Genomic DNA, 46215 nt, shown 5'->3' with positions numbered 1-46215 from the left:
GTCCGGCAAGACCGCCCCTGACGTTCCAGCAGCCCACTACACTCCCGGCGATGCCTGTGACCAGGCAAGATAGCGAAACGCTGCTGGAGTACTAGGCCACCAGGCAGCCCCGGGCGCCGCAGCGGCAGCGCCGGCCCCGCACACGGACCGTCAGGTGGCCCCACACGGCCCGGCTGTGCTTGACGTCGTCGGTGACATACGCCAACGACCTGGACGGCGAGCGTTCCCTCGCCGCGGTCCGTGACAGAACCAACCAGCCCGAAGCCGACCGCGACCCGGCCGAGTGGATGCCACCGGCCGCCTCGGCGACTGCCGCTACCTCGCGGACTGGGTCACCGTGCAGACCAGGTGGAACCTCAGCGTCGATGAGGCCGAACCCGCCGCGCTCAACCGGATCAAGACCGGCTGCGACGACCCCCTCATCACCCTCACCCACGCCCGATGAACCAGGCCAACCTCGTACGGGACCTGCGCGAGCACCGCACACAGCACCACTCAGCCCGGCTTCACCTTGCCGCCGGGGACCCGCGACCGACCGGCCTGCCCCCGGGGTCGGCAACCGCCGAGCCTTCGCCGCCCGGCCGGGCATCCTCACCGCGGCTTCCCGCCGGCTCCGCCCTGAACGGTTGGACTGCCGCGCATCGAGCGAGCCGGCCGGCGCAAGGCGCGGGCCGCATACGCCGTCCTGGCCTGAATGCCCCACCCGGGCAGGGGGGAGTGATCGCCGGGCTCGTATGCTGCGCGGGCCCAGCGAACCGCCCACTGAAGGGACCCCCACCGTGTTCTCGCAGACTCCCGTCTACGACCGCCTCGTCGCCGAGCGCGGCGATATCCCCGTCCAGGTCCGCGGCGAAGCCGAACGGATACGCCGCGACCTGGCACACGTCCTGCCCCCGGCATCCACCTCCCAGCCGAACACCCCGCAGAACGTCTTCGAGCCGAAGCAGCCCTTCAACGCCCTGTAGGCCGACGACCTCCGCCCTCACCCCTGAGACACCAGCACCGGGCACGCGACCGCCCCCCACTCGCCTGCCCGGTACTGTCGGCCACGGGGATCACCGCGCTGGCCGGCTGGAGGACGTGTCCGGTTCACGGACATCGGCACTTTGAGTTCGACCTGCAGCCACGCCCCGAACAGGACGCGAGCCCGGACCAGTGGGTCCGGGCTCGCTCGCGTATCCGCGGGGGGTCGGATTTCATGCACGCGATGCCGTAATCAACGCCGACAACGGCTGGTGGTTACGGCCTACGGCCACTGCTACCGGCTGCGGGAGCGGACGGACGCCTGCGGCACCCCAACCTGCCAGGGCCGAAGCAACCGACTCCCTGACGACCCGTGGTCTTCAGACGCCAAGACACGCGCGGGCTGCGGGGGTCCAGCCCTTGACGGCGTTCGGGTAACTCGCCGCCCTGCCCGGCGCCGTACACCCCGCCCCGCATCCCGCCCAGCATCCAGCCCAGGTTCCCGACGCCCGTCACCCGGACGAGCGGGACGACGGCCGGTGCCGGGATCACGGCCACCGCAACCCGTCCAGCATCAATGTCAGTGCCGTGCCCTAGTGTCCCGAGCATCACTCGCTGGCACCCCGATGCCCGCTCCACCCAGACGAAGAGAGCAGTCCCCGCCGTGTTCCAGGAGACTCCCATCTACAGCCGCCTCGTCGCCGAGCACGGCGACGTCCCCGCCCAGGTACGCGGCGAAGCCGACCGCATACGCCGCGACCTGGCACAGGTCCTGCGTCTGCCCGCACCGCCAAGTTCCCCCACGAGGCACGCCCACGCCCTACCGCAAGCTCCCGGACACCGCGGGCCGGCTGCCGCGCCGTAACCGCGGTGCAACAGGCAGCCGTGTCGTCTCCGCCTGACACAGATGTCGCCTGGGCACGACATGGCGTTCTCGTTGGGTCCGGCCCGCCCGGACACACGAGGCCGCAGTCTTCCCTTCCACGCCCGGCGGCAACGAGGCCGAACAGAACGTCCCGCCCGGCCGCGCTGAGCACCCACGCCCGTTCCCTGCACGCGGGGTGGTGCAACACGCCGCCTACGACTGCCGCGCGCCTTGCGGAACGTGGCGAGCGGGTCCCTCGCGTCCGCACAGCAAGGCGTCCCCTTGGCCGTGACCCGCGTCAGGAGATCTCAGCCTCGTCGGGCCGGCAACTCGCCAGGCCTCACGCCGACTCTCACGATGTCGGTGGCCCCGGCCTTCTGCCGTTCCTCCTGCCGCCGGTCGGCTGAAACCTTGTCGTAGGCGACGGCGGAGGCGCGCGGGGTGCCGTCGTGGTCAGCCCAGGTGAGACCGTGGCCGCGCATGGTGATCGTCCCACCGGTGTCGGGACCGGGGCAGCTGTTCGTGTTCACGGCGGGCGCGCCTCCAGATCCTGCCGCCAGGACGACCGGGGGCGGGAGGCCGTCGGTTCGCCCATCCATCCCCGAGGCCCTCTGACGAGTCACATAGACGCCCGCCGGGACTGTCACCGAACCGAACCGAACCGTCCGAGCAGGCCGCGTGGTGCCGGGTCGTTCGGTCGCGCGGCGCAGTCCGGCACGTTGTCAGACAGCCCCGGTCAGCGTCTGGCGCATCAGCACAGCAAGGTACTGGACGTAACGCGGCTCAACAGTGGCCAGCCGGCTGACTTTCGCGCTGATGACGGACCGGCCCGGCGAGAAGCCGAAGCGAGTCCGCAGGGCCGAGCGCTGGCCGCGGCAGGGCGGGTGCCTTTCAGCCGTCCCACCGGTGATTTCCGGCATCCGGCCGACAGCGGCGACAGGGGGCCGAAATCATGGCCGTGCCGATAGCTCCCGGACGAGGAGGAAACGTTGGGCAAGCACGAGAAGCCGCCGGCCGATCCGAGCACGGGCAACCCGCCGCCCGGCAACAGCGACGGACAGGTCCCCCCGCCTCCGCCCAGCGACGGCAAGCACAAGAAGTAGGCCGGCATGACGGTGATCGCCCCCGACCTCGGCCGGCTCCAGCAGTCCGTGAGGGCTGCCATGGACCAGCGGGGCGACTGGCCCAAACGCTCCGCCTGGATCCGCGACGCGGTCGAGGAACTGCCCAGGCACCGGTTCGCCCCCCGACGCCTGTGGCGATGGGACGGGCACGCCTACCTGCCGGTGGACCATGACGGCGACCCGGCCGGTTGGGCGAGCGAGGTGTATCCCGGGCCCGATGCGGCGACCGTCACCCAGGTCACCGACGGACTGCCGACATCGAGCCTGTCCAGCCAGGCCGTGGTGGTCGACATGCTGGATTCCCTGCTCCTCGAACCCGGCCACCGCGTGCTGGAACTCGGCACGGGCAACGGCTGGAACGCCGCCTTGCTGACGTGGCGAGCCGGCCCGGGAAGCGTCGTCAGCATCGAGGCGGACCCCGATCTGGCGGACACCGCGCGCCGGGCACTGGCCGCAGCCGGCACCACGGTGGACGTGCACGCCGGTGACGGAAACCACGGATGGGCACCCGGCGCCCCCTACGACCGGGTCATCGCCACCTACGCCGTCGAGCGGATCCCGTGGGCCTGGATCGCGCAGACCCGACCGGGCGGACGGATCGTGTTCCCGTGGGGCCGCCTGGGCCACGTCGCCCTGACCGTCGCCGACGACGGCCGCTCCGCCACCGGGTGGGTGCAGGGACTGGCACAGTTCATGCCCGACCGCCAGGCCCTGCGCACCGAGCCGGGATACCCCCAGGTACGCGCCCGCAGCGAACCGACTGAGGAACGGCCCTTCGACCGCGGCCTCGCCCCGCTGCGCGACGACGTCCATCTGCGGTTCGCGCTGCGCGTCGCCGTGCCCCACCTCAGGATCACCCTCGCTGAGGACGCCGACGGACTCAACGCCTGGATCCACGACGCTCAGCAGTCCTGGGCGATGCTGTCGGCCATCGGCGGCGGCCGGACGATCGCCACCCAGGGCGGCCCACGACGCCTGGCCGACGAACTGGAGGCAGCCTGGGACACCTGGCTGGCCCAGGGCAGACCCGCCCTGTACGACTTCAGGATGACCGTCACGGACAGCGGCACCACCCAGTACATGTGGGTCAACGACTCCGGCAACACACCCTGCTGGCCGCTCACCTGACATCACCCCACCATCAACGACGCGGCCACCGAACACGGCGCTGTGGCGGTCCGCGACCACGAACGGCAGTCTCGGGTTCGTCGACAGCGGCCCGCCGAGACCGGGGATCTGGACGGTGCTCCGGCGGGGACGCGCTGGTGGTGTGGTGGTCCTGGGAGGGAGTACCGCGCGGTTCGCCTTCGCCGTCTGGGACAAGATGGGATTTCCGATCTTGAGGGTGGCGTTGGACGGGTTACGACCTGCAAGCAGTGATCGCTGAGGGGAAGGCGCTGCGTGGTGCGGCGCGGGGCCTGCCTGCCGGTCGGCTGGCGTCGATCGGGCAGGGCCTGTCGCTGATGCTGATGACGGACGCCCTGTTCGATTCCGTGGCAGACGGCAGCGGCGGACGAGTTCTCAGCCGTGGGGTTGGATCGGCACCGGCGCGGCGAGGCGTGGATTGACTGACCCGCGACTTCCGGATTCCCGCGCACACGGGCAAGTCCCCGGCTCATCTCGCGGAATCCGCCCATGAGCGCGAGAACCCCGTGCGCTCGCTGATTCGCCCGGTGCAGCACGCTCACCTGCGTTCTTGCATGGATGCAACCGCGGTACGTCTTGAGGAACCCGCGTGCACTCCAGTTACCAGATGGGCCGACTGTTCCACGGTCGCCCGCTCGGCCCCGGCGCTCCGGCGGCAGGCGCGTGCTGCAAGGCCGCGAAGTCGAGGCGACCGGCGCTGCTGCTCACGACGGGCTCGGCGTCCACCACCGTCTCGGCACCGAGCGAAGCGGCCGCCCGGGCGATCTCCGGGAACGCCCCGCTCAGCGCCGCACCCCGCCTCGACTGCAGGTACGGGGCCGGCCCGGCGGAGACGACAACCCGGTAACCGTCCTCCTCCAGACTTTGATGTGTCTCATGAGACAGCAGCTCGCGTCTGTGCCCCCAAGATCAAGCACCGCGGGGGCCGCTCGTGCCAGGATGCTGGGCATGTCTGGTCGCGCGCTGAGTTTCGGAGGGGTGGCGGAAGCATACGAACGGTTCCGGCCGGGGTATCCCGTGGAGCTGTTCGACATGGTGATGGCCTATGCGGGCCGCCCGGTCCGGACCGCCCTTGAGATCGGCGCCGGGACAGGCAAGGCAACCCGCCTGTTCGCTCAACGAGGGCTCGTGGTCACCGCGACTGATCCTGACGGTGCCATGCTCGCCGAACTGCGCAAGCATGTGCCGACGAGCGTCAGAACGGTGCAAGCCGCGTTCGAGGACTTGCGACCGGGTGAACGGTACGGACTGGTCTATGCGGCAGCAGCGCTGCATTGGACGTACCCGGAGGGCCGGTGGTCGCGCATGGCCACGCTGCTGGAACCGGGTGGCGTATTCGCCTCATGCGGCGGGCCATTCCAACTGGCCGACCCGGCTGTGGAGGAAGCTGTCCGCGCGGCGCGAGCGCCATTCCTGGAGAGTGACGAAATTCCGTCGCCTGACGGGACGCCTCCGGATCATGAGATGCAGTGGCCGGGTACGGAGCTGCAACGGTCTGAGTGGTTCACCGGCGTTCAGCAGAGCGTGATCGAACGGCGCGTGACGATGAGCGCTCGCGACTACGTGGGTCATCTCTCCACCATCTCGGCCTATCTCGTGTTGCCGGCCGCGGAGCAAGAGCAGGTGTTCAGCCAGATCATGCAGGTATTGCCGGACAGAGTCGAGATGGCCGCGGACATCACCGTCCATCTCGCGCGCCGGCGCCACGAGGTTTGATCACGGCACCTCACCATGTCAGCCCGTCAGCCCCAGGCTGGTCGGAGCCGGGCGCCCATGAACCAGCCGACAGGCGGTTCGACTCACATCAGCGTCTTGTGCCGTCTGCCCACGCCGAGATCTCCGCGGTACCCCGACGGACAGCTTCGCACCCTGGCAGGTAAGCCGGTCTGGACGATCGGCAGCGGTCGATGGTCAGGTAGTGGTAGTAGTCGGCCGTGGCAGGAGACTTGTGGACCCCGGCGATTTCGATGGTCAGTGTGGCTGTAGGCGGTGCGTTGACGTACCTGACCCAGCGCACGACGCAGCGGGCAGCTGACCGGGTTGAAGAGCGAAGGCGGGCCGCGGCGCGAGCGGAGGAGCGGCGTGCCGAGCAGATCAGGACCGTCCTGGAGTTCATCCGGTGCGTCCTGGAGGCTGAGGGTGTGGCGTATGCGCGGCCGCCTCAGTGGGAGGTCGGTGATGACTGGTACGTGACAGCCAGGCCGGTGATGGACGGTCTTCGAATAGCCGAGAAGAGCATCGAGTTGCTGTGTGCCCCTGGCCTCCACCCACCGACGACCCTCTACGCCCGCGCCCTTAACCAAGCGGTCTGGCAGGAGCGTGACGCGGGGAGCCTGGCCGAGCGCCTGGAGCCGTTCAAGGCGGAGTTCCTCGCCGTGGCACGCCGCAGCCTGACCTGACATCGCAGGTCATAGCCACTCGTTGCGCGCGCGGTTCTTGAGGGAGGCGTATGCCTTGTCGGCGCGCACTCGATCGGGTCGGGTACGCGGTCGGCCTGGCCCGATGCGGGGGACATCGGCTTTTGCCGCTGCTCGACAGCCAGATGCAGGAAGGTGCGTTCGTCGGGAATGCGGGCCGCTTGGCAGCGTTCTCGGTCCTCTGTCCAGTGGTCCATTCGGTGTCGTCGGACAGGGGGCCGGCCTTCTGTCGGGGCAGAGGCTCGCTGACGGGCCTTTGCGGGATGTGTTCTACCGTATGTCCCGGTCAGGAGCTGGGGGCACGCGCAGCGCGAGGAAGGCGGTGTCGTCGCTGGCCCAGCCGCGGCTGTGCTGGTCGAGGACTTCACCGAGTCGCGTCACGGTCTGGGCGGCGTTCATGCCGTGGCAGTCGGCGAGTGCACGGGCGAGGGCGTTCTCGCCGAACTGGGCAGGTGCGGCGGTACCCGGGATCTTGCGGGCCCGGGCTTCGGTGGCACCGTCGGTGTAGAGGAGCAGGGTGTCGCCGGGGGCGAGACGGAAGCGGACGTCGCTGAGCCGTACCTCGGGCAGGATGCCGAGGAGGGTGCCGGGCCGGCCGACTTCCTGGATGCGGCCGTTCGCGCGGCGAATAAGGGCTGGAGGGTGTCCGGCCGTGCACAGGCGTCCGGCGAGACCGCTGGGAGTGGTACGAAAGGTGGCGTAGACGGCGGTGAGGAAACGCTCGCCGCCGCGCTGATCGATCAGGGCTGAGTTGAGGCGGGTGAAGACGGTGGCCGGGGAGAGGTGCTGGGTGGCTTCGGCGCGCAGGGTGTAGCGGGCCAGTGCCGTGACCTTGGCCGCTTCCACTCCCTTTCCGCACACGTCTCCCATGACGGTGCACCACCAGGGGCCCTTGGCGTGGAAGAGGTCGTAGAAGTCGCCGACCACGGTGGTGCCGCCGGCTGCGGGGAGGTACGAAGCGGCTGTTTCCAGGCCGGGCACGTTCGCCAGGACCGGGGGCAGCAGGCTGTCCTGAAGGTTGCGGGCCAGCAGCTGGGAGGTCTCCAGTGCCTCTCGGGTGGTGTTCAGGGACTGGCGCAGGTGCAGTTCGTTGCCGACGGAGCGGGCCAGGGTGGCCAGGGCGGCCAGTTCGCCTGGACCCCAATCGCGAGGAGCTTCGTCGATGACACAGATGCTGCCCAGGACCTCTCCGCCGGGGCCCAGGATCGGGTGACCGGCCCAGCCGCCGATCTTCATCGCTTCCACCGCCGGGTGATCACGGGTACGCGGGTCGGCGGCGGCGTCGGCGACGATGAATGGCTCGCCCGCCAGGCCGACGACGAAGGAGCAGAAGCTCTCGCGGACGGAATTCTGCCGGTCCTCGATGTGGTCGAGATCCACGCCGATGCACGATTTCCAGAACGAACGGTGATCATCGACGAGGGTGATGAACGCCCGCGGGCAGTTGGTGAGCTCGGAGGCCAGTCGGGCGAGGTCGTCGAAGGCGGCCTCTGCGCCGGTGTCCATCAGCCGGGTGGCGGCCACCGCGGCCAGGCGCCTGGGGTCACCGAGCGCGGCCGGCAGCCCGTCCGCGCGCAGCCCGTGTGGGTAGGCCGTCACGTCTTTGCCTGTCACCCTGTGTCGTCCTTACCGCTTGCGTCGCCTGGCCGACACGGATCCTCTGTCAAATTCTTGACCCGCTCTACAGTAACCCGGCCTGCGGCCCTGCGGACGAGCGTGATCTCACTCGTCAGGGTGGAAGACGGCAGCACGACCGGCCTGAGCTTTACCTTCCACCACAACGATCTCCCCGACACCTCCGGCAGCACCCTCGCAGACGACGAGCTGGTCGACCTCCAGGAGGTCATACACCCCGCCCCCCACAACCGAGTGGAAGCAGTACGAGGCGGTCCTGAGCGGCTTCAAGCAGGGTGGCGCGATCATCCGGCAATGCCGGCCTGCCCGAGCGATGAGTTCTCGGCGTGCGAGAGGTCTGGATGTGCTGAGTACCCTTGGAACGTGAACGGGAGTGGCATGAGCAGTCACGGAACTGACAGTGGGGCCAGTTTCTCGGAGCCGCACTGTGTGCATTCGGACCCGGCGACGACAGCGGTTGTCCGTGGCGTCGTTCCGGTGGCCGAACTGAGGAACTTTTTCGATGCCTCCTTCGGTGCCCTGGCCCGGATCATCGAGGCCCAGCGGATCACCACGCTGAGCCCTGCCTTCGGCCTCTACCACGGGCCGCCGGGAAACACCCTGGACCTGGAGGTCGGGTTCGTCACGAGCCGGGCGGTGCGGCCGGAGGCCGGGGTCGTGGCCGGTTCACTTCCGGGGGGCCGGGTCGCGCGGCTCACGCACTACGGGTCCTTCGACCGTCTCGGGTCTTCCTGGGAACGGCTGCACTCCTGGATGCGGGCGCGGGGACTACCCGGCGGAGAGGACAGGTGGGAGACGTATGTCACGCAGCCATCCCCGGACATGGACCCGCGTGACCTACGTACCGAGCTCAACTGGCCACTGGCGGACTGACAGTCCGCTGGAGGATGCGCAGCACAAACGAGGAGGAGAGCTTCGCCCCCGGGAAGGAGCACTCCCGCCTGCTGGACCGCCGAACGGGCCGCCCGCTGGGCCCCGTGCGGATCCAGGCGGCGGACGGCCGGCCCCGGCGCCTTGAGGAGTGGATCAATGGGCGCAAAGGTGGAAGAGGTGTCGAAGAACAGGGGGAGCGCAGTGAGTCTGGGAACGGTGGCGGTAACAGGAGCGGCGGGCACCATCGGTTCAGTGGTGCGTGAGGCGCTGCGACATGAGGCTTCACGCCTGGTCCTGCTCGATCGCGTACCGCTCTGCCCGGAGGCCGAGAACGAAGACGTCCACACGGTGGACCTGCGGGACGTCGCCGCAGTGGAATCGGCCCTCGCGGGAGCCGACCGCGTGCTCCACCTGGGCGGCGTGCCCGACGAGGCTCCTCTCCCGGACCTGCTCGAAGCCAATGTGCTGGGCACGCACCATGTCTTGGAGGCGGCGCGGCGCGCGGGCATCGAGCGGGTGGTGCTGGCGAGCAGCAACCGTGTGACCGGCTTCTACCCCGCCGGACATCTCACCGGCCCGCAGGAGCCGGCACGCCCTGACGGCCTCTACGGGGTGAGCAAGGTGGCCGTCGAGGCCCTCGGGCAGTTGTACGCCGACAAGTTCGGTCTGTCGGTGATCTGCCTGCGCATCGGCAGTTTCGAGCCCATGCCTACCGAACCCCGGCACCTGGCGACCTGGCTGAGCCCGCGCGACGCCGTCGGATATGTCCGGGCCGCCCTGACTGCGCCGTCCTCCACCCGCTTCGTCACGGCGTACGCCGTCTCCGCCAACACCCGTCGCTTCTGGAAACTCCCCGACGTGACGGAACTGGCCTACGTCCCCGTCGACAACGCCGAAGCCCACGCTGCGGACATCCCCGGAGATCTTCCAGCCGATCCGACGGGAGTCCAGGCCGGCCGCTATGCCGAGCCCGAGTTCACCCTCAGGCACCTTCGGCCCTGACGCATATGGCCGTCGCATGCGGGGATCGGTGGGCCTGAGATGATCTCCGGGTGGCTGTGATCACGGCGTCGGCGACGCGGCCTCACCGTGCCCAGGGGAGGGCGGCGCCCGCAACTCCTTTTGCCCGTCCGGCGGCACGGGCCCGGCGCGGCCGCGCAGTTGGCTAGGGTGGCTACGGCTCCCGGGCGGGCCGAGTCCGTGACGACGGGGGGTCGTTGGTGGGGAAGCGGGAGGACCGGCGGAACCCGGGGGGCACCGGACGCGGCGGGCGGGTGACCGGCCGGCCGGCGCCCGCCGTGCTGCCCCCGGCGCTGCGCGCCCGGCTCGCGGCGGTGGCGGCCCTCGCCGCCTCGGTGGTCGCCGTGCTCGGCGTCCGCTACGCCGGCGACGGCACGCCCGGCAGGGTGGACGCGCGGGTCTCCGCGGCGCTGGTCGGCGTGGGACCACCGTGGCGGCGCGTCGCGCTGGCCCTGGACTTCCTGGGGGAGCCCGGGGGAGCGGTGGCCGTGGTCCTGGCCGCCGTGGCGGCCTGCCTGTTGCTCCGCCGTCCGCGCGCGGCGGTGCTCGTCGTGGTCGGCGCCGGATCGGCCGTCGGGACGGCGACCCTGCTCAAGTCCGTGGTGGGACGCACCATCCACGCCGGGAGCCTGTCCTATCCGAGCGGGCACACCGCCTTCCTCACCGCGCTCGCCCTCGTCGCGGCGCTGGTCGCCGCCGGCCGGCTCGGGCTCGGCGCGCGGGCGGGGACGTCGCTGGTGCTCGCGGCGGCACTGGCCGCCGGCGCCGCCATGGGCTGGGCACAGGTCGCCCTGGGCGCGCACTACCCGACCGACGTCCTCGGCGGCTGGTGCACCGCGCTGGCCGTGACACCGGCGGCCGGGTGGCTGGTCGACCGGCTGGCGGACCGGTTCACCGGCCCGCCGGCCGGGCGGCGTGAGCGCCGCTGACGTCACCTCACGACCGGCGGCGGAAGACGGGCTTCACCGGCCGCCCGGCCAGCCACGGGGCGGGGTCGGCGGCGTCCAGCGCCCGCCGGTACACCGCGCACGCCTCGGCCACCACCTCCACCGTGTGGTCGATGTCGGCGTCGTCGAGCGCGCTGCTCACCACGAACGACGGCGCCAGCACCCCGCCTTCGAGGAGCCGGCGCAGGAACAGGGTGCGGTACCGCTGCGACGGCCGCCGGTGCTCGTCGAGCGTGGCGAAGACCAGGTTGCTGGCCCGGCCCCGCACGACGACGTGGTCGCCGACGCCCGCGGCGGCCGCCGCGTCCCGGACACCGGCCGCCAGCCGCTCGCCGAGGGCGTGCAGCCGCGCGGTGACACCCTCCTCGACGTAGGTGGCGAACACGGCCATCGCGGCGGCCAGGGAGTGCGTCTCCGCGCCGTGCGTGCTGGACAGCAGGAACACCCGGTCACCGGAGTGCCGCAGTCCGCCCCGCTCCATCAGCTCGCGGCGCCCGGCCAGCGCGGAGACCGCGAAGCCGTTGCCCAGCGCCTTGCCGAACGTGGAGAGGTCCGGGACGACGCCGTACAGGCCCTGCGCACCCGCCTCGGACCAGCGGAAGCCGGTGATCATCTCGTCGAAGACCAGGACGCAGCCGTGCCGGTCGGCCAGCTCGCGCAGGCCGGCGAGGTACCCGGGCGGCGGATCGGTGTGGGTGGCGGGTTCGAGGACCAGGCAGGCGACCTCGCCCGCGTACCTTGCGAGCAGGTCCCCGACGGCGGTCAGGTCCCCGTACGGGAAGGCCACGGTCAGCTCGCCGGTCGCCGCCGGCACACCCGCGGACATCGGCGTGGTGCCGATGAACCAGTCGTCGCTGGAGAAGAACGGGTGGTCGGCGCAGAGGGCCACCCGCGGGCGCCCGGTGGCGGCACGGGCGAGGCGCACCGCGGCGGTGGTGGCGTCGGAGCCGTTCTTCGCGAACTTCACCATCTCGGCCGTCGGTACCGTGGCCAGGAAGCGTTCCGCGGCCTCGACCTCCACGACGGACGGCCGGACGAAGTTGCTGCCGCGGCCGAGCTGGCGCCGCACCGCCTCGACCACGCGCGGGTGGGCGTGGCCGAGGCTGACCGACCGCAGGCCGGAGCCGTACTCGACGTACCGGTTGCCGTCGACGTCCCACACGTGGGCGCCGCGGCCGTGGCTGATGACCGGGGCCAGGCCCTCGGGGTACTGGTCGTCGCCCTTGGCGTAGGTGTGCGCGCCCCCGGGGATCAGGGCGTGCAACCGCTCGTTCGCCCTCCGCGACCGGGGCAGGTGGAGCCGCCCGGTGTCCTCGGTGTCCTCGGTGTCCACGCGGCCTCAACTCCCCTTCAGCCGCAGGACCTCGGCGAGGCCCGGCGCCTTCCGGTCCCGTGGGGACACCGAGGTGACCGGCAGCGGCCACGGGATGGCCAGCTCCGGGTCGTCGAAGGCGATCGTCACGTCCTCGGCCGGATCGTGCCGGCGGTCGATGCGGTAGGAGACGTCGGCGGTCTCCGTCAGTGCCTGGAAGCCGTGCGCGCATCCCGCCGGGACGTACACGGTGGCCTGCGTCTCGCCGGACAGTTCGAAGAAGGCCAGGTTGCGGTAGGTCGGCGAGTCCGCCCGCAGGTCCACGACGACGTCGAAGACCCGGCCGTACGAACACCGCACCAGCTTGGCCTCGCCCGCCCCGGAGCGCAGGTGCAGGCCGCGCAGCACGCCCCCCGCCGAGCGGGACAGGCTGTCCTGGACGAAGGCGTCCGGGTCGAGGCCCACCGAGCGGGCCACGTCGGCGTCGAAGGTGCGGCAGAAGAAGCCGCGCTCGTCCGTGTGTCGCGTCGGCTCGAACAGGTACGCCCCGGCGATCGCCGGGACTTCGGTCGCTGTCATTCCGGGTGCGTTCATACGGGCTCCCGCAGGGCGTGGGTGTGGCCGGCCGGCGGGAACAGGGCCGCCGACAGGACGGTGAACTGGTGTTCCAGGTGCCGGGTGGCGTCCTGGTCCCGCTCGGCGAGGATCCGCCGCAGCTCCGGCGACCGAAGCTCCAGCTCGCGGAACTGGGCGAGCAGCCGGTCGGCGTCGACCTCCCGGGCGGGGTGGCAGTAGGCGTCCAGCCCCATCCGCGCCATGAGTGCCTCGCTCTTCGCCGCGTAGCTGAGCGCGAGCGTGGGCGTGCCGACCCGCAGGGCGCAGATCAGGTTGTGGTAGCGGGTGGCCACCACCGTGTCGGCGGCCGCGACCTCCTCCATCAGGTCGGCCAGCGAGGCCGCCCGGGCGGCGGTGACCAGCGGCGAGTCCACCGCGGCGAGGATCGCGGCGACCACCGGCGCGTCGACGTCGTCGCCGGTGAGCAGCCGGACCGCTCTGCCCTCCGCGACCAGCGCGCGGACGAACCGGGTCGTCCCGTCGAGGTAGCGCCGGTGGATCTCCTCGGCCCGCGCGCGGTCGTCGTCGCCGCCGTGGAAGGCCATGACGCCGACGCAGACGCGGCCCGGCCCGCCCGGGGACGCGCTCGGGGGCGGGGTCGGCAGGGCGAACGCGAGGTCGGGGTGGACCTCGTCGCGCGAGGTGTCCACGCCCATCGCCCGCATCGCCTCCCGGGACGGGGCGTCCCGGTACGACCGGTAGGCGGCCAGTCGCGCCGACCGGCGCACCAGGGCCCGGGTCCACCGGTTGCCGATCGGGGCGGCGCCGACGCCGACCAGCGCGACCCGGGTGCCGAGCAGCCGGCCGGACGCGCAGAGCAGGAACAGCGCGTAGGGGAAGCCCCACGGCCGCAGCGGCAGCGTGGCCTCCAGGACGCCCATGCCCGGCACGATCACCACGTCGTGCCGGCGCACCCAGGCCGCGGTGCGGACGGCGTCGACGAGTTTGCCCAGCCCCTTGGCCGCGACCGCGCCCGCGCGCGATGCGGTCCGGTACTCCCCGCGGTACCAGTGCAGCCGTGTCGCGGGGATCCCGAACCGGGCCGTGACGGCCTCGGGCCCTCCGCACAGCGCGTCCACGACCGCCTCCGGGTGCCGGCGCCGCAGGTATCCGAGCACGGCCTCCAGCGACCCGTCGTTGCCGAGGTTGCCGGAGCCGAGCAGGCCGAACACCCCGACGCGCACCGCGGTCCCCGCCGCGGGCCTCACGCCCGCCTCCCCTCGCGGCCGGCGACCAGGGCGTCGACCGACGTGTCCAGCCGGCCCGGGACGACCGGGGCCCGGTCCTCGACCCGCTCGCCGGCGCCGCCCGGCCGGGCCCGCGCCGTCAGCCACGCGGCCAGGTGCCGGTAGCACGCGCGCCGGTCGGCCGTCGACAGCGGCGCCCGCCGGATCGCGGCGGCGAAGCCCCACACGTACTCGGCGAGCAGCCGGGGCGTCGGGTGCAGCGGGCCCGCCCGGCGCGGGTCCAGGTTGACGCACCGGGCGCGCTTGCCCGGGTTCGCCCGCTCGGCGCGGTGCGGGTGGTCGCGGCGGAAGTACAGCACCTCCGGCACCTGGTGGAAGGGCCCGTGCAGGGTGATCTCGGCGACGAACGTGCGGTCCGCGTGGTGGTAGCTGTCGAGTGGCCGCACCCGGCGCAGCACGTCGGCCCGCAGCACCCCGTAGAAGTCGTCGCCGCCGGGCTCGAACAGCAGGCTGCGGAAGCGGTCCGGGGCGTGCGGCGAAGCGGTGTCCAGCCCGTACTCGTACGGCACCTTCAGCCGGCCGTCGCCGTCGATCACCGCCTGGCCGGTGTGGGCGAGGATCGTCCCCGGCCGCTCGTCGAGCGCGGCCACGCACACCCGCAGCAGGTCCCGGCCGTACAGGTCGTCGTGCGAGGCCCACTTGAACAACTCGCCGCGGGACTCGGCGAACACCAGGTTGTGGTTCGGGGTGGCGCCGATGTTCCGGGACAGCCGGCGGTACCGGATGCGGGAGTCCCGGGCCGCGTACCGGCGACAGATGTCCGCGGTCCCGTCGGTCGAGGCGTTGTCGGAGACGATCAGCTCGAAGTCCTCGTAGGTCTGGCCGAGCAGGGCGTCGAACGACTCGGCCAGGTACTCCTCGCCGTTGTACACGGGCAGGCCGATACTCAGCCTGGGCTGGGCGGTCATGAGGTCCTCACTTCGGGAACGGGTTCTTGGCGGCGCTCGCGCAGGGCGGCCCGCAACTGGAGCCACCACACGGCCGAGCCGCTCAGGGTCGCGGTGGCGACGCCCCACGCCGAGCCGACCGTGCCGGCGAGTGCCGCACCGCCGAGCCCGCCGCCGACGTAACAGCAGGAGGCGAACAACTGGCAGCGCAGGCTGCGCCGGGCCGCGCCGAGCGCGCGCAGCCCGGCCGCCGCGCCGGTGCCGAGCCCCGCGCCCGCGACACTGAGGGTGACCGGCACGATGAGCGCCGAGGAGGAGTGCCAGACGTCGCCGAGCACCAGCTCGCCGAGCCGGTCCGGCAGCAGCAGGAGCGCCCCGCCCCAGCACAGCGCGGCGGTGGCCTGCCCGCCGCCCAGCCCCAGGCAGAATCTGCCGAGGCGGTGCGGGGCCTGCCGGAGCACCCGTGCCGCCTCCGGGACGGTGACCAGCGACAGCCCCATCAGCACGGCCAGGAACGGGCCGAGCAGGAGCTCGGCGCCCCGCACCGCGCCCACCGCGCCGACCCCGGCGATCGCGCCGAGCCCGTACGCCCGCAGTTGGCTCGCTCCGCTGAGGCTGACGTTCTCGACCAGGTACCGGTAGCCCAGGTCGCGCTGCTCGCGCAGCCACCCGCGCCCCCCCGACAGCCGCGGCCGGATGCCGGACTGGAAGCAGCCGTACGCGGCGGCCACCGCGGCGGACGCGCCCCAGGCGAGCACGAAGGCGGCCACGGTGCCCACGCGGGCCGCCAGCAGCATGGCAGGGACGAGCGCGACGCCCGACACGACGTCGTTGAGGAACGCCTTCCGTCCGTCGCCGGCGGCGAAGAACGAGAACCGCCAGGCATCCTGGAGCAGCAGACCGGGCAGCGTGACGCCGAGGCAGGCGAACGCGGGCCCCACGCGTCCGCCGAGCCCCGGCCCGACCACCAGACAGACCGCGCCGATGGCGGTGCCGACGCCGAGCGCGGTGCCCGACGACCGGACCACCGCCCCGCGCCAGGACGCCTCCGGCACACCGCTGAAGCGCACCACGAGCGGGTCGGTGGCCAGCCCGCGGGAGACGTTGAGCACCACGCCGTACGTCACCCAGGCCAGGCTGAACACGCCGAACGCGGTGACACCCAGCGAACGCGCCACACAGATCCCCACCGCGAAGTTGGTCACGCTGGAGGCCGCCTGGTCGGCCAGCCCCCAGGACAGCCGGCCGACGAGGGCCCGCTTGCCGGACCGCCGGGCGTCCCCGGACCCGCCCGCCGGCGCCGCCGTCTCCTCCCCCCTGGTGGTCACCGGCGTCACGCCTTGATCAGCCCGGCGCCGTGCAGGGCGTCGGCCGCGGCGGCGACGGCGGTGAACGGCAGCCCCGACCGCTCGGCGACGTCCAGCAGGCCGTGCTCGCCGTCGGAAAGGCTGAGCACCCACAACATGGCGAGCTGGGCCTGCTTCGCGTCGCTGCGGCCGCCGAGCGAGTCGTACAGCCCGCGCCGGCCCAGTTGCGGCTCGCCGTGCGGACTGAGGTTGACGTACCGCCGGTTGCGGTCCAGCACGGCGAACGCCTCCCGGCACAGGGCGAGCGTGTCCGCCATCGCCTCCGGGGAGACGAAGTCCGGGTCGTCCGCCGAGGTGTGGTACTCGGGGTAGCCGGCGTACGGGGTCCGGCTGAGCGAGCCCACGCCGAGATCGAACCCCGGCGAGCAGTACTGCCGCTCGTCGTAGCCGTACGGGGTGAACTCGGTGACGCGGTGCGGGCGGCCGGAGGCGTTCAGCACGTGCCGCAGCACCCGGTCGATCTCCGCGTCGCCGCGCCTGCTCTGCTTGTACGTCAGCCGGCCCCGGTCGCCCGCGCAGGCCAGCACCAGGCCGTGCTTGACCCGGTCGATCCGCTCCGCGTTGCGGGCCAGCCAGGTGATCGCCCCGATGGTGCCGGGCGCGAAGATGAACCGGTAGGTGTAGTACGGCGTCTCCTCGGCCAGGGCTCGGGCCAGGAACGTCGCCACCGCGATGCCGGCCAGGTTGTCGTTGGCCAGCGACGGGTGGCAGACGTGGCAGGAGACGATGACCTCGTCGGTGACCTGCCCGGGCAGCACGTGCTCGGCGTAGGTGAGGTGGCCGTCGGCGAGCGTGGAGTCGATGCGCACCTCGTACTCGCCCTCCGGCAGCGCGTCCAGGGTCTCCTGCGCCAGGCAGAACCCCCACGCCGGCTCGTAGTAGCTGGTGCGGTACGGCACCCAGGCCGGATGGTCCGGCAGGGTGTGCAGGTGGGGGCGGAGCTCGGACAGCGGCATGGTCGCCGACACCGGCACGCTGTACCCGAGCACGTGCAGGCTGGACGCGGCGAAGTCGACGACCCGGTTCCCGGCGCCGTCCGCGACGTACGCGTCCCGGATGTTCCACTCCTGCGGCACCGTCCAGTCCAGCACCCGGGTCCCGGTCGGCACCTCGTGCACCCGCAGGGGCAGGTACTCGCCGACGATCTCCAGGGTGGCGCGCACCCCGTCGCCGGTGATGCTCCGGCACAGCGGGTACAACCGCTCCACCAGCGCGTGCATCTCCTCGCCCGGCGCGGTCACCGGCGCCACCGCAGGGTGTCGTCGACGGCACCGGCGTCGGACGCCGCGCGCAGCACGGCCAGCCGCGTGAAGCGACGCTCGAAGTCCTCCCGGGTCAGGCCGTGTTCGCGGTAGGCGTCGGCGAGTTCGAGCGCGCCCCGCTTCACCGTCCACTCGCAGTCGAAGCCCGGCACCGCGGCCCGGAACCGGGAGAAGTCCACCCGGTACGACCGCGGATCGGCCCCCGTCTCCCCGGTGATCACCACCTTGGAGCCGGACACCGCCTCGGCGACCTGCCCGGCGATCTCGGCGACCGTCACGTTGTTGACCTCACTGCCGATGTTGAACGCCCGGTCGTGCACCGCCCCCCGCGGCGCCGTCAGCGCGGCCGTGAACGCCCGCGCGATGTCGGCCGCGTGCACCAGCGGGCGCCAGGGGGTGCCGTCGGAGAGCACCAGCACCTCGCCGGACAGCAGCGCGTGGCCCACCAGGTTGTTCAGCACGATGTCGGCGCGCAGCCGGGGCGAGTAGCCGAAGGCGGTGGCGTTGCGCAGGTACACCGGGCTGAAGTCACCGTCCGCGAGCGCGTGCAGGTCGTCCTCCACCCGCACCTTGGACTCCGCGTACGGCGTCACCGGGCGCAGCGGGGCGTCCTCGGCCACCAGCGCGTCGCCGCCGGCGGCACCGTAGACCGAGCAGGTCGACGCGTACAGGAAGCGCCGCACCCCGGCGTCGCGGGCCAGCCGGGCCAGCCGTACGGAGGCGTGGTGGTTGATGTCGTAGGTGAGCCGCGGCGCCAGCGCTCCGAGCGGGTCGTTGGACAGGGCGGCCAGGTGGATCACGGCGTCCACCCCGGCCACGTGCTCGGCCGTGACGTCGCGCAGGTCCACGCGGGAGCCCGGCGGGTCCGCGGGCCGCGGCCCCAGCACGCAGTCGGCGAACAGGCCGGCGTCCAGCCCGACGACCTCGTGCCCGGCGGCCGCGAGGACCGGGGCCATCACGGTGCCCAGGTAGCCCTGGTGTCCGGTGAGCAGTACGCGCAAGGTTCATTCCCCCAGGTCGAGAGTGAGTTTGGTGACGGCGAACGCCTCGGCGTAGCGCGCGTGGCATTCGATGCCGCGGATCCGCGCGAGGCCGAGGAACGCCTCCCGGTCGTACCAGGGCCGGTGCCGCTGCGAGGGGTAGTGCTCCTGCAGCAGCCGCACCTTCCGTTCCGCGATCTGCGGCGGCAGCGGCTGGTAGGCCACCGGCCGGCCGAGATCGCCGTCCCACTTGACGATCTCGTAGCCCAGCACGAGGTGGTCGCGGAACGCGGTGGTCACGAGCCGCGCCAGGCCGCGGTGGTCCTGGTGCGCGTCATCGGTGCGCGGGGCCAGCACGAGGTCCGGCTCGGTCCGCCCGCGCAGCTCCTCGACGGCGGCCTTGGCCTCCTCCCAGTGCGCTGGCATCCGGCCGTCCGGCAGCTTCAGGACGGTCGGCCGCAGGTCGGCGCCCGGGCAGAAGGCGGCGAGCGCGGCCCGCTCCTCCGCCTCCCGTTCGCCTCCGCCGCCGGAGAGCACCAGCGCGTCGACCCGGAGGCCCGGACGCGCCAGGCACAGCGTCAGCAGCGTGCCGCCGGCGCCGATGGCGATGTCGTCGCAGTGCGCGCCCACGGCGACGATCCGCTCCGGGCGCCCGGCGCTGAGCCTGATCACGCGGCCCCCGCCCCGGCGCCCGCGCCGTCCCGCTCCCACACGGCCCACGGGCGGTCGCCCCGGGCGTACGCGTCGTCGAGCGCGGCCCGCTCCTTCACCGTGTCGGTCGGCTTCCAGAAGCCGCGGTGCTGGTGCGCCACCAGCCGGCCGCGCTTGGCGAGCTGGGCGCAGCCGTCGGCGACCAGGTCCCCGCCCTCCGGGATGTGGTCGAAGACCTCCTGGCGGAGCACGAAGTAGCCGCCGTTCTCCCACAGCGGCAGCTCGCTCACCGGGGTGATGCCCCCCACCAGGCCGTCGTCGCCCAGGTCCACGCAGTGGAACGAGGACTGCGGCGGCACCACCATCATCGACGCGCCCGCGTCGCGCCGCGCGAACCGGTCGATCATCTCCGGCAGCGGGGCGTCGGTGAGCACGTCGGCGTAGTTGGCCAGGAACATCTCGTCGCCGTCCAGGTGGTGCCGCACCCGGCGCAGCCGCTCCCCGATCGGCGACTCGACGCCGGTCTGCGCGAACGTGATCGTCCAGTCGGCGATGTCGGTCGACAGCAGCTCGGTCCGCCCGCCCCGCAGCACGAAGTCGTTGGACGTCGTCTCCTCGTAGCGCAGGAAGAAGTCCTTGATGTGGTGCGCCCCGTACCCGAGGCACAGGATGAACTCCCGGTGCCCGAAGTGCGCGTAGTAGCGCATGACGTGCCAGATCAGCGGGCGGGGGCCGACCATCGCCATCGGCTTGGGCACGTCGTCGGAGGCGCCGTTGCGCATCCGCATCCCGTAGCCCCCGCAGAACAGGACGACCTTCATGACTTGACCTCGACAATGCTGAGTTCCGGGATGGGGAAGACCAGGCGGCCGCCCCAGTCGTGCACGAAGGACAACTGGTCGACCAGCTCGTCCCGCAGGTTCCACGGCAGGACGAGGACGTAGTCCGGCCGGTCCGCGGCGATCCGCTCGGGCGGCAGGATCGGGATGCGGGTGCCCGGGGTGTACTTCCCGTGCTTGTAGGGGTTGCGGTCGACCGTGTACGGCAGCAGGTCGGGCCGGATGCCGCAGTGGTTGAGCAGGGTGTTGCCCTTGCCCGGGGCGCCGTAGCCGACGACCCGCTCGCCGCGGTCGGCCGCCTCGACCAGGAACCGCAGCAGGTCCCGGCGCACCTTGGCCACCCGGGCGGAGAACTCGGTGTACCCGGACAGCTCGTACAGCCCGGCGGCCTTCTCCCGGTCCAGCACGTCGGCCACCCGCCGCGCCGGCTCCCCGGCCGCCTCGGCGGGCCGCGCCCACAGCCGGACGGAGCCGCCGTGCGTGGGCAGCAGCTCGACGTCCACGAGCGTGAGTCCGCCGCTCGCCAGGGCCCGGGAGGCGGAGGCGACCGTGTAGTACTGGAAGTGCTCGTGGTAGATCGTGTCGTACTGGTTCTCCTCGATCAGCGTCAGCAGGTGCTGCACCTCGACGGAGACCCAGCCGTCGTCGGCGACCAGGGAGCGCAGCCCCCGGGTGAAGCCGACCACGTCGGGGATGTGCGCGTACACGTTGTTGGCCACCACCAGGTCCGCCGGGCCGTGTCCGGCGCGGACCGCGGCGCCGGTGGCCGGGTCGAGGAACTCGGTGAGCGTGGGCACCCCCGCCTCCCGCGCGGCGGCGCCGACGTTCACCGAGGGCTCGATGCCGAGGCAGCGGATCCCGCGGTCCACCAGGTGCCGCAGCAGGTACCCGTCGTTGGACGCCACCTCCACCACGAAGGCGTCGGCGCCCAGCTCCAGCCGCTCCACCGCGCCGTCGACGAACCCGCGCGCGTGCTCCACCCAGGAGGTCGAGTAGGAGGAGAAGTAGGCGTACTCGCTGAACGTCTCCTCCGGCGTGATCAGCGGTGGGAGCTGCGCGAGCCAGCAGTCGGTGCAGACCCGCAGGTGCAGCGGGTACGCCGGTTCCGGCTCGTCCAGTCGGTCCGCGGCGAGGAAGCTCTCACAAGGTGGCGTCGCCCCGAGGTCGACCACGCTCGCCATCGCTTCCGAGCCGCAGAGTCGGCATCGTGTCATCTTCCGTCTCCATCCCCCCTGCCCGCGCGGATCTCCCCGCCGCGAGCCAGTGCCGACCGACCCGCGATCGCGGTGCGGTACCCCTCCACCAGGCGCTCCAGCCCGACCGCCGGGCTGAAGCCCTGTTCGTATCGGCGCCGGGCCGCCCGGCCCATCTCCCGGTTGCGGTCCGCCCCGGCGGTGATCCGGCGCAGGCAGGACGCGAGCGAGGCGGCCTCGCCCGGCCGGTGCAGCAGCCCGGTCACCCCGTCCTCGACGAGTTCGGCGAAGGCGCCGTGACCGGCGGCGACGGCCGGGACCCCGGCCGCCATCGCCTCCACGACCACCAGGCCGAACGCCTCCAGCCACGTCGAGGGGGCCACCACGGCGACCGACCGCGCCACGGCCCGCCGGCACTCCGCCGCGTCGTACAGGCCGGCGTACCGCACGTCGTCCCGCCCCGCCGCCCAGGCGGCCACCTCCGGCTCCAGCGGCCCCGCCCCGGCGATCACCAGCGGCACGCCGACCCCGCCCCCGGCGGCGAGTTCGTCCCACGCGGCCATGAGCAGCCGGACGCCCTTGGCCTCCGCGAGCCGGCCGAGGTAGAGCAGGTGCTCGCCGGCGCCCGCGCGGTGGACACCCGGCTCGGGCACGAAGTTGTGCTTGACCACCAGCCGGCCGGGCGGCATCCCGGAGCGCACCAGGACGTCGCGCTGCGCCCCGGAGATGCAGAAGAACCGCTCCACACCGGACCACCACCGCCGCCGGTTCACCGAGAGGCTGACCGCGAGCGGCACCGTCGCCAGCCGCGAGTTCCGGTAGCAGCCGTGCCGGACGGCGGGCAGCGGCGTGGCGCCGACGCACTCGGTGCACGGCCGGCCGTCCCGTTGCAGTGTGCCGGGCGGACAGACCTGGGTGTAGTTGTGCAGCGTGGCCACGGCGGGCACACCGGCGTCCGCGCAGGCGGCCAGCACCGCCGGCGACAGGAGCGGGAAGACGTTGTGGACGTGCACCACGTCCGGCCGCTCGGCGCGCAGCCGGGCGGCGAGCTCCGCACGGACCGCCGGGTTCCATGGCACCAGCAGCGGCAGCACGGCCTTGCCCGGCAGGGACCGGGCGGCGATGTCGTCGCTGCGCCGCTCGAACACCCCGACCCGGTGCCCGGCCCCGCGCAGCAGCGCCACCTCCTGGTCGACGACCTTGTTCTCCCCGCTCGGCTGCGCCGAGGCGTAGCGGTTGTGCACCACGAGGACGTGCATCGTCAGGTCACTTCCGATCTCCGGGCCCACCGCGGGACGCGCCGGCGGGGGGCTTCGGGCGTGGAGGGGGCGGGCGCAGCGGCGGGCGCCGCCAGCAGCGAGGCGGCCACGGCCAGGTGCAGCAGGTACGGCGAGGCGTCGCCCAGCCCGGCCTCGGTGTACGACGCGATCGCGCAGTAGCTGATCAGGAACAGCGCGCAGGCCCGCGACAGCGACGGCGGCCGCAGCAGCGCGACACCGCCCAGCACGGCGATCATCGCCCCCACCAGGACGACACCGGTCATCCCCTGCTCGTTGTAGACGGCCAGCCAGCTGTTGTCGATCGGCAGCCCGGCGAACGACTTGTCGCCCAGGCCGGTGCCGAACAGGTGCTCCGAGGCTGTCCGGGGCGCCGCCAGCAGGGCGTTCCAGACCTTCGCCCGGCCGGTCAGGGTGGAGAAGTTCTCCTGGCTCTGCCCGCGCAGGAACCACGCCTGGAGCGCGGAGCGGAAACCCACCGCGGCCACGGCCGCGGTCAGCACCGCCCAGCCGAAGAACCGGCGGGCGGCGGCGCTGGTCAGGAAGAGCGAGCCGACCGCCAGCACCAGCCCGACGAGCAGCCCGAGCGTGGCCGTGCGGGTGTGGGTGAGCGCGAGCAGGACGAGGGCCGGCACGATGACCGCCGCCGCGCCGGCCCCGTCGGTCCGGCGGCCCAGCAGGAGCAGCACGGCGAGCCCGGTGATCACCGCCGCGTACTGCCCGATCTGCGGCGGGGTGAGCGGCCACAGCGCACCGACCAGCCGCCCGCCGTAGAGGTCGGGCGTGGCGGCGCCCGGTGAGGCGACCGCGCCGGCGGCCACCGTCCCGAGCACCGCGTAGTACATCCGGATGTGGTGCCGGACGAACGTCGTGCCGCCGTCCCACCACCGGCTGAGCAGCCACAGCGTGCTGACGAAGAGGGCCAGCCGGCCGCAGCGGAACAGCGCGCCGAACCCGGACTCCGGGTCCGCGCTGGAGAGCACGCTCGGCACCAGCAGCAGGGTGAGCAGCAGGAGGAAGGCGCTGGGCCGGATGCGCAGCCGGGGATTGACCGCGAGCGCCAGCACGAACGCGGCGACCAGCGAGCCCATGGTGACCATCTGGATGAGGGAGCGGGGCAGCGGGACGATGGTCTTCGCCCCGGCGGAGCCGAGCGTGTTGAGGACCAGCAGCCCCCAGGCCGCCCCGACGAGCCGCGGCGTGCGGTCCGCGCCCATCTCAGCCACCGCCCTGTGCGCGGACGGTGCGGAAGGTGCTGCCCGCGTCCTGCCGGTACGGCGCGCCCTGCCACTGCCCGGGGTCGAGTATCCGGCTCGGGTCGTGGACGACGAACTTCCACGGTCCGACGTAGACGTTGTCGTGCCAGCGGTTGTGCTGCCGGCGGGTGATCGCCTCGGCCACCCGCTCGCCCTGGTACGGCGACCAGTCCGGGAAGGTGCCGTAGTTGGCCAGCACCGCCATGCGGTCGCACTTCACCAGGCAGTCGACGACGGACGTGTCCAGCACGAAGCGGTTGTCGTGGATGTCCACGCGCTGGGTCTTCCACCGGCAGTCCGAGTAGAGCGGCGCGGTGGCGATCGCCGGCCGTGCGCAGCGCCGGACGTCCTTCACCAGCAGCGTGCAGTCACCGGACGAGGTGTTCGCCGGGCTGTTGCAGAACCGGTCCGCGTTCTCCCACAGGGTGATCCCGGACCAGTTGTCCTCCAGCACGTTCCGGTAGATCTCGATCCCGTCCGTGCGGGCCGGGACCCGTGGCTCGCCGCCGGACTCGGACAGGTAGACGGTCGCGAACGGGAAGCTGTCGCCGCGCTCGGCGTAGCCGCGGCCCACGACCCAGTTGTTCCGCCGGATCGTGTTCCGCCGGACGACCGCGTTGTAGCTGGCCTCGTAGATGAGCGCGGCACCGTCGTTGGCCTCCAGCACGTTGTCCTCGATGCGGAAGTCGTTGTTGTTCGTGTCCGCCCAGAGCCCGGTCCCGCGGTTGCCGTGCACCCAGTTGCCGCGTACGTCGGCGCCGTCCACGGCCCAGAACTTGACGCCCGCGGTGCAGCCGCAGCCGGGCCGCCGGCGCTCCCAGTCGTCCCGGTTGTTGCCCGTGATCTCGTTGCCCTCGACCACCAGGCCGCTGATCCGGCCCCCGGCCTTGTAGGCGTTCATGCCGTACTGCCCGTTGCGGCGCAGGCAACTGGCCCGGACCCGCTGGCGGGCCCCGGCCATCAGCCCGGCGCCGGAGTTGTCCTGGATCGTCGCGTGCTCGATCACCCACCCGTCGGCCGAGTCGTGGTTGACCACGCCCTCGTCGTGCGGCGCGACGAAACCCCGCACGGTCAGGTGGCGGATGGCGACGTCGCGGGCGGTGCCGCCGAACGCGTACTGGTTGGTCCGCCGGCCGTCGAGCACCGCGCCCGGGGCGCCCAGGTAGACGTCCCCCTCCTTGGGGACGACCTGGGCGTAGCGGTCCGGCCCGAGCACGTGCCTGCCGGGCCCGAGCCAGAACGTGCTGCCCGGGGGACTGTCTCCGGTCTTCACGGCCAGGTCACCGGGGACCGCGGGGTCGACCGTCACCGCGCCCGCCGGCGCCCTCACCGGCCCGGCAGCGGGCGCGTCGCACACCCGCGCCACCGGCGTGGGCGGCGCGGCGGCCGGCTTCGGCCGCGCCACCGGCGTCCCCTCGCAGCCGGTCGCCGTCGGCAGGGCGAGCGCCAGCAGTGCCGCCGGCGGCGCCCAGTGCCGCCACTTGATCCCCAAGCGTCCCGCCCCCCTAATCCTGGAACGCGAGCACGGTGGTGAACCCCGCCACGCCCTCGGCGATCCCGGTGCCGACCAGCGTCGTGCTGGGCTCCTTGCGCCCGAAGCCGGGGGAGTACCAGCCCAGCGGCGGGTCGCTCTCGCCGCGGTGCGCCCGCCAGCTCAGCTGCCCGGGCAGGTCGAGCACCGCCGAGCGGGCCTCGCCGTCCCGGCTCCAGGTGAGCCGCGCGCGGTTCCCCGCCAGGTCCGCGGTGATCGCCGGCCCGAGGTGGAACGCCAGTCGCACGGTCCGGCCCGGGCCGCGCACCTCGTCGACCACCCTCAACTCCTTTCGCGCGGCCGTCAGTTCCACCCGGCGGCGGTGCACGGAGCGCGGATAGCCGTCGTGCTCGGCGCTCCAGCGGGCCACCCCCTCGCCGGAGGCGTCCACGGCCAGGACCCGGCTGTGGGCGTGCCGGGTCCACAGGAACGGGCCGCCGGAGACGGACTGGTCGGCACCGTCCAGTTGCAGGGTGTTGTGGCCGAGGGTGGACCGGAAGTACCGCCGCCACTCGGGCTGCCCGTGGTAGCAGAACGTCCCCGGGTCGGCCAGCACGTCGACCCCGTCGTGCCGGACCTCCACGGACAGCGCGTCCGCGTGGGCGTGCGCGGCGATGGACAGGAAGCCGTGCGGGCCGCCGTCGCAGCGGCACCAGATCTCCCCCGGGCCCCGCAGGATGGTCATGCCCGCGTCGGCGAAATGGGCCGGCCGGACGGCCGGGCGGGACAGGGCCGGCGCGGTGCCCGGTTGCCCGTACGGCCGCACGAGCGCGGCCAGCAGCGGGGTGCGCACATCGGTGCCGGTCACCTCCGGCCACCAGGCGAGCCGGCCGAACACGGCGTCCCCGGTGGCCAGCAGCGAGCCCCAGCGGTCGGTGTCCGGGCCGTCCACGACCAGACCGTGCCCGTCGTCGGCGTCGCCCTGGCGCGGCGGCCGCAGCCGGCCGTCCACGACCGCCGCGAGCGCGTCGGTCATCCGCAGCAGCACCAGCCGGACCGACGCGGGCACCGGCACCCCGGCCGCGTCCGCCTCGGCCACCGCGGCCAGGCCGAGCTCCAGCACCAGCCCGTGGTACTCGGTGGCCAGCTCGCGGTTGAGGCCGGAGCCGAAGGTGTTGCTCCGCAGATGGCGTTCCAGCGACCGCAGCGCGTCGGCGCGCCAGCGCGCCGAGGAGGGGAACCACCCGAACGCGCACGCCGCGGCGAACTGCCCCGCGGCCTCGGCGACGACGTGGTTGTTGGCCGAGGACCCCCGGCTGGGGAAGGCCGCGAGCCAGCGCTGGTGGTGCCAGATCTGCCGGAGCGCCACCGGGTTGTCCTCGAACAGGCGGGCCGCGCCCGGCCAGCCGTCGAGCAGCCGCCGGATCCACACCCAGGACAGCAGCCGGATGCCCAGCTCGATGCCGCTGGTCCAGTGCACTCCGCGCAGCGGCGCGTTGGCCGCCCACCACGACCGCAGGTGCCCGGCCACCCGCTCCGCGTACCGCTCGTCGCCGGTGACCGCGTAGGCCGCCGCGAGCACGGTGAGGTACTGGTGCCGGGACAGCTCCCAGATCTGCTTGACGTCCCCGACGGCGTCCTCGTCCCGGTAGGGCACGTCGAAGGCGTACGCCCACGGGGCCCGGCGCCCGGTCTTCGGGTCGTGGCACCAGTCCGGGTCGGCCAGGTCGTCGCGGACCACGCCGAAGAACCCGGCCTCTCCGGCCAGCAGCCGGTCCGCCTCGGCGACGAGCCGTTTCGCGGCGTCCGGCGGCACCGCGGCGACCGCGCCCGCGGGCAGCACCGCGGTGAACCGGGCGCCGGTCACCCTCGGGCAGTCCGGCCGCGCCGTCCGCCACCGCCGCCTGCGCACCGCGTCGCCCACCCGGCCGCCGACCTCCCGCGGCCCCATCCGGGACAGCCGCCGCAGGTACCAGCCCGCGCTCGTGGTCATCGGGCCCCCGCCAGGGTCACCGGAGCCCCGCCGGCCAGGGCGGTCCGCACGGCGAGGGTGGCCGCCGTGGTGGCGACCAGCGACTCCAGCGGCACCGGCATCGGACCGCCGGTCCGCACGGCCCTGACGAAGGCGGCCAGTTCGGCGGACTGGCCCTTGTCCCGGGCCTTGGGCAGCCGCGAACTGACCCACCGCTTGCGGCCGTACACCGAGGCGCGGACGAAGTCGTCGAGCCGCAGCACCCTGCCGTCCGCGACCAGATCCAGCGTCTCCTTCGGGAAGCCGGGCGCGCCGTTGGTGACGTAGCTGACGGTGGCGGTGGACCCGTCCGGGTAGCGCAGGACGACCTGGAGGTCCTCGTCGCCGGGCGCGGCGACCGCGTGCACCGAGACCGGATCGGCGTCGAGCAGCCAGCTCGCCGTGTCGATGAAGTGCCCGCCCTCACCGGCGAACCGGGAGCCCTCGGTGTTCTGCCGGAGGTACCAGCTGCCCTGCGCGAGCCGGCCCGCGTTGACCAGGTAGCGCAGGCTCGCCGGACCGGTCCGGGCGCCGAACCGCTCCCTGGCCTCCCGCAGCAGCGGCGCGAACCGGCGGTTGAAGCCCACCTGCAACCGGTCGTTGCCGGACTCCTCCACCGCCGCGACCACCCCGGCCAGCTCGTCCTCGGTGAGCGCCAGCGGCTTCTCCACGAACACCGCCTTGCCGGCCAGCAGCGCCCGCCGGGTCAGTTCGGCGTGCGAGCTGTGCCGGGTGACCACGAACACCGCGTCGACGGACTCGTCGCCGAGCACGGCGTCGAGATCGGTGGTCGCCCCGGCGAAGCCGAACTTCCGCTGCGCGTTGGCCGCGGACAGTGCCGTCGTGGTGACGACCGTGGACAGCTCGACGCCGTCGCGCCGCGCCAGGTGCGGCAGCAGCATCGACGTCGCGTAGTTCCCCGCGCCGACGAACGCCAGCCGCACCGGCGACCCGGCGGCCCGGCGCGGGGCGGCCGCCGGGCCGCCCGGCCGCCGCACCGCGGGCACGGCCACCGCCGGGGCCGGCGCCCCGGCCGTGTGCCCGGGGTACCGGAACAGCACGGCTACCGCCTTCAGCCCGCCGTCCTCCAGGCTCCGGTACGTCTCGACGGCGTCGTCGAAGTCGGCGACGTGGGAGACCAGGGGCTCCACGTCGACGCTGCCGCGGGCGACGAGGTCGAGGAAGCACGCCAGGTTGCGGCGCTCGGTCCAGCGCACGTAGCCGATCGGGTAGTCCCGCCCCTGGAGCTCGTACTCCGGGTCGTAGCGGCCGGGACCGTAGCTGCGGGAGAACCGGACGTCCAGCTCCTTCTCGTAGTACGCGTTCCACGGCAGGTCGAGGCTGCACTTGCCGATGTCGACGACCCGGCCGCGGTCCCGGCTCAGCCGCGCGGCCAGCTCGACGGGCTGGTTGCTGCCGCCTCCCGCGGCCAGGTACACCTGGTCCACGCCGTGCCCGCCGGTGAGATCGGCGACGGCGCTCTCCACGGCCGCCGAGGCGGGATCGCCGCAGGCCGCCGCGCCCAGCCGCTCGGCCAGCTCGCAGCGCACCGGATCGGGGTCGGCCCCGACGACGCGGACGCCCGAGGCGGCCAGCAACTGCACCACCAACTGCCCGATCAGCCCGAGGCCGATGACCAGCGCCACCTCGCCGAGCCGCGACTCGCCCTGCCGGACGCCCTGCAACGCGATCGACCCCACGGTGCCGAAGGCCGCGTGCCGCGGCGCGAGACCGTCCGGCACCCGGGCGTAGAGGTTCTTCGGCACCCAGTTCAGCTCGGCGTGCAGCGCGTGCTCGTTGCCGGCGCAGGCCACGAGGTCGCCGACCGCCACGTCGTCGATCCCGGCGCCGACCTGCTCGACCACCCCGCACAGCGAGTAGCCCAGCGGGGTGTAGGAGTCCAGCTTGCCCATCACCTTGCGGTAGGTGGCGGGCACCCCGTTGACGGCCACGCTCTGCACGACCTTGGCCACCTGGTCCGGCCGGGAGCGGGCCTTGCCCAGCATCGACATGCCGGCCTCGGACACCTTCATCAGCTCGGTCCCCGTGGATATCAGCGAGTAGGCGCTGCGGACCAGCACACCGCCCGGCTTGCACCCCGGCACGGGCACGTCGAGCAGCGCCAGTTCGCCGCTCTTGTAGTTCTGCACAACCTGTTTCACCCGATGTCCTCGTCCTCTTGTCTCTACGCCGTCACGGAGGAGCCCTGGCCGGACCCGGAGGTCGCGCCGCGGTACCAGTACTCGAGGGTCAGCACATGCCACAGATGCTTGGAGTAGTCCCGGTGCCCGGCGGCGTCCTCGGCGACGAGCCGGGCCAGCGCGTCGCGGCGCAGGAACCCGGAGCGGACCAGCACGCCGTCGTGCACCACCTCGCGCACCAGCGGCGCCAGGTCCCGGCTCATCCAGGCGCGCAGCGGGGCGCTGAACAGGCCCTTGGGCCGGTACACGATCTCCCGGGGCAGGACCGAGCAGGCCGCCTCCTTCAGCACCGCCTTGCCCTGCCGCCCGACGATCTTCCGGTCGCCCGGCACGGCGAACGCCGCCTTGACCACCTCGACGTCCACGTACGGCACCCGCACCTCGGTCGACGCGGCCATGCTCGACCGGTCCGTGTACGCGAGGTTCAGACCCGGCAGGAACATCCGGGCGTCGCCCAGGCACATGCGGTTGACGAAGTCGTCGAGGTCGTTGTCCCGGTAGACGTCCGCGTGCTCGGTCAGCACGTCCCCGACCGTCCCGGCCAGGTCCGGATCGACCAGGGCGAGCAGCTCGTCCCGGTCGTACATGGTGTAGCTGCGCCGGAACGCGGTCTCCTCCGGCAGATCGGCGAAGGAGAGGAACCGCTTCGCGAACCGCACCGACCGGTACCCCCGGCGGGACGAGGCGACCGGCAGCCGGTCCACGGCCCCGGCCAGGCCGCGCCGCAGGGGCCGCGGGACGCGCTGGTAGCGCAGCGCGAGCAGGTTCGCCAGGTGCTTGCGGTACCCGGCGAACAGCTCGTCGGCGCCCATCCCCGAGAGCATCACCTTGACGCCGGCCTCCCGGGCGGCCGAGCAGATCAGGTACGTGTTGATCGCGGCGGGGTCGCCGATCGGCTCGTCCAGGTGGTACGTCATCCGCGGCAGCAGGTCGAGCACGTCCGGGGCGATCTCGATCTCGTGCAGGTCGACGCCGAACCGCTCGGCCACCCGCCGGGCGTGGCGCAGGTCGTCCGGCATCGCCTCGAACCTGGCGTCCTCGGCGCGGAACCCGATCGTGTACGCGGAGATCCCGGGCCGGTCCCGGGCCGCCAGCGCGGTCAGGTAGCTGGAGTCCAGCCCGCCGGAGAGGAAGGTCGCCACGGGCACGTCGGAGATCAGATGACGCCGGGTCGACTCCTCGACGACGGCCGCGATGTCCGGCCGGTCGCCGTCCCGGGCGCGGTCCCGGGCCTCGGCGGCGACGTCCCTGAGGCTCCAGTACCGGCCGCGTTCCACCCGGCCGTCGGGCCGGCACCGCAGCCAGCTCCCCGGCGGCAGCTTCTCCGCCTCGCGGAACGCGCACCGCGAGTCCGGCACCCAGTAGTACAGCAGCGAGGCCACCAGCGCCGCGTGGTCCACCTCCAGCGATCCGCCGGCCACGGCGGCGAGCGCCTTCAGCTCGGAGGCGAACACCAGCCCCGTGCCGCGCCGCAGCAGGAACAGCGGCTTGACGCCGAGCTGGTCGCGGGCGAGCACCAGCTCCCCGGTCCGCTCGTCGAAGACCCCGAACGCGAACATGCCGCGCAGCCGGGGCAGGCAGTCCGTGCCCCAGCGCCGCCACGCCTCCAGCAGCACCTCGGTGTCGGAGGTGCCGCGGAAGCGCACCCCGGCGGCCGCCAGCTCGGCGCGCAGCTCGGGCGCGTTGTACAGCTCGCCGTTGTACGTCAGGACCAGGCCGCCCGAGGCCATCGGCTGGGCGCCGGTCCCGGACAGGTCGACGATGGCCAGCCGGCGGTGCCCGAGGTGGACCTCGCCGTCACCGAGGGGATGGCTGTACCGGCCCGACCCGTCCGGACCGCGGTGGGCGAGGGTGTCGGTGAGCCGGTCGGTCACGGCCTTCCCGTCCGGCCACCGGTACGTGCCTGCGATGCCACACATGTCCTACCGTGCCTCCTGGTCGCTGTCCGGGACCGCGTCCGCCCAGACGGGCAGCCGCTCCCTGCGCCGCCGGCCCGGCCCGATCCGCCGGGCCGGCCGCTCGTTCCTGCCGCGCGGCGCGGTGCGCAGCCCGTCCCACAGCGTGCCGTCGGTCCGGTCACGCGGATCGGGGTCGATCAGCACCACACCGATCACCGCGATGTCCTGGTCCGCGAGCTGCCGCGCCACGGTGTGCAGCCAGGCGACGCTGCCGTGCCCGGCACGCACCACGAGCACCGTCCGGGTGCCGAGGTGCGGCAGGTCGGTCCACGCCGTGCCGGGCGCCACCGAGCCGACGCCGAGCCGGCGTTCCTGCGGCGACCCGGCCGCGGCGCGCTCCGCGCCGACCACGGCCGGGTCGCCCGGCTTCGGGCGGCGGCCGGAGAGCTGCGGGCCGGGCAGCCCGTCGACGACCACCACGGGCCCCTGGGCCGCCAGGGCCCCGGCGAGGTCCAGGGCGATCGTGCTCGCGCTGCGCGCACAGCCCAGTTCGAGCAGCGACACCGGTTCCGCGGAGTCGCGCACGGTGCGGGCGAGCGACGTGGTGAGCCGTTCGCGGGCCGCACGCACCCGGCGGCGCCCCCACAACCGGGCCGGGCGGCAGGGCAGTTCGGCGATGACGGAGGCGTCGAGGTGTGCCGCGATCTCCCGGCGCAGCACGGGGCGGTCCGCCACCACCGCGCCGACCGCGGCCACCGCGAGCCCGAGCGCGAGCCCGAGGACGCACCCGACGACGGCGTCGGTGGCGGCGGTCCTGGGCAGGGAGGTCCGCACCGGACGCGGGGCGTCCACGACCTGGGTCCCGGCGATGAGCTGGGGCGTGCCGACGCGCGCCTCCGCGGCACGCTGGCCGAAGTCGGCGATCCGCGAGGTGAGTTCGGCCCGGCGGGCGAAGAGCGACTCCATGTTCGCCGACGCCTTCGGCCCGTCCTGCGACGATCCGTCCTCGATCGCCTTGTCGACCTGGGCGAGGTCGTCCCGGATGCGGTCGCGCTGGCCGAGCAGGGCCTTGGCCTCGGCGTCCGCGGCCTGCCGTATCCGCCGCACGTGGTCCGCGACGAACGCGCCGGCCAGCGCGTCGGCGCGGGCCACCGCCGCCGCCTCGCTGTCTCCCGTCACCGTGATCTGCAGCAGGTTGTTGGTCAACCCGGCGCCCGCGTACTCCCGCATGAAGTCCTCCGGTTTCTCGGAGGACTCGAGGGAGCGCAGCGCCTGGCCGGCGATCCGGGTGGTCTGGAGCAGCCCGACGTCGGTGCGGATCAGCGTCCCGGGGTCGTTCGGCTGGTCCTGCTGGTGCGCGACCAGCACCTTGGTCACCGCGGTCGGCGGCGGCGGCAGCAGGACCGCCACCGCCACCCCGGCGAGCAGGCCCAGCAGCGCCAGGGACGCCCAGAGACGGCGCCGCCTGCGTACCGCCACCACCAGCGCGTGCAGGTCCAGCAGCGGAACGGCGGACGACGGCTCCGCGGCCGTACGCGCCGTCACCTCGCCCCTTCCCTCGCGTCGTCGCCCACCGCGAGGGCCGGCGCGGCGGCGGCCCGGGGACGGCGGCCGGCCGGCCGCGTCGCGGGGGCCGGGAGCGGGCCGGCGACGACGACGCCGACGACCTCGTGCCGGGCGTCCGCGCACGCCTCGGCGATGCCGGCCAGCTCCGCCGCGGTCCAGTTGCCCGGGCTGAGCACGACCAGGGCGCCGGACTCGGCACCCCGGTCCGGCACCATCGGCCGGTTCACCGGCACCTCCACCACCCGCAGCAGCGGATCGCCGTCGGCCTCGGCCGCGAGCCGCCCCGCGGCCCGGCGGGCGAGCTCGTCCCCCTCCGGGACGACGGCCAGCAGCCGCCGGGGGGCCGGCGACCGGTCCCGCAGGCGCGCGCACACCCGCCGGCAGCGGATCAGCCCGCCTGCCTCGTCGCCGGACGCGCGCGGCGCGGGCGCGTCCCACCGGACGTCGACGCCCAGCAGCCGGCGGACCCGGTCCCGCGCGCCACCGCCCTCCGCGCGGAGCGCGGCCCGTTCACCGGGTACGTCGACGGTGCCCAGCAGTGCCGAGCCCAGTGCCGCGGCGATCTCCGGTTCGGTGCGCAGCCGGCGGCTCATCCGCGCGGCGGCGAGGTGGCCGATGACCGCGAGCAGGAAGAACGCCAGCGCCCCGCCGCCGACGAGCTGCGTCGTCGTCGGCGGCGCCTCGCCGGCCGGCCGGGCCGCGGGCCCCATGACGACCATGCTGCCCTGGTCGGCGGCCGGGTCGGCCCGCTCCAGCTTGTCGACGGCCTCCTGGAGCGCGGTGCGCAGCTTCGCCAGCTCGGTCCTGGTCTGCACGCTCTCCACGCTCTGCCCCGGACCGGCCGCGTCCGCCAGCTTGGTGATGCGGCGGCTGGTCCGCATCACGAGCTGCCGCAGCGCCTCGGGCCGCCCCGCCCCGTCCGGGTCCCCGCCGTCCCCCGCGATCCGCGCGGCGAACGCGACGAACTGCCGGGCCACCTGGTCGGAGAGCTGCTGCGCGCGCTCCGGGGTGTCCGCCGTGCCCGAGATCCTGATGATGTTCCCATCGGTGGCCTTGGCGCCGACCCGGTCCCGCAGCTCGCCACCGTCGACCCCGGACCAGCCGAGCGCGGCGGCCGCGCGGTCGACCACCACGGAACTGGTCGCGATCTCCGTCTGGGTCAGCAGCTCGCGCTCCTCCCACGCCCCCGGCAGCAGCACCGATGCGGATGTCGTGTACCGGGGCGGGAACAGCAGCGAGGCGCCGTAGCCGACGAGCGCGCCCAGCACGGCGAGGACGGTGAGGAGCCGGTACCGCCGACGGATGATCCGTCCGACCGTGGCCAGGCGGATGGTGTCATCGCTCAACGACGCGGCCTCTTCCCCGCCCGGCCCGGACCGCCCGCCCGCACCGGACCCCGGTCCCCGCGGACGGCGGCGTAGGCGGCGAGGAGCGAGGCCTGCGAGTTGCGCCACGAGAGCGGCCCGCCGATCCGCTCCTGGCCGATCTTGCCCATCTCGTTCCGCTTGTCCGGATCGTCCAGCAGCAGCGCGATCAGCGCGGCGAACCGGGACTCGTCGTTCCCGGGCGCGTAGACGGCGGCGTCACCGGCGGAGACCCGCGCCTCCCGGAGGTCGAACGAGACGATCGGCTGGCCCATCACCATGTACTCCAGGACCTTGTTCATGGTCGACACGTCGTTGAGCGGGTTGTGCGGGTCGGGGGAGAGGCACACGTCCGCGGTGGACAGGTAGCGCGCCAGGTCCGCGTCCGCGATGCGGCCGGTGAACTGCACCTGGTCCGTGAGCCCGAGCCGCCGGGACAGCTCCACCATCGCGTCGAAGGTGTCGCCGGCACCGACGAACACCGCGTGCCAGTCGGTCCGGCCCAGCTCGTCGCGCAGCTTCGCGAGGGCCCGCAGCGCGTAGTCGACGCCGTCCTGCGGACCCATGACGCCCAGGTAGCAGAGCAGATGGGGCTTGCCGCGCTTCAACTCCGGCTCGGGCGGCACCGGGTGGAACCGCTCGACGTCCGGTGCGCTGCGCACCACGAAGACGTCCTCCGGCCGCCGGCCGCCGCGGCGCACCGCGACGTCCCGGTAGCTCTCGTTCGTGGCGAGCACGACGTCCGCCACCCGGTAGGTCATCCGCTCCAGCGCGCACACGGCCCGGTAGAGCAGGTCCTCACCGCGGTCGAACCGGGAGAGGTACAGCTCGGGCACCAGGTCGTGCTGGTCGAAGACGAACCGCGCCCCGCGCCGCTTCAGCCACAGCGCCGGCAGGAACAGCAGGTCGGGCGGGTTGCAGGCGTGGACCACGTCGACCGGGCCGATCTTCCGGGCCAGCCGGAACGTGTGCCACAGCGCCGTCCCGTACTCCCGCAGGTAGCCGGCCGGCCCACCGGTGGCGGCGTCCAGCGGGTAGCGGTGGATCCGCACCCCGTCGATCACCGCCTCCGGCTCCGTGTCCCGCTTGCTCCCCCGCGGACAGATGACGTGCACCGTCCAGCCGGCGTCGCGCAGCGTCGTGCACTCCTGCCACACCCGCCGGTCGAACGGCACCGAGAGGTTCTCCACCAGGATCAGCGCGCGCCGGACCGGCCGGCCGCCGCCGTTCGTGTCACCAAGCAAGGCCCATGTATCCCGGTTCGGCCCGGCGCACATCGGCGTCGGGAAGGCGGACGAGGTCGACGATCAGCGGACCGTCGCCGTGCGGCAGCGCCGACAGCACGGCCGGGTCCCTGGTCCCGACCAGGCACACCTCGGCATGGTCCAGCACCTCCTCGACGGAGTCCGCGAGGAGCTGCGCCAGGTGCGGCAACCGGGTCTCGATGTACTCGCGGTTCGCGCCGAGCAGCCGCGAGAGGCTCACGTTGGCGTCGTAGATCCGCAGGTCGTAGCCCTTGCCGAAGAGCCGCTCCGCCAGCTCGACGAGCGGGCTCTCGCGCAGGTCGTCGGTGCCGGGCTTGAAGGACAGCCCGAACAGGCCCGCCCGGCGCTTGCCGGTGCGCTCGACCAGCTCCACCGCGCGTTGCAGGTGGTCGGAGTTGGAGGGCAGCACATGGGACAGGATGGGCACCGAGACGTCGGCGCGCTGTGCCGCGTGGACCAGGCTGCGCAGGTCCTTGGGCAGGCACGAGCCACCGAAGGCGAAGCCGGGCCGCAGGTAGGCGGAGCTGATGTTCAGCTTGCGGTCGGCCAGGAAGACGTCCATCACCTGGTGCGAGTCGACCCCGAGCGCCTGGCACACCGCGCCCAGCTCGTTCGCGAAGCCGATCTTGAGACCGTGGAACGCGTTGTCCGCGTACTTGATCGCCTCGGCCGTCGGGACCGGCACCCGGAACACCTCGCCGGGCAAGCCGTCGTACAGCGCCCGCACCGCGTCGCCGCTCGCCGGGTCCAGCTCGCCGATGACGGTCTTGGGCGGGTCGAAGAAGTCCCGCACGCTCGTGCCCTCGCGCAGGAACTCCGGGTTGACCGCGACCCCGATGTCCACCCCGGCGGTGCCGCCGACGTGCTTCTCCAGGATCGGCACCAGCAGGTTCAGACAGGTGCCCGGGAGCATGGTGCTGCGGAACACGACGGTGTGCCGCCCGCCCCGCTCGGCCAGCGCCGCGCCGATCTCGGCGGTGACCCGCTCCAAGTACGTGGTGCACAGGCTCCCGTTGGGCTCCGACGGCGTGCCCACGCAGACCAGCGAGATCTCGCTGGCCGCGATCGCCTCGCGGACGTCGCGGGTGGCGCGTAACGCGCCGGTCCGCACGACGTCGGCGACCAGTTCACCGATCCGTTCCTCGACCACCGGGGCCCTGCCGTCGTTGACCAGGTCGACCTTGACCTGGTTCACGTCCACCCCGACGACCTCGTGCCCCATGCTGGCCAGGCACGCGGCCGACACGCAGCCCACGTAGCCGAGCCCGAAAACGCTGACCTTCATCTCCCGTTCCTCCCCCCAGGCAGGCCCCTGCGGCCCGCGGTCCGCGCACCGGCCGGACGACGGCCCCCGCACATCAGTAGGCCCCCTGTCCGTAGAACACCGCGCGCAGCGTCTTCCACAAGATCACCGTGTCCAGGGCCAGCGACCAGTCCTCCACGTACCGCAGGTCCAGCCGGACCGCCTCCTCCCACGACAGGTCGCTGCGCCCGCTGATCTGCCACAGGCCCGTGAGCCCCGGTTTGACCAGCAGGCGCCGCCGGATGTCCGGGTCGTACGCGGCGCACTCCTCCGGCAGCGGAGGCCGTGGACCGACGAGCGACATCGATCCGGTGAGCACGTTCAGGAGCTGCGGGAGCTCGTCGAGCGAGTACCGGCGCAGCACCGTTCCGACCCCGGTCACACGCGGGTCCCGGCGGAGCTTGAACAGCGGGCCGGCGCCCTCGTTGCGGTGGGCCAGCTGGGCACGTGCCCCGTCGGCCCCGACGACCATGGTGCGGAACTTGTACATGGTGAACTCGTGGCCGTCCTTGCCGACCCTGCGCTGGCGGTAGAACGCCCCGCCCCGGCTGTCCGCCACCACGAGCAGCCCGACGAACACCATCAGCGGTGCGAACAGCACCAGCAGGATCGCCGCGCCCAATCGGTCGACGACGCCTTTGACCGCCCGCCGGCCGCCGGTGAAGGTCGGCATGCTGACCCGCAGCAGCGGTATCCCGAGCACCGCGTCGATGTGCAGCCGCGGGCCGGCCACCTCCATCAGCACGGGGGCCACGACCATCTCGGCGTCGCTGCCCTCCAGGTTCCAGGCCAGCCGCTGCAACCGGTCCGGGGACCAGTGCGGGTCCGGTGTGACCGCGACGACACGGTAGCCGTCGCGGCGGACGTGGCCCGCGACGTCCGCCAGCGGGCCGACGACCGGCACGCCGTCCAGTTGGTCGCCGTCGAGCCCGGGGCCGTCCGTCGTGCACACCGCGTCCACCCGCCAGCCCAGGTGCGGGAACTTGCGGGTCCGGGTGATCAGGTCGCGCACGGTGGCCGGGCTCCCGGCGGCGAGCACCGGTCTCAGGCACCGGCCGTCCTTGCGCTGTCTGTGCAGCCAGAGGCGCAGCAGGTACCGCGTCGTCATGGTGACGAGCGCGATCGCGGGGATCGCGACGAAGATCCAGAGCTTGATGTTGCGCGAGGTCAGGGCGATCCCGCCGAGCGCCAGGACGACGGTCGCCGCGAACAGCGAGCGCCCGAGCCGGCGGAACTCCTCGGCGCCCTGGCCGAGTACGGCCGGGGCCCAGGCCCGGCCCACCGCCAGCGCGCCCAGCACCAGCACTTCGGTGCCGAAGGCGAGGATGCCCCACTTCTCGTGCCAGTTGGCCGCGTCCCGGGCCCCGAAGAAGTCGCCGATCGCCGCCACGACGAAGGCGGTGGCGACCGTGTCGCCGATGATCACGGTACGGCGGTACCGCTGCTCCCAGTCGGCCGCGGGTCGGCCGATCGCCCCGTCCGCCAGACGCTCGCGCGCCGACGGGAACGGGCTGACTACACCCCCCTGCCGCACAGAACCCCCCAGGTCCCCAGTGGTCCGACGTGTTCGCCCAGCACTGTTCCTCCCCCCGGGAGGCCCTCGCCCCCCCGCACCGTTCCTCCCCTCGGGGCCCCCGCCCCCGTACCGCGCTGCTCCTCCCCGCGGGCGGCCCCCGGCTCCGCGCGCGGGTCGCCCCGGCTGTCGTGGAACTGTTCGGACACTCCACCCGGGCGGCAGCGGAGGCACGGCTGCCGGATCTCCTGGGTGTGCCGCAGCCCGTCGCGGAACCTCGGGTGCCCCCACACCCAAACCCCTCAGGGCCCGAAATTCGATCATCCCCACGTCTGGCGCCGGGGACGTGACTTCTGGCTTTCCGCAACGCCGGACCGATAGATCGTCAATGGTCGCCTCGTGTGCGCTGAAGCACGGTCAATCTAGACCATCGGAACCGAGATGGAGAGAGGATGTGTGTAATTCGTGTTCAAGCTTTGAGACTTGGTCCACGGTCCGGTCACCCCCTTCGGGCGCCCGACGTGGGCAGTGTCGATTGCCCGGGGCGACGAATCGCACACTTGATCGTGTCGATGTCCTACGGCATGCCCAAAGGGGAGCGGGCCAGGCTTTATGACCGCGCCGGCCGTCTGTGCGCCGTTGGCCACCTTGATCGAAATACCCGGCGCCCGCCGGTGCGGAGAGGTCGGCGAAAGGCCCGAGAACATGGCCTGAACCGGGTCTCCGGGGCACGGTGATCGACTGCGCATATTCCAGGAGGTCTTGCGCGGGGAATGTGTGGACCAACCGGCCGGTCGTCGTCCGCATTCCGCGATCATGGAAAGGCGGAAGAACGGGAGTCGCCCGGGCGGGTGCGACTCGGTCCGCGCTTACGACTCGGACCGGCCTGTACAGCCCGTCGACGGGAACGGTCCAGTAAATGTGACCAGCATCACATTCTATGGAGTGATGGTCGATATGGGGCTTATATACCGCCCAACCGGGCGGCCTGACCGTCCATTCGGGCCCCGAAAGGGGGGTGGCGCACCGCCCGGCCTTCGATTTGGTGCCGGACCGCCCGGACTCCCGCGTGGGTGGCGGTACGCCGGTGCGGCCGCGCTCTGCCGGTGTCCCGCCGGCCGTCCGCGGAGCCGCCCGGGGTCAGGGACGGGCGGCGGGCCGCCCCGCCTTTCAATACCGCGCCGTGCGGACGGCGGCGCCGCACGGACCGCTGCGAATTGAATTCTCCGGCCGGACAACGTGACGCGGTAAGGCGCCTGTAAGACCGTCACCGGCCACGGTGAAGGCGATTGATTTAGTCCAGGTGCCGGATAACACTGGATTACGCAAGGGGGGACGACCCCCGGAAAGGAGGTGAAGGAATCATGGGTCTCAAGATGACGATGACCACCCGCTGCTCGGTCTCCCTGCGAAAGGAGCAGCTGCGGATGGTCGTCATCGTCGTCGTCCTCGTGCTCTGGAGCTTGCTGGCACAGGCGCACGGGGGTACGACGACACCGGTAGACGCGCTGTTCGGGCGCATCTGAGGGATGTGAGGATCCCTCGCGGAGGGCGGTTGCCGAGGCGGGCAGCCGCCCTTTCGCCTTGCCAGGCTAGCGCAGGACCGGTGACAGGTGAAGGCTTTCTGCGCATCCGTTCGGCGATCGCCCTTGAAACTGCCCGGTAATTCCACTCGGTGCGGCCGGGCGAATCGGTTTTCGAAGAATTCAGACCGTCAAAATACGCCGGAAGTCCTCGATGCCGTGCTCGTCGGCGGCCGTGACCGGCGAACCCCCCGCCTCGATCCAGGCGTGGAACCGGAACGGGTCGGCGGCCGTGCCGAGGCACCACGTCACCCGGCGCCCGCGCAGGGCCAGCAGCATCAGCGTGGCCAGGGAGGTCTCGAGGCAGGCGGCGCGTCCGGGGTACCTTGCGGCGGCCTGCCGTACCGCGGCCAGGGCCACCGCCCCCTCGGCGGCGGTGGCCTCCCGCCGGCACCAGTGGCGCGAGGTCCAGCGCACCGCCCGCAGCAGCATGCCGAAGGGCAGCCGGATCAGCACCAGGGCGACCAGCAGGCCGAGCAGCGCCAGGGGCGGGGTCCGCCGGGCGGGCGAGCGGCCCGCCCCGGCCGGATCCGCCACGGGAGCGGCCGCCATGGTCACCTCCGCCCCGCCGGCCGCACGCCCGGGACCGGCGGGTGGTTCTCCCACCGCGTCCGACGGGCCCGCCCCGTCGGGCGCGGTGGGGGCACCGCCCGCCGGGCGGGCGGCCAGCAGGCCGCGGTCGAGGAGGTCGTCGGCGAGCCGCCGCGCGTCCCGCCGGATCAGGTCCGGGCCGAGCCCGGGGAAGCGCCGGGCCGCCACGCGTACCCCGGTCTCGAAGTCCCGGCTGCGGCACCACTCCCGCCACAGCAGCCCCGCCACGGGGTTCATGGCGAAGCAGTGGCCCGAGCGGGTGTCCAGCAGCACGGCGTCGCCGTGGGCGCCCGGGCTCTCCTGGACGTGGTCGGGCACGTGCAACCGGATCGTCGCACCCGGGCTCATCGTGTCTCCCCGGCCGCGTGGAGTCCGTCCAGCCACACGTCCACCCCGAGGAGGCGGTTGAGCGCGGGGAAGGGGGAGGCGAGGCCGTGCACGGCACCGTCGAGGGCGGCGACGACCCGCGCGGGCTCCACGATGCCCAGGTCGGCCAGCGGCGACCGGGCGAGACGCGTACGGAGGTCCGGCGCCGCCCGGCGGACGCCCAGGTAGTCCTCCGCCGCGTAGGCGCCCTTGGTGCGCCGGTCCAGCACGGCCGCGGGCACCGCACCGGCCAGGGCGGCTCCGAGGAGCGGTTTGACGGTGAAGGGGTCCGCCTTCCCCGGCATCGGTAGGCTCATGGCCGCCCGGACGACATCGCCGTCCAGGAACGGAGCCTGCGGCCACACCCCGAACGGTCTGGCCACATCTACGAGTTGACCGTGCAGGCTCGCCGAGTTGCGCAGCTCGCACAGGGCTGCGCGCACGCCCGGACCCGGCCCCGGCCCGGCGCGGCGCACCTGCCCGGCCCGCTCGGCGGCCAGCTCGGCGAGGTCGCGCCGGGCCCGCGCGGTCAGCCACGAGGCCTCGGGGCCTGGCGGCGGCCACCAGCCGATGGCGTCCAGCCACTGCGGAGGGCGGGGGAGCGGCCGTTCCAGGCGCGCGGCCAGGTCGAGCAGTGCCCGGTCCAGCGGGGTGTGGGCCAGGCGCAGCGCCTGGCGGGCCACCCTGGCGGGGGAGACGCGGCGCAGTCTGCCGAGGGCGAAGGCGTCCCGGGTGAGCCGGCGCACCGCCCGGGACGCGGCCACCTCGCCGAGGTACGCGGGCGGCGCGGTCAGCAGGGCGTCGCCGCCCTCACCCGTCAGGTGGACGCCTCCGCCGCGGGTCGCGATGTGCGTGAGGCGCAACCGGAGCCGGGCGACGATCGCGGTGGACGGATCGGGCTGGTCGGCCCGTCCCCGGGCGTCCAGGCCGGCGTACGGCAGCGAGGCGTCGCCGCCCCGGGTGACGCGCAGCCGGATGCCGGTCGATTCGCGGGCGTGGCGCAGGGCGTGTTCCAGATCGCCCGCCGGCGCCGCGGGGTGGTGGTAGACGAAGGCGTCCAGGGGCCGCCCCCCGTCCGCGGCGAGGATGGCCAGCGAGGTGGAGTCCATGCCTCCGCTGAAGTCGCTGGTGACGTGGGAGGCCTCGCGGACGCGCAGGGCGACGGCCTGTGTCAGGGAGCCGCGCAGGCGGGCCGCCGCGTCCGCGGTGCGGGCGGCGCCGTCGGGTGCGGGGGACACGTGGGCCGACCGGGCGAAGGTGTCCGTGGCCGGGTCGACGCACAGTGTTTCGCCGGGCCCCAGTCGGTGCACGCCCGCGAAACCCGTGCGCGTCCCGAGGAGTTCGGGCACCGCGGGGCAGACGATGTGCGCCGTGAGCGCCAGCGGGTCCGGGGCCGCGTCCCGGCCCGTCAGGACGGCCACGGCCGTGGCGCGCGTGGAGACCACGGTACGGCCGTCACACCGCGCGTAGTAGAGGGGGAACTGCCCGGCGGCATCGGTGAAGGCGGTGAAGCGACCGCTCCGCTCCGACACCAGCAGCAGGTAGGCCCCCGGCCAGCGGGTCAGCCTCTCCCAGTCGCCGTCCTGCGCCGACCGCGTCACGTCGTCCCGCATCCGCGTGGAACCGGCCAGACACTGGCCCACGGCGACGATCCCGGCCCGCTCGGTGACCGCGGTGCGCACCTCACCGGGGTGCCAGGCCCCCCACGACCACAGCCGCGGGTCGGCGGCCCACATCTGTCTAGCCGGGTCCGGTAAGCGGGGACCCGGCGGCAGGAGTCCGGCGACGGCCGGCCCGGCCGGCAGGCGGACGCCGGGTTCGCCGGTGGCGGACGCCGGGCCGGTCCTGCCGGGACCGACGGGCATGGCGACCACGAGATCCCTACCAGTAGTACTGGGAGTTGGCGTCGGCGTTTCCGTTCGGGGAACTGCCCAGCGTCACATCGCGGACGTGTCCCAGATCGACGAGGGCAGGGGACACATAGGAGATGTCCTCGCCCGGGGGCGGCCCGCCCGGAAGTGTTCCTTTTCCTTCACCGGCCGCACGGTCGGACAGGTACTCGAAAATGGGCTCGTGGAACATCGGGCCGCCTCGGGTCAAGGGCACGGCTGCCTCGTCAGGAAGAACAGGGCACGGGAAGCGGCCTTTTCGGCCACTGGGCACACGCCTGCAGTATGCCACGTGATCTTTCGGCGCAGCCGGGATCCGGCAATCCGCCGGCCCATCGGCTGAGCAGGCGCTTTTCCCGCGGGGGCCGATTCCGTGAACGGCTTCGGCGCGGTCCGGGTTCCGGCGTGCGATTCGGCCGCCGTGCAGTTCGACGGCCGCGGCTCAAGCATTCGAAGCCGATATCACGGCCGGCCCGCGCCCCTTCATTGATTTCGAAGAAAGGGATCCCGGAAAGACGCCCGACCGGATTCGAGTGCCGCGCCGCACCCCTCGCCGGACGTGCGGCCGGCGCCTCCACGGCGTGCCGATGCCCGCGGCGGTGCGTGGCTCCGGTGCGGGGTCACACCGCGTTTCGGGGGCTCTCCTGGCCGCGCAGGCCGAGGACGAGGGCTCCCTGCGCCTCGGCCCTCGTCCTCAGTTCGCTCAGTTCCAGGACGAAGCCGGAGCTCTTGGCCACCGCGCCGGGGAGGGCGAAGCGGTGCAGCGACTCCTCGCAGCCTTCCATCAGCAGCTCGCACTCCGTCAGCTGGCCGCCCACGACCACGACGTCGGGGTTGATGAGGTTGCAGAGCTGGGCGAGGTAGGTACCGAGGGTCCGCCCCGCGTCCTTGATCACCCGCATGCAGACGGGGTCCTGCTCCTTGGCGGCCCGGATGACGTCCTCCAGGTGCTCGAAGTCGGCGGCGCCCGCCCTGGTCCGGGCCTGGCGCACCCGTTGCACCAGCGCTGCGGCGCCGATCACGGTCTCCAGGCAGCCGCGCCCGCCGCACTGGCACATCGCGCCGTCCGGCTCCAGGGTGAGGTGGCCGATCTCCCCGGCCATCCCGCCGCGCCCGCGCAGCAGGCTGTTGTGGATGATGATCCCGGCCCCGACACCGGTGGAGACCTTCACGTAGATCACGGTCTCGGCGTGTTCCCGCTGGCTGTACGTCTGCTCGGCGAGCGCACCGAGGTTGGCGTCGTTGTCGATGGACGCCGGGACGCCCAGCCAGCTCCCCAGGTCCCGCGCCGGGCTGTCGCCGGTCCGCCAGGGGTGGAGTATGGGCTGCGTGAACTCGTTCGTGCGCGGGTCGATCATCCGGGGCACGGCGATGCCGAGGGAGAAGACGTCGGGCAGCGTGCAGCCGGTCTCCCTGACGGCCTCCTGGATCAGGTCCTGCACGGCGGGCCGGGCGCGGTTCCAGCCCCGGCCCACCCCTTCCGAGTTCATGCGGACGGACACCGTGTCGAATTCCTTGTCGAGCCGGCGCGCGACCACCGTGACGTGGTTGAAGCCGAGGTGCACTCCCACGCCGACCAGCTCGGTGGGGACGAGGCAGACCTTGCCGACCCGGCCGGTCACCATGCGTTCCTTTTCGAGTTCCCGGACCGCCGTGGACACCGTGGCCTGGGAAAGCAGGGTGCGCCGGGCGATACCGACCTGGGTGTCGGCCTTGATCGCGATGGCGAGCAGTACCTTCCTGCGGTTCTCATTGCGTTTCGGCGTTCCGCCTAACCCGCCGAAGAACTCACGAATGTCACCCATGACGCCCCCTCGCCCCCCGGCTGCCCCCGCGGTCCGGCCGCTTCGCTTCCCGACCGTAGCAGGTGGATCTTCGAATTGAAGGAGGGGCGGCTTCGATTGGTGCGGCGCTCCCCGCGGCGGTGCGGCGTCCGCAATCTGAACATGATCGATAACCGTGATGGAAATTGACCGAAACTGTCATTCGGATTCCGCAGAACGCATCAAGATGACAACGCAGGGATGGAGCCTGCCCGGTTCTGAGTCCCGGACGGGCCCCGGACCCGGCTACCGAAGGGCGACGTGGTCGGCGGCCGCGTTGACGGGCGCGTCCGCCGGGCTGCCCGCGCAGGACCAGCGCCAGTGGCCCGCGGCGCTCGCGGTGGCGCTCGTCGTGAGGTTCCCGGCCGCGCCGCTGGTCACGGTCTTGACCGTGGTGTGGGCGCTCGTGCCGGACTTCCTGAACTGGAGCTTCACCGGCCGGCCGGCGAGGGCGACGAACGTGGTGGCCGCGTCGGTGGTGGCGCGGGTGAGGCGGCCCCGCACCGTGAGCCTGCCGCCCCTGGCCACCGGTTCCGGGGCCGCGTCCACCGTCAGCCGGGCGGCCTTCGACAGGGCGACGGTGTCACCTGCCGAGACGGCGGCCGAGGAGGTGCCGTTCCGGGCGAAGGACCACCGCCAGGTGCCGGAGGCGTTCGCCGTGACCGTGGTGCGCAGGTTGCCGTCGGTGCCGATGGTGGCCGTCTTCACGGTGCTGTAGGACGTGGCGCCCGACTTCTTGAACCGGAGCACGGCCCGTTGCCCCGCGTACCCGACCAGGACGGGGTGCCCCGTCGCGTCCCACGTCTGCCAGTCCGGTCGCGTGAGCCGCCCCGTGACGGTGAGGGTGCCGCCCTTGCGGACGGGCTCGGGAGCGGCGTCCGCCGTCAGCGCGGTCCGCTTCAGCAGCGGCACGCTGCGGCCGGGCAGCGAGGCGTACTCGGGGCGGGGTACGAGGTGGCCAGTCCGTACCGGATGACGCTCAGGTACACCGGTGCCGCCGAGGAGTTGACCGGCTGCGTCGGGGCGACGATCGAGGTCCCGGTGCACCTGCTCACCGTCTGAGCGGACCGCGTGCAGGTCATGTCGCGGCCGGCGTCGCCTTCCAGGAACCAGCCGCGGCCGCCGATGAGGAGCGCCGCGGCGATGCTCGCGAGGACCTTGGCGCTGTCCTGGATCTCCGCGACGACCGGGACGGTGAGGGACTCCGTGTCGCCCACCACGATGGGCATGCCCCCGTTGATCGAAACGCTCCTGAACGCGGTGTCGTCGTAGTCCGCGTGTGCCGGTGACGCCATCAGCAGTCCCCCCGCGGTGACCACGGCGGTCATCAGCGCCGTACGTCGTGCCTTGCGCCGGCGGACGCGCCGCCCGCCGGCCAGCGCACCGGTCCGGGTCGGTGTCCGGCGGGTGACGGGGGGGGGGGGGGGGGGGGGGGGGGGGGCCCCCCCCGCCCGCCCCCCCCGGGGGGGGCCCCCCCCCGGGCGCGGGCCACGCG

Annotated in this window: 38 protein-coding genes; 9 read left to right on the top strand and 29 right to left on the bottom strand. The window is 73.2% G+C overall.

From position 1 onward, the window contains the following. Positions 1-283: 283 nt before the first annotated feature. Positions 284-445: a hypothetical protein gene (locus ACZ4K2_RS35190; RefSeq protein ID WP_467480004.1), complete on the top strand. Its 162-nt coding sequence runs from the start codon at positions 284-286 to the stop codon at positions 443-445. 334 nt (positions 446-779) lie between these two features. Continuing rightward, positions 780-965: a hypothetical protein gene (locus tag ACZ4K2_RS35185; RefSeq protein WP_467480006.1), complete on the top strand. Its 186-nt coding sequence runs from the start codon at positions 780-782 to the stop codon at positions 963-965. Between the two features lie 1171 nt (positions 966-2136). Here ACZ4K2_RS35185 and ACZ4K2_RS35180 read toward each other — a convergent pair. Further along, the gene (locus ACZ4K2_RS35180; RefSeq protein WP_467480008.1) at positions 2137-2358 is read right to left on the bottom strand and encodes a hypothetical protein; all 222 of its coding nucleotides are present in this window, start codon (positions 2356-2358) and stop codon (positions 2137-2139) included. Positions 2359-2937: 579 nt separating this feature from the next. On the opposite strand from ACZ4K2_RS35180, the gene ACZ4K2_RS35175 reads away from it, so the two are divergent. The 3 genes from ACZ4K2_RS35175 to ACZ4K2_RS35165 all read left to right on the top strand — a co-directional run bounded on the left by ACZ4K2_RS35175 (position 2938) and on the right by ACZ4K2_RS35165 (position 6497). After that, a complete protein-coding gene (locus ACZ4K2_RS35175) occupies positions 2938-4080 on the top strand; it encodes a methyltransferase domain-containing protein (protein ID WP_467480010.1) in 1143 nt (380 codons plus the stop codon). A gap of 1035 nt (positions 4081-5115) precedes the next feature. Next, positions 5116-5814 (top strand): class I SAM-dependent methyltransferase, encoded by a 699-nt coding sequence (locus ACZ4K2_RS35170; RefSeq protein ID WP_467480012.1) that lies wholly within the window; start codon positions 5116-5118, stop codon positions 5812-5814. Positions 5815-6287: 473 nt separating this feature from the next. Continuing rightward, entirely contained in the window at positions 6288-6497 is a 210-nt protein-coding gene (locus tag ACZ4K2_RS35165; protein ID WP_467480014.1) for a hypothetical protein, read from the top strand. A 288-nt stretch (positions 6498-6785) separates the two neighbouring features. On the opposite strand, the gene ACZ4K2_RS35160 is transcribed toward ACZ4K2_RS35165, so the two are convergent. Next, positions 6786-8129, bottom strand: a complete 1344-nt coding sequence (locus ACZ4K2_RS35160; protein WP_467480016.1) for a PP2C family protein-serine/threonine phosphatase — start codon at positions 8127-8129, stop codon at positions 6786-6788. Between the two features lie 315 nt (positions 8130-8444). Between ACZ4K2_RS35160 and ACZ4K2_RS35155 the strand changes: the two genes are divergently transcribed. The 3 genes from ACZ4K2_RS35155 to ACZ4K2_RS35145 all read left to right on the top strand — a co-directional run bounded on the left by ACZ4K2_RS35155 (position 8445) and on the right by ACZ4K2_RS35145 (position 10972). Then, the gene (locus tag ACZ4K2_RS35155; RefSeq protein WP_467770003.1) at positions 8445-9023 is read left to right on the top strand and encodes a GyrI-like domain-containing protein; all 579 of its coding nucleotides are present in this window, start codon (positions 8445-8447) and stop codon (positions 9021-9023) included. A gap of 156 nt (positions 9024-9179) precedes the next feature. Next, positions 9180-10025 carry an NAD-dependent epimerase/dehydratase family protein gene (locus ACZ4K2_RS35150; protein ID WP_467480020.1) on the top strand — a complete coding sequence of 282 codons (846 nt, stop codon included), beginning with the start codon at positions 9180-9182 and terminating at the stop codon, positions 10023-10025. A gap of 272 nt (positions 10026-10297) precedes the next feature. Next, the gene (locus ACZ4K2_RS35145) at positions 10298-10972 is read left to right on the top strand and encodes a phosphatase PAP2 family protein (protein WP_467480022.1); all 675 of its coding nucleotides are present in this window, start codon (positions 10298-10300) and stop codon (positions 10970-10972) included. Between the two features lie 7 nt (positions 10973-10979). Here the strand turns inward: ACZ4K2_RS35145 and ACZ4K2_RS35140 are convergent, their stop codons facing one another. The 21 genes from ACZ4K2_RS35140 to ACZ4K2_RS35040 form a co-directional block, all read right to left on the bottom strand. After that, positions 10980-12323 carry a glutamate-1-semialdehyde 2,1-aminomutase gene (locus tag ACZ4K2_RS35140; protein WP_467480024.1) on the bottom strand — a complete coding sequence of 448 codons (1344 nt, stop codon included), beginning with the start codon at positions 12321-12323 and terminating at the stop codon, positions 10980-10982. A 6-nt stretch (positions 12324-12329) separates the two neighbouring features. After that, entirely contained in the window at positions 12330-12881 is a 552-nt protein-coding gene (locus tag ACZ4K2_RS35135) for a dTDP-4-dehydrorhamnose 3,5-epimerase family protein (RefSeq protein WP_467480026.1), read from the bottom strand. 11 nt (positions 12882-12892) lie between these two features. Continuing rightward, positions 12893-14125 carry a polysaccharide pyruvyl transferase family protein gene (locus ACZ4K2_RS35130; protein WP_467480028.1) on the bottom strand — a complete coding sequence of 411 codons (1233 nt, stop codon included), beginning with the start codon at positions 14123-14125 and terminating at the stop codon, positions 12893-12895. Then, positions 14122-15072, bottom strand: coding sequence for a glycosyltransferase family 2 protein (locus ACZ4K2_RS35125; protein ID WP_467480030.1), 951 nt, complete (start codon positions 15070-15072; stop codon positions 14122-14124). The genes ACZ4K2_RS35130 and ACZ4K2_RS35125 overlap by 4 nt, the downstream gene beginning before the upstream one ends. Next, the gene (locus ACZ4K2_RS35120) at positions 15069-16379 is read right to left on the bottom strand and encodes a hypothetical protein (protein ID WP_467480032.1); all 1311 of its coding nucleotides are present in this window, start codon (positions 16377-16379) and stop codon (positions 15069-15071) included. Before ACZ4K2_RS35120 ends, ACZ4K2_RS35125 begins: the two co-directional genes overlap by 4 nt. Before the next feature lie 5 nt (positions 16380-16384). After that, positions 16385-17668, bottom strand: a complete 1284-nt coding sequence (locus ACZ4K2_RS35115; RefSeq protein WP_467480034.1) for a DUF4910 domain-containing protein — start codon at positions 17666-17668, stop codon at positions 16385-16387. Continuing rightward, positions 17656-18681 carry an NAD-dependent epimerase/dehydratase family protein gene (locus tag ACZ4K2_RS35110; RefSeq protein ID WP_467480036.1) on the bottom strand — a complete coding sequence of 342 codons (1026 nt, stop codon included), beginning with the start codon at positions 18679-18681 and terminating at the stop codon, positions 17656-17658. The genes ACZ4K2_RS35115 and ACZ4K2_RS35110 overlap by 13 nt, the downstream gene beginning before the upstream one ends. Before the next feature lie 3 nt (positions 18682-18684). Beyond that, positions 18685-19332 (bottom strand): PIG-L deacetylase family protein, encoded by a 648-nt coding sequence (locus ACZ4K2_RS35105; protein WP_467480038.1) that lies wholly within the window; start codon positions 19330-19332, stop codon positions 18685-18687. After that, positions 19329-20132 carry a sugar phosphate nucleotidyltransferase gene (locus ACZ4K2_RS35100; RefSeq protein ID WP_467480040.1) on the bottom strand — a complete coding sequence of 268 codons (804 nt, stop codon included), beginning with the start codon at positions 20130-20132 and terminating at the stop codon, positions 19329-19331. The genes ACZ4K2_RS35105 and ACZ4K2_RS35100 overlap by 4 nt, the downstream gene beginning before the upstream one ends. Next, positions 20129-21364, bottom strand: coding sequence for a class I SAM-dependent methyltransferase (locus ACZ4K2_RS35095; protein ID WP_467480041.1), 1236 nt, complete (start codon positions 21362-21364; stop codon positions 20129-20131). The genes ACZ4K2_RS35100 and ACZ4K2_RS35095 overlap by 4 nt, the downstream gene beginning before the upstream one ends. Then, positions 21361-22602: a glycosyltransferase gene (locus ACZ4K2_RS35090; protein WP_467480042.1), complete on the bottom strand. Its 1242-nt coding sequence runs from the start codon at positions 22600-22602 to the stop codon at positions 21361-21363. Before ACZ4K2_RS35090 ends, ACZ4K2_RS35095 begins: the two co-directional genes overlap by 4 nt. A 2-nt stretch (positions 22603-22604) precedes the next feature. Continuing rightward, the gene (locus ACZ4K2_RS35085; protein ID WP_467480043.1) at positions 22605-23837 is read right to left on the bottom strand and encodes an O-antigen ligase domain-containing protein; all 1233 of its coding nucleotides are present in this window, start codon (positions 23835-23837) and stop codon (positions 22605-22607) included. Position 23838: 1 nt separating this feature from the next. Next, positions 23839-25368, bottom strand: coding sequence for a right-handed parallel beta-helix repeat-containing protein (locus ACZ4K2_RS35080; RefSeq protein WP_467480045.1), 1530 nt, complete (start codon positions 25366-25368; stop codon positions 23839-23841). A 13-nt stretch (positions 25369-25381) separates the two neighbouring features. Beyond that, positions 25382-27340, bottom strand: coding sequence for a heparinase II/III family protein (locus ACZ4K2_RS35075; RefSeq protein WP_467480047.1), 1959 nt, complete (start codon positions 27338-27340; stop codon positions 25382-25384). Next, complete coding sequence (locus ACZ4K2_RS35070) at positions 27337-29520, bottom strand: bi-domain-containing oxidoreductase (RefSeq protein WP_467480049.1); 2184 nt, start codon at positions 29518-29520, stop codon at positions 27337-27339. The genes ACZ4K2_RS35075 and ACZ4K2_RS35070 overlap by 4 nt, the downstream gene beginning before the upstream one ends. Before the next feature lie 23 nt (positions 29521-29543). Further along, positions 29544-31478: an asparagine synthase (glutamine-hydrolyzing) gene (gene asnB / locus ACZ4K2_RS35065; RefSeq protein WP_467480051.1), complete on the bottom strand. Its 1935-nt coding sequence runs from the start codon at positions 31476-31478 to the stop codon at positions 29544-29546. A 3-nt stretch (positions 31479-31481) separates the two neighbouring features. Then, the gene (locus ACZ4K2_RS35060; RefSeq protein WP_467480053.1) at positions 31482-33002 is read right to left on the bottom strand and encodes a Wzz/FepE/Etk N-terminal domain-containing protein; all 1521 of its coding nucleotides are present in this window, start codon (positions 33000-33002) and stop codon (positions 31482-31484) included. Beyond that, positions 32999-34369, bottom strand: a complete 1371-nt coding sequence (locus tag ACZ4K2_RS35055; protein ID WP_467480057.1) for a YveK family protein — start codon at positions 34367-34369, stop codon at positions 32999-33001. Before ACZ4K2_RS35055 ends, ACZ4K2_RS35060 begins: the two co-directional genes overlap by 4 nt. Further along, complete coding sequence (locus tag ACZ4K2_RS35050; RefSeq protein WP_467480060.1) at positions 34366-35664, bottom strand: glycosyltransferase family 4 protein; 1299 nt, start codon at positions 35662-35664, stop codon at positions 34366-34368. Before ACZ4K2_RS35050 ends, ACZ4K2_RS35055 begins: the two co-directional genes overlap by 4 nt. Continuing rightward, a complete protein-coding gene (locus tag ACZ4K2_RS35045) occupies positions 35621-36937 on the bottom strand; it encodes a nucleotide sugar dehydrogenase (protein ID WP_467480062.1) in 1317 nt (438 codons plus the stop codon). Before ACZ4K2_RS35045 ends, ACZ4K2_RS35050 begins: the two co-directional genes overlap by 44 nt. Before the next feature lie 73 nt (positions 36938-37010). Beyond that, the gene (locus ACZ4K2_RS35040; RefSeq protein ID WP_467480063.1) at positions 37011-38489 is read right to left on the bottom strand and encodes a sugar transferase; all 1479 of its coding nucleotides are present in this window, start codon (positions 38487-38489) and stop codon (positions 37011-37013) included. Between the two features lie 1343 nt (positions 38490-39832). On the opposite strand from ACZ4K2_RS35040, the gene ACZ4K2_RS35035 reads away from it, so the two are divergent. After that, positions 39833-39994 (top strand): hypothetical protein, encoded by a 162-nt coding sequence (locus tag ACZ4K2_RS35035; protein ID WP_467480065.1) that lies wholly within the window; start codon positions 39833-39835, stop codon positions 39992-39994. Positions 39995-40174: 180 nt separating this feature from the next. Here the strand turns inward: ACZ4K2_RS35035 and ACZ4K2_RS35030 are convergent, their stop codons facing one another. The 6 genes from ACZ4K2_RS35030 to ACZ4K2_RS35005 form a co-directional block, all read right to left on the bottom strand. After that, positions 40175-40990, bottom strand: coding sequence for a lasso peptide biosynthesis B2 protein (locus ACZ4K2_RS35030; RefSeq protein ID WP_467480066.1), 816 nt, complete (start codon positions 40988-40990; stop codon positions 40175-40177). Further along, entirely contained in the window at positions 40987-42873 is a 1887-nt protein-coding gene (locus ACZ4K2_RS35025; RefSeq protein ID WP_467480068.1) for an albusnodin/ikarugamycin family macrolactam cyclase, read from the bottom strand. The genes ACZ4K2_RS35030 and ACZ4K2_RS35025 overlap by 4 nt, the downstream gene beginning before the upstream one ends. A 16-nt stretch (positions 42874-42889) precedes the next feature. After that, positions 42890-43114 (bottom strand): lasso RiPP family leader peptide-containing protein, encoded by a 225-nt coding sequence (locus ACZ4K2_RS35020; protein ID WP_467480070.1) that lies wholly within the window; start codon positions 43112-43114, stop codon positions 42890-42892. 403 nt (positions 43115-43517) lie between these two features. Further along, positions 43518-44702, bottom strand: coding sequence for an ROK family transcriptional regulator (locus ACZ4K2_RS35015; RefSeq protein WP_467480071.1), 1185 nt, complete (start codon positions 44700-44702; stop codon positions 43518-43520). A 264-nt stretch (positions 44703-44966) separates the two neighbouring features. Further along, positions 44967-45632, bottom strand: coding sequence for a hypothetical protein (locus ACZ4K2_RS35010; protein ID WP_467480073.1), 666 nt, complete (start codon positions 45630-45632; stop codon positions 44967-44969). Then, positions 45620-46048 carry a hypothetical protein gene (locus ACZ4K2_RS35005; RefSeq protein ID WP_467480074.1) on the bottom strand — a complete coding sequence of 143 codons (429 nt, stop codon included), beginning with the start codon at positions 46046-46048 and terminating at the stop codon, positions 45620-45622. The genes ACZ4K2_RS35010 and ACZ4K2_RS35005 overlap by 13 nt, the downstream gene beginning before the upstream one ends. Between the last annotated feature and the right edge of the window lie 167 nt (positions 46049-46215).

Source organism: Streptomyces sp. NPDC025833, from assembly GCF_055558055.1.
This window is presented reverse-complemented; position numbering and strand designations above follow the sequence as displayed.

Coding starts and splice junctions, on each gene's coding strand:
- ACZ4K2_RS35175 (WP_467480010.1), top strand. CDS start 2,938: ATGACGGTGATCGCCCCCGACCTCGGCCGGCTCCAGCAGTCCGTGAGG.
- asnB (WP_467480051.1), bottom strand. CDS start 31,478: ATGTGTGGCATCGCAGGCACGTACCGGTGGCCGGACGGGAAGGCCGTG.
- ACZ4K2_RS35005 (WP_467480074.1), bottom strand. CDS start 46,048: ATGACCGCCGTGGTCACCGCGGGGGGACTGCTGATGGCGTCACCGGCA.
- ACZ4K2_RS35050 (WP_467480060.1), bottom strand. CDS start 35,664: ATGTGCGCCGGGCCGAACCGGGATACATGGGCCTTGCTTGGTGACACG.
- ACZ4K2_RS35100 (WP_467480040.1), bottom strand. CDS start 20,132: ATGAAGGTCGTCCTGTTCTGCGGGGGCTACGGGATGCGGATGCGCAAC.
- ACZ4K2_RS35035 (WP_467480065.1), top strand. CDS start 39,833: ATGGGTCTCAAGATGACGATGACCACCCGCTGCTCGGTCTCCCTGCGA.
- ACZ4K2_RS35125 (WP_467480030.1), bottom strand. CDS start 15,072: ATGACCGCCCAGCCCAGGCTGAGTATCGGCCTGCCCGTGTACAACGGC.
- ACZ4K2_RS35075 (WP_467480047.1), bottom strand. CDS start 27,340: ATGACCACGAGCGCGGGCTGGTACCTGCGGCGGCTGTCCCGGATGGGG.
- ACZ4K2_RS35135 (WP_467480026.1), bottom strand. CDS start 12,881: ATGACAGCGACCGAAGTCCCGGCGATCGCCGGGGCGTACCTGTTCGAG.
- ACZ4K2_RS35095 (WP_467480041.1), bottom strand. CDS start 21,364: ATGACACGATGCCGACTCTGCGGCTCGGAAGCGATGGCGAGCGTGGTC.
- ACZ4K2_RS35155 (WP_467770003.1), top strand. CDS start 8,445: ATGCCGGCCTGCCCGAGCGATGAGTTCTCGGCGTGCGAGAGGTCTGGA.
- ACZ4K2_RS35085 (WP_467480043.1), bottom strand. CDS start 23,837: ATGGGCGCGGACCGCACGCCGCGGCTCGTCGGGGCGGCCTGGGGGCTG.
- ACZ4K2_RS35030 (WP_467480066.1), bottom strand. CDS start 40,990: ATGAGCCCGGGTGCGACGATCCGGTTGCACGTGCCCGACCACGTCCAG.
- ACZ4K2_RS35150 (WP_467480020.1), top strand. CDS start 9,180: ATGGGCGCAAAGGTGGAAGAGGTGTCGAAGAACAGGGGGAGCGCAGTG.
- ACZ4K2_RS35015 (WP_467480071.1), bottom strand. CDS start 44,702: ATGGGTGACATTCGTGAGTTCTTCGGCGGGTTAGGCGGAACGCCGAAA.
- ACZ4K2_RS35025 (WP_467480068.1), bottom strand. CDS start 42,873: ATGCCCGTCGGTCCCGGCAGGACCGGCCCGGCGTCCGCCACCGGCGAA.
- ACZ4K2_RS35045 (WP_467480062.1), bottom strand. CDS start 36,937: ATGAAGGTCAGCGTTTTCGGGCTCGGCTACGTGGGCTGCGTGTCGGCC.
- ACZ4K2_RS35090 (WP_467480042.1), bottom strand. CDS start 22,602: ATGCACGTCCTCGTGGTGCACAACCGCTACGCCTCGGCGCAGCCGAGC.